Consider the following 45,933-nt stretch of genomic DNA (forward strand, 5'->3'; position numbering starts at 1 on the left):
CTGCGCGCAGGCGAAGTGCTCAGCCGCCGCCGCCGATGCCTCGCGCCACGAGGCAAGCGTCTGCCGGGTAAGGTCCGCCAAGCTCTCGTTGCAGCCGGGCAGGTCGGGCAGGACGCTGGCGACGCCGCGCTCGGCCAGCAGACGCATCAGCTCGACGGTGAAGTGGCGGGTCTTGTTGCTCTCGTCGAACCACGCGGGCAGCACCAGCAGGCGCGGGCCGCTGGCGTGATCGCCGCAACGGATAGCCAGTTCCTCGCTGCCGCCGGGCGCTTGCCAGGTGGTCAGCACGGGGGGTCAGCCCTCGGCGCGCTTGGCGCTGACGTAGGCGAGCAGGGCGCCGTAGGTCTCGAGCATGTCGCCATCGACCTCGTCGTCCTCGATCAGGATGTCGCAGCGATCCTCGACCTCGGTGAGGAGACCCGCCACGGCCATGGAGTCGAACTCGGGCAGGTGGCCGAACAGGCCGGAGTTAGCATCAAGCCCCGCCACGCGTTCGTCGGACAGGCCCAGCACATCGCGCAGGATCGCGCGCAGGATGGCGTCGGTATCGTCGGGTTGCGCCACCGGAGCGGTAAGATCGGTCGTCATGGCAGCGGCACTTAGCGATGCAGGGCCAGCGAAACAAGTTTGCGCACGGCAGCCTTGGCCAGTTCGGGCCAGTTGGCGGGCACTCCGGGCCGCAGGCAGGTGAGGCGGCGGCGTTCGCGCACCTCGTCCATCCAGTCGCGCTTGTAGGGATCGTCGCCGGTGCCGAAGTCCACCAGCGTAACCTTGTCGCCATCGATCACCTGCGCGAACAGCGCCGCCGACAGTGTGGTGCCGGGCGACAGGGGCCTGGCGCTCTCGCGGTGGGCGAGCTTATGGATATAGGCAATGCCGTTCTCGACGGTCCAGAACTGCGCGGCGACCGGATGGCCTTCGGCGCGCGCAAGGCCGAAGCGCATCCTGCCCGCTGCCGCTTCCTCGATCGCGAACCGCCTGAGCAGCGCCGGGTCGCCCTCTTCGGGCTTCCAGCTGTCGGCATAGATGTCTTCGTAGGCGGCCCAATCCTGCTCGTCGAAGGCCTGCGACAGCGTGACCTCGACCTTGCGCCCCTTGCGCTTGAGCGTGGTACGCAGCTGGCCGGGGCGCTCGGCGAGATACCGGGCGTAGCTGCGCCCGTTCACGGCGAGCACATGGTTCACGTCGCAGTGCTCGTCGAGCACGATCCAGCCCGTGCGGCGGAAGGCCTCGGCGAGCCGTTCGGCGCTGCCGTCTTCCACGCTCAGCTTGTCGAGCACCACCCGGCGGGACCGGCGGGCGAGATCGCGGGCAAGCTCGTGCAGAAGGGCCGGATCGGGTGCGGCGCCCGTGAACAGCGGCGACCATGTAAAGGCATACCAGTTGGTGAGCGAGGCAAGGCCCGCGCCCTGTTGCTCCAGCGGCAGGCACACCTGCTTCGCGCCGTCGCTGGCGCAGGCGAGCAGGGGCTGCTTGCCCGCCTCTTCGAGCAGCGCAAACCAGCGCGGGCGGGCAAAAGGGCCTGCCTCGGCCCAGCGCTGGGCTTGCACATCGTTAAGACTGGCGTGATAGCTGATCGCCGTCACAGCGAAGAAGTCCCCATCCTTTGAAGCAGCCTGCTAACCTGTTCGAACCCGATCCCGCGCCGTGGCCGCTCGACCATCTCGCTCTGCGTGGGAGCGACGATAGCGCGGCGCTGATCCTGAAGCACGAAGTCCTTAGCTGGAAGGCCTTAAGAAGCCGTGTCGGAGCGCTGGCGGGATGGCTCAAGGAACGAGTGCCACAGCCGGGTGCGCGGGTCGCAAGCTGGGCGGGCAAGGGCGAGCTGACCTGCCTGATGCCGCTTGCCGCCGCACGGGCGGGGCTGGTGCATGTGCCGGTCAACCCGCTGCTCAAACGCCAGCAGGTCGCGCATATTCTGGCCGACTGCGGCGCGAGCCTGCTGCTCGGCAACAAGGCGCGGCTGTCACTGCTCGAAGCGGGCGACCTGCCCAAGGGCTGCCCGGCGCTGGAGGATCTGGCCGTGCTCGCCGAGGCGCAGGAGGCCGAGGCCCTGCCGCCCAGCACCGCCGATCCCGACGCGCTTGCCGCGATCCTCTACACCTCCGGCTCGACCGGGCGGCCCAAGGGGGTGATGCTCAGCCATACCAACATGTGGCTCGGCGCGGTGAGCGTCGCGCACTATCTCGGCATGGCAGCGGACGACGTGACGCTCGCCGTGTTGCCGCTAAGCTTCGACTATGGCCAGAACCAGCTGCTCTCCACCTGGTATGCCGGTGGCAGCGTGGTCCCGCTCGACTACCTCACCCCGCGCGACGTGGTGAAAGCCTGCGCGCGCCATGGCGTCACCACGCTGGCGGCGGTCCCGCCCTTGTGGGTGCAGCTGATCGAGCAGGACTGGCCCGCCGAATCCGTCGCCCCCATGCGCAGGCTCACAAATTCGGGCGGGGCGCTGACCGAGGACATGGTCCGCACCCTGCGCCGCATGTTCCCGCAGGCGCGGCTGTTCCCGATGTATGGCCTGACCGAGGCCTTCCGCTCGACCTATCTCGACCCGGCGATGGTCGACGACCACCCCACCTCGATGGGCCGCGCCATCCCCTTCGCCGAGATCCTCGTGGTCGACGACAAGGGCGAGGTGGCGAGCGAGGGCGAGCTGGTCCACTGCGGGCCGCTGGTCGCGCAGGGCTACTGGAACGATCCCGAGCGCACTGCCGAACGCTTCAAGCCTGCGCCCAAGGCCTCGCTCTATGGCGGCATGGCGGTGTTCTCGGGCGACACCGTGCGGCGCGACGAGCTGGGCCTGCTCCACTTCGTCGGCCGCACCGACACCATGATCAAGAGCGCGGGCAACCGCATCAGCCCGCAGGAGATCGAGGAGGCCGCCATCGCCACCGGCCTTGTGAGCGAGGCAGTCGCCTTCGGGGTGCCCGACGCGCGGCTCGGACAGGCAATCCATCTGGTGGTGCGCGGCAGCGGCGACGAGGAGGCCTTGCGCGCCGCCCTGCGCGCCGACCTGCCCAATTTCATGCAGCCTGCGGTTGTCCGCTGGGTCGAGGCCATTCCCTTGAATCCCAACGGCAAGATCGACCGCGCTGCGCTTGCGAAGGACCATTCATGAAGCCGCTCGGCCCCATTCCGGCAGACTACACCGCCATCGACGGCGAACTCGCGATTGGCGGGCGCAAGGCGTCGGCGCTGGTGAAGGAGGCGCGGCGCACGCCGCTGTTCGTCTATTCGCGCGACATCATCGCAGCGCGGGCCGAAGCCCTGCGCGCGGCGATGCCGGAGCGGCTCGCCATTCACTATGCGATGAAGGCCAACCCCTATCCGCCGTTGCTCGAACATGTTGCCGATCTGGTCGACGGGCTGGATGTCGCCTCGGGCGGGGAACTGGAGATCGCACGCAAGGCGGGTTACCTCGCGCGCGAGATCAGCTTTGCCGGACCGGGCAAGCGCGACCCCGAACTGAAGGCCGCGATCACCACCGGCGTGACGCTGAACTGCGAAAGCGAGGGCGAAATTTCGCGCGCGCTGGCCATGGGCAAGGCGTTGTCGGTGAAGCCGCGTCTGGCGATCCGGGTCAATCCGGCGTTTGAGATACGCGGTTCGGGCATGAAAATGGGCGGCGGGGCAAAGCCCTTCGGGATCGACGAGGAACAGGTGCCGGCGCTTGCCCGGAGGATCGTCGATGAAGGTGCGGACTGGCGTGGTTTCCACATCTATGCAGGCAGTCAGGCGCTCGACGCTGCCGCCATAATCGAGACGCAGGCCAATGTCATCGCTCTGGCCGCGCGGCTGGGCGAGGAGGCGGGCGTCGCGGTGCCGGACCTCAACATGGGAGGAGGTTTCGGCATCCCCTATTTCGACAAGGACACGCCGCTCGATATTGCCGCCATCGGCTCCGCGCTCGCGGGCCAGTTCGGGAAGCTGCCCGAGCGCCTGCAACAGACGCAGTTCGCGATCGAACTGGGGCGCTATCTGGTCGGCGAGGCGGGCGTCTACCTGACCCGGATCGTCGACCGCAAGGTGAGCCATGGCACTACCTACCTCGTCACTGATGGAGGGCTGCATCACCAGCTCGCCGCCTCGGGCAACTTCGGCGCGGTGGTGCGGCGCAACTACCCGCTTGCCATCGCCAGCAGGTTCGATGCTGCGGCTGAGGAAGAGGCAAGCGTCGTCGGTTGTCTGTGTACCCCGCTCGATCGACTGGCCGACAATGCGCTGCTTCCCCGCGCCGAGGTGGGCGATCTGGTGGCGGTGTTCTGCGCCGGGGCCTACGGTGCCAGCGCCAGTCCGGCGAACTTCCTCGGGCAGGGGCCAGCTGCCGAAATGCTCGTCTGACCGGGGTAAGGCTACCCACCGGCAAGTCGTCCCCTTTTGGGACATGCCCGTTTAAACCCCGCTATTCCGGCGGGTTCCGGCGCAAAACTAACGCAATGTTCACCCTTTCTGACGAGAAGCACAGGTGGATCCACGAGCCTTGCGGCCGCACCGGGTTTGTCCCCCGCTGCGCCACGGGTTCGACCACGTGAAGGACTTTCGATGCGAACGACCCAAATCGCCCGTCTCTCTCTTGCCGGTGCGGCGCTTGCGCTGACGCTGGGAGGCTGCGCCACGAACAGTGCGCCGCAGCTCGAACCGGCTCGGTTCGTTGCCATGCAGGAAGGTCCGGGCGAGGAATATGTCATTGGTCCGCTTGATGAATTGACCATCCACGTGTGGCGCAACGACGAACTCGGTGCCTCGGTGCAGGTGCGGCCCGACGGGCGCATCACCACCCCGCTGGTGGCCGACATGCCTGCCGTTGGCAAGACGCCGACCATGCTCGCCGAAGACATCCGGCTGCAGCTCTCGCAGTATATCGAGGAGCCGCTAGTGACCGTCATCGTCAACAAGTTTGCCGGCACCTTCAGCCAGCAGGTCCGCATCGTCGGCGCGACCGAGCAACCCGCATCGCTGCCCTACCGTGCGAACATGACCCTGCTCGACGCGATGATCGCGGTGGGGGGCCTCAGCGAATTTGCGGCGGGCAACCGCGCCAAGCTGATCCGGTTCGACCGTGAAAGCGGCAAGCAGACCGAATATGCGCTGCGCCTGTCCGACCTGCTGCGCAAGGGCGACAGCGATGCCAACGTCATGCTGATGCCGGGTGATGTTATCATCATCCCGGAAAGCATGTTCTAGGCCGGAGGCGGGGGGCTTGAATCACCTTCTGGAAGAAGTGCGGGCAGCGGTATGGGCGGTGTGGAACCGCCGCTGGCTGGCGCTGGGCATCGCCTGGGGCGTGTGCCTGCTGGGCTGGCTCGCCGTGGCGCTGATCCCCAACTCGTACCAGAGCGAAACGCGCATCTTCATCCAGCTCGACGACGTGCTGGCCGACCAGATCGGCATCGGCTCGGCGAGCCGTGCGCGCGATATCGACCGCATTCGCCAGACGCTGGTCAGCTCGGTCAATCTGGAAAAGGTCGTGCGCGCCACCCGGCTTGGCGATGCCGTCACCACCCCGGCGGAGATGGAAGCGGCGACAGTCAAACTGGCCAAGGAAATCTCGGTCGAGAGCCAGGGGCAGAACATCTTCGAGATCACCGCGACCATCGGTCGCGGCGACTTTTCCGACCGTGAGAACGCCGAACTGGCGCAGACCGTCACCCAGCGCATGATCGACATCTTCCGCGAGGAGAACCTCGGCGGTGCGCGCGGCGAACTCGAGCAGTCGATTACCTTCCTCAACCAGCAGCTCGCCGCGCGCGAGGCTGAACTGGCGCAGGCTGAGCAGCAACGTCTGGCCTTCGAGGCGGCCAACCCCGATCTGGTCGGCGGTTCGGCAGCGATTGCCTCGCAGATGAGCGCCGCCCGCAACGAGTTGCGCAGCGTCGAGGCCGATCTCGCCGCCGCGCAGAGTGCGCTTGCCGCCCTGCGCGGTCAGCTCGCCAGCACTCCGCGCACGATCATCAGTGCCAATTCGGGCGGACCGCAGGCAGCATTGGCGCAGGCCGAGGCGAACCTCGCCGCCTTGCAGGCGCGCGGACTGACCCCCGAACACCCCGACCTCATTGCCGCGCAGCGCACGGTGCAGAACCTGCGTGCGACCGTCCAGCGCGATGGGCCGGGAAGCAGCGGTTCGCTCAATCCGGCCTTTACCTCGCTGCAGTCGATGCTGGTCGAGCGCGAGGCCAATGTGCAGGCGCTGATGTCGCGCGCGGCGGCGCTGCGCGCGGAGATCGCCTCGATCAACAGCAGCCTCGCGCGCGAGCCGGGCGCAACCGCCGAGGCTCAGCGGATCAGCCGCGATTACGACGTGCTGCGCAAGCGCTACGATGACCTGCTCAACGACCGCGAACAGCTGCGCCTGCGCGGCGAGGTCGAAAGCGAAAACAGCGCGATCAAGTTCGAGGTGATCGACCCGCCGAGCACGCCGCGCAAGCCTGCCGCACCCAACCGTCCGCTGCTGCTGGCAGGGGTGCTGATCGTGGGGCTGGGTGCCGGAGCGGCGACCGCCTTTGCGCTGTCCAAGCTCGGCTCGACCTTCGCCACCGCCAGCCAGCTCGAACGCGAAATCGGGCTGCCGGTGATCGGTACGGTGTCGCATGTGTTCACACCTGCGGGGCGCGCATTGCGGGCCAGGCGTCTCAAGTATTTCGCTGCCGGCGTTGGCGGGCTAGGGCTGCTGTTTGTGATCCTGATGGGTCTCGAATTCGTCCAGCGCGGGCTGGTGGCATGAGGATGGTGGCATGACCGACCAGAGCAAGATCACCGGCCCCGGCGCTGGCCATTCATTGTTCGACCGCGACGAGGATGTCTGGGGCGCCGACCATCTGCGTGCGGCACCCGTTCCCGCCGAGCTTGCGCGACCGGTCAACCGTCCGGCCCCGAAACGCCCCGCGCCGCAGGTGGCGTCCCCCGCCGTGCAAGTGTCCCCTCGCGCAGTCGCTGCCGCAGTCGCTGACGTCGTCACGCCCGAAGTAGCAGACCTTACCCCGGTGCATCTGTCCGGCCATATCGAGCCGATCGCGCGCGAACAGTTGCAGCGCGCGGGGCTGATCCAGCCTGAGGGTCAGGTGACGGGACTGCTCGAAGAGTTCCGCATCGTGAAGCGGCAGGTGCTCAATGCCGTGCGCAAGGCGCGTGAGGCGGGCAAGGGAGCGCGGGCGCAGCGGGTGCTGGTCAGTTCGCCGCTGCCTTCGGAAGGCAAAACCTTCTGCGCGGCCAATCTCGCGCTCGCCATGGCGGCGGAGAAAGACAGCGAAGTGCTGCTGGTCGATGCCGACTTCGCCAAGCCCTCGATCCTCTCGACCTTCGGCCTGCCGAGCGGCCCCGGCCTGATGGACGTGCTCGCCAATCCCGATATCCGGCTCGAGGACTGCATCATCGAGACCGACATCCCCGGCTTGCTGGTGCTTCCCGCCGGCAACCAGACCAATTCCGACAGCGAGTTTCTCGCCAGCGCACGCACGGTGCAGGTGCTCGACCGGCTGACGGCGGATGCGCCGAACCGGATCGTAATCTTCGATTCGCCGCCCGCGCTGGCGGCCTCTCCTGCGGCGGAACTGGCGCGGCACGTTGGCCAGGTGATCGTCGTTACCCGTGCCGACCGCACTGGCCAGAGTGCGCTGGAGGATGCGCTGACGCTGCTGTCGGCCTGCCCCGATATCAAGCTGCTGCTCAACGCGGCGCACTTCAGCCCCAGCGGCCGCCGCTTCGGCACCTACTACGGTCAGGAGGACTGACCGCGATGCGCAGATGCCTGTCGTCCGCCGCTCTGGCCTTGGCCCTGACCAGCGCTTTTGCCGCCCCGGTGCTGGCGCGCGATGGCGAAACCGGCGGCGAGCACCGCAGCCGAACCCGGATCACGCCTTACATCCAGGCGTCGCAGGTCGTCACCGCCGAGCTTCAGCCCGGTTCCGACGTGTTCACCTACACCCGCCTCGGCGCGGGGGTCGACGCGGCGATTTCGGGACGCAACTCCACCGCATCGGTCTCACTGCGGTACGAGCGTTCGATCGGGTGGGATGACAATGTCGCCGATGTCGACACGCTGACCGGCATTGCGCGCGGCTCGCTGGCGCTGGTGCCGCGTACGCTCACGCTCGAAGCGGGCGGCATGGCGGCGCGGACCCGGATCGACCGCAATGGCGCGACCTCGATTGGCGGCTATGGCACCAATTCGGATTCAACCACGCAGATATACTCTGTCTACGCCGGGCCGAGCCTGCAAACCAACGTCGGCGATGTCGCCGTCAGCGGGGCCTATCTGATCGGCTACTCGCGGGTCGATTCGCCCGATGTGGTGCCGGTCTCCTCGACCGGCGAACTGGTCGACGTGTTCGACGACAGCATCAGCCAGTCCGCCCGGCTGCACGCAGGAATTGCCCCCAATACGGTTCTTCCTGTCGGGCTGGGTGTGGGGGCGGGCTGGAACCGTCAGGACGTGTCCAATCTCGACCAGCGGGTGGATGACCGTCATGTGCGGGCCGATATCACGGTGCCGGTCACGCGCGAGGTCGCGCTGATCGGGGGCGTGGGCTACGAAGACGTCGAAGTGTCGACCCGCGATGCCTTGCGCGATAGCGAGGGCAGGCCGGTGATCGGCGCCGATGGCCGCTTCGTCACCGACGATACGAAGCCGCGCCAGATTGCCTACGACACCGACGGCCTGATCTGGGACGTGGGCGTGATGTGGCGACCGAGCCGCCGCACCAGCCTCACCGCCTCGGTCGGCCGCCGTTACGATTCGTCGACTTACTACGGCTCGCTGTCCTATGCGCCCAACGCCAATACCTCGCTCAATGTCTCGGTTTTCGACGAGATCACCGGCTTCGGTGGGCAGATGGCCAATTCGCTCAACGGCCTCAGCACCAGCTTCCAGGCGATCCGCAATCCGGTGACCGGCGACCTTGGCGGCTGCGTGGGCAGCCTCGAAGGCGGCAACTGCACGCTGGCGGGGCTCGGCTCACTGCGTTCGGCGATCTATCGCCGCCGCGGTGTCAGCGCCAGCTTCGCGCGCACCATGGGCCGCACCCAGCTCGGGCTCGGGCTCGGCTACGAGCGGCGCAAATATATCGCCGCGCCGGGCACGGTGCTGGCCGCTATCGATGGCCTTACCGACGAGAACTACTGGATCTCGGCCTTTGCCACGCGCCGGCTTGATCGTCGCTCCAGTCTCAACTTCGGCGCTTCGGCCTCATGGTTCGAAACTGGACTCGATAATGCTGGCAGTTCCGTCGGTTACAGCGCAACGCTTTCGTACTATAGAAGCCTGATCGCGGGCCTGAGCGGCACGGCAGCCGTCGGCCTCGATGGAATTTCGCGCGAAAGCCTGCCCGATTACACCTCCGCATCGGCCCTAGTCGGCCTGCGCTATTCCTTCTGACGGACTACGGGAGTTCACAGATGCACGACCAATTCTACGGCTTTACCGCAAGGCCTTTCCAGCTGACCCCCGATCCGGAGTTCTATTTCCGCAGCGCGACGCACCGCAAGGCGCTGTCCTATCTCGGCTATGGCCTCGCGCAGGGGGAGGGCTTCATCGTCATCACCGGCGAGATCGGCGCGGGCAAGTCGACGCTGGCCGCCCACACGATCCGCAGCCTTGACGAGAACCAGGTCACGGTCGCGCAGGTCGTCACCAGCCATCTCGATGGCGAGGAGATCGTCCATGTCGTCGCGCGCGCGTTCGGTCTGCAGGTGGCGGGGCACGACAAGGCCTCGGCGCTGAGCGAGATCGAAGCCTTCCTGCACGAAGAAGCGCGCGCGGGCCGTCGCTGCCTGCTGGTGGTGGACGAGGCGCAGAACCTGTCGGTTTCGGCGCTGGAAGAGCTGCGGATGCTGTCGAACTTCCAGCTTGGCAGCCACCCGCTGTTGCAGGTGCTGCTGCTCGGCCAGCCCGAGTTTCGCAACACCTTGCAGAACGAGCCTGCGCTCGAACAGCTGCGCCAGCGTGTCATCGCTGCCCATCATCTCGAATCGATGCAGGCCGACGAGGTCGAACCCTATGTGATGCACCGGCTCACGACCGCAGGCTGGCAGGGCAACCCGCAGTTTGGCGAGGGTGTGTTCGCGAAGCTGTATGAGGCCAGCGGCGGCATTCCGCGCAAGGTCAACCAGATCGTCAACCGGGTGCTGATGCTCGGCTCGCTTGACCGGATCGCGGTGATCGACGGCGAGCTGCTGGACCATGTGCTGGACGAGATGGCGTCCGAAACGGCCCATCTCGCGCCCGTAAAGACCCTGCGCTCTTTTGCGCGGCCCGAGGCACCGGCTGATGCAGGCGCCGCCGCCGAACAGCCTGCTGTCCCTGCAATCGATCCGCAGCTGATCGACGACCTGCTGGCCGAACGCGACGTGCGCATTGCCGAACTTGGTGAAGCGCTCGACGAACTGGCGGCGAGGGCGGAAAAAGCGCCACCCGCCGATCCCGATCAGGACTCCATGCGCGAGCAGATCGCCGAGCTGCAACATGCGGTGCTCGATCTGTCGGGCCAGGCGGAAGAGAGCGTCAAACGCTTGCTGAAGCCGGAGATCGAAGCCTTGCGGGCGGACATGGCCAAGCTGGAGGCTCGCACCTTCGAGCAGGAACGCACCATCCGCCAGACGCTGTCGATGCTGATCGAGTGGATCGAGGCGGAAATGGAATCGAGCAAGGCCGCCTGAGCGGCGGTCGGGGGGCTGCGCCACATGAACGCGATTACGCCAGATCGCCCTGTGCAGCAGGGCACGGCCACCCACGCGAGGGTGGTCAACGCCCTGTCGGTCGACGTCGAGGACTGGTTTCAGGTCGGCGCGTTCGAGAAGGTGATCGGGCGTGACGCATGGCCCTCGCTGGAGGACCGGGTGGAGCGCAATGTCGAGGCGATCCTCGCCATGTTCGACGCGGCGCAGGTCAAGGCCACGTTCTTCACGCTGGGCTGGGTGGCCGAGCGGCATAAGCGGCTGATCCGCCGGATCGCCGAGGCAGGCCACGAGATCGCCAGCCACGGGTGGGATCATGCGCGCGTATTCACGCTCACCCGCGAGGAGTTCGCCGAAGACATCGCGCGGGCGCGCGGTGTGCTCGAGGATGCGGGCGGAACCGAGGTGAAGGGCTATCGCGCACCGAGCTTTTCGATCGACAAGCGCAACCCCTGGGCCTTCGAAGTGCTGGCCGAGCAGGGCTATACCTATTCGTCGAGCGTGGCCCCGGTGGCGCACGATCACTATGGCTGGCCCGAAGCCCCGCGCTTTGCCTTCCGGCCGCTGGCCGATGCCGAGCTGATCGAGCTGCCGGTTACCACCGCGATGCTCGGCAGCAGGCGTATCGCCGCAGGCGGCGGAGGGTTCTTCCGCGTGCTGCCCTATGGCTTCAGCCGCTGGGCGATCCGGCAGGTGAATGGCCGCGAGGGACGGCCCGCGATCTTCTATTTCCACCCGTGGGAGGTGGACCCGCAGCAGCCGCGCGTGGCCGATGCCCCGCTGCGCTCGCGCTTTCGGCACTACACCAATCTCGACAAGATGGCGGGCAAGCTCGCGCGCGTCGTGAACGAGTTTGCGTGGGACCGGGTCGACACGGTGGTCGCGCGCGAGGCGGCCTTGCTGGACGCCGCGCAATGAACGCGCCCTTCGCCATGACCACCGAAACCGTGCGCCTTGCCGAGCTGTCGCAGCCCGACGAGTGCGCGCGCATCGAGGGGTTCGTGGCGTTGCATGGCGGCAGCGTGTTTCACAGGCCGCAATGGCTCCATGCGGTGGAGCGCGGCACCGGGCAGCGCGCGCTGGGCCTGATCGCAGAGAAGGGCGGGGCGCTCACCGGGTGGATGCCGCTCACCGAACTGCATTCGCCGATCTTCGGGCGCACGCTGGCTTCCTCGGGCTTTGCGGTCAACGGCGGCGCGCTTGCGCTGGATGAGCGCGTGGCAGAGCGGCTGATCGAGGCGGTCGAGGAACTTGCGCAGCGTCTGTCGTGCTCCAGCGTGGAGCTGCGCGGCGGACCGGCTCGCGCCGGGTGGGACATGCTCACCGAGCGTTATTGCGGCTTCGTGATGCCGCTGGCCGAGGATGACGAGGCCCAGCTCGCCGCCATCCCGCGCAAGCAGCGCGCCGAAGTGCGCAAGAGCCTCAGCCCCGAGCTGGAAGTCACCATTGGCCGCGAGGAGGGCGAGCGCGCGGCGCACTATGCCGTCTATGCCGAAAGCGTGCGCAACCTTGGCACGCCGGTGTTTCCGCGCAGCCTGTTCGATGCCGCGCTCGATGCGCTCGATGCCGATATTCTCACCGTGCGCCATCAGGGCGTGCCGGTATCGTCGGTGCTGTCGTTCTATCACGGCGGCGCGGTGATGCCCTACTGGGGCGGCGGCACCTATGCCGCGCGCCGTCTGCGCAGCAACGACCGCATGTATTACGAGCTGATGTGCCATGCCCGCCGCAAGGGTTGCATCGCGTTCGATTTCGGGCGCAGCAAGACGGGCACCGGCCCCTATGCCTACAAGAAGACCTGGGGCTTTGAGCCACAGCCGCTGACCTATGCCGAATGGACCGTGCCCGGATGCGAGGCGCGCGATGCCGATCCGCTCAGCCCGCAGCACCAGTCGCGCATTGCTGCGTGGAAGCGGTTGCCGCTGGCCGTCGCCAACCGGCTCGGCCCGCTGATCGCGCGAGGACTCGGCTGATGGCGGGCGAGATCCTGTTCCTCGCGCACCGGACGCCCTTTCCGCCCGACCGGGGGGACAAGATCCGCTCGCACAATGTGCTGAAGGCGCTGGCGGCGCTGGCTCCCGTGCATGTCGGCTGTCTGGGCGAGACCGATGCCGATATGGCCGAGGAGAAGGCGCTGGCCGCACTGGCGGCGAGTTACTGCATGCCGCGGCGAACGAAGCCGCTGCCCCTTGCCGGGATCGAGGCACTGGCAACGGGCGCTGCGATCAGCATCTCGGCCTTCGAAAACAAGGCGTTGTATCGCTGGGTACGCGACACGCTCACGAACCGCCCCATCGCAGCAATCTACATCTTCTCGGGCCAGATGGGGCAATATGTTCCACACGACTGGTCCGGGCGGCTGGTGGTCGATTTCGTCGATGTCGATTCCGCCAAGTTCGAGGCCTACGCGGCAAAGAGCGGCTTGCCGATGCGCTGGGTCCATGCCCGCGAGGGGCGGCTGCTGCGCCACTACGAAGCGCAGCTTGCCGCCCGTGCCGATTGCTCGCTGCTGGTGAGCGACGAAGAGGCAGCCCTGATGCGCGCGCGTTGCCCCGGCGTGCCGAACATCGGCGCGCTGCGTAACGGCATCGATTGTGCGCTCTACGATCCGGCCAAGGTCCGCCCGCATCGCGATCTGGCAAACGCCGCCGGCCCGCATTTCGTGTTCTCGGGGCAGATGGACTATGCCCCCAACATCGACGCAGTGGAGCGGTTCACCCGCCGGATCATGCCCGCGATCCTCACGCTTCACCCTGCGGCACAGTTCCACATCGTCGGCCGGGTACCCACCCCGGCGGTGCGCAAGCTGGCGAGCGAGCAGGGCGTGACGGTGTGGGGCGAAGTGCCCGACGTGCGACCGTTTCTTGCAGCGGCCAGCATGGTTGTCGCACCGCTAACCATTGCGCGCGGGGTGCAGAACAAGGTGCTGGAGGCCATGGCCATGGCAAAGACCGTGCTCGCCTCGCCCGAAGCGCTGACCGGGATCGACGGCGAGGATGGCGAGCACTTCCTGCGCTGCGACAGCGACGCTGAATTTGTGGCGCAAGCCTGCGCGCTGGCGGATGACAGGTTCCGCGCCGAGAAGGTCGGCAAGGCTGCGCGCCAGCTCGTGCTCGACCGGATGAGCTGGCCCGCCATGATGGCTCCGCTGGCGGACATCGTCGGCCTAACGCCCGGTCCCGAACGAACGGCTCGTCGCAATGCGGCTTGAAGCGATCTCCTCCCCCACGCGCGCTCCGCTGACCGAGAGCATCGCCCCGCAGTGGCGCGCCCCGCTGTTGCACCTCGCGCTCGCATGGGCGGCGCTGCTGGCGCTGTTTGCCGGTGAATGGGTCACTATGGCCGGGCATTGGTGGAGCAATTCGACCTATAACCATATCCTGTTCGTGCCGCCGATCCTTGCCTGGCTCGTGTGGCAGCGTCTGCCCGAACTGGCCCGCCTGACCCCGCGCGCGTGGTGGCCGGGCTTGCTCGCACTTGCCGGGGCCATGCTCGTCTGGTTGCTCGGCAACATTTCGGGGCTGGCCACGGCAAGCCAGCTTGGCGCGGTGGCAATGCTGCCGGCAACTGCCTTGGCGCTGCTCGGCCCACGGGTTGCCTATGCGCTGCTGTTCCCGCTGTTTTACAGCCTGTTCCTCGTACCTTTTGGCGACGAGTTGGTGCCTGTCCTGCAAATGATCACGGCGGACATCACCATTGCGCTTACCCATGCCTCGGGCATTCCGGCCGAGATCGAGGGCGTGTTCATCGACACCCCGGTCGGCTTGTTCGAAGTGGCCGAAGCCTGCTCGGGGGTGAAGTTTCTCGTCGCCATGGTGGCGCTGGGCACGCTGATCGCGAACCAGTGCTATCGCTCGGTCTGGCGGCGGATGGCCTTTCTGGCAGCCTCGGTCATCGTTCCCATTATCGCCAACGGCGTGCGCGCCTGGGGCACGATCTACATTGCGCAGTTTCAGGGCATCGAATTCGCCGCCGGGTTCGACCATATCTTCTACGGCTGGATCTTCTTCGCGGTGGTGATGGCGGTCCTGATCGGCGCAGGCTGGCGCTTCTTCGACCGCAGGGTGGACGAGCCCGCCATCGACCTCGCCGGGATCGAGGGCGCGCGCTGGATCGCGCGGCTCGAACGGTTTGCGGCGCCGGGCTGGGCAGTGCTCGCCGGGGTCTTTGCGCTGGCCCTTGGCGCAACCGCATGGGCAGGCGCGGCACGCGCGGTTGAGGCTCCGCTGCCGCAGGCTATCGTACTGCCGCAAGTCGCAGGCTGGGAGCAGGTGCCGACCGTGCAGGCGTGGAGCTGGCGGCCCGATTCTCCCGGCGCTGACCGCCGCCTGTTCGGCACCTATCGCAGCGCCACCGGCCAGCGGGTCGACGTGTTCCTCGCCTATTATGCGGCGCAGGAAGAAGGCCGCGAGGCCGGGGCCTATGGCGAGGGCGCGCAGCCGCTGGACACCGAATGGCGCTGGCTTGGCGAAGCTCCCGCTATTGACGGCGGCAAGGGTGACCGCCTTCAGGCCGTGGGTCTCCACCCGCGCCTCGCCATGACCTGGTATCGCCATGGCGACTGGACGGGCAGCAGCCGCCTTGAACTCAAGGCCCTGACAATGCGCGACCGTTTGCTGTTCACCGCCCGGCCGACCGCGACGATGATAGTCTCGGCAGAGGGTGGGGGCGAGGAAGCGCAGGCTGCCATTGCCGACTTTCTCGACGCTATCGGCCCGTCCGGCAAATGGATGGACCGCATCGTCGGCTTGGATTAGGCCCAACGCCGATGTGCGGTATCGCTGGCATTTTTCACTGTGGCACGGTCAAGCCGGTCGATCCGGGCCGGGTCGCGCGCATGTGCGACGTGCTTGCCCATCGCGGGCCGGATGGCGCGGGCGTCTGGAGCGCGCCGGGTGTGGCGCTTGGCCATCGTCGCCTGTCGATTATCGACATCGAAGGCTCGCCGCAGCCGATGCTCTCGCCCGACGAGCGCGCGGCCATCGTGTTCAACGGCGAGATTTACAACTACCGCGAGCTGCGCCGTGATCTGGTCGCGCTCGGCGAGCAGTTCCGCACCGATGGCGATACCGAGGTAATCCTTGCGGCCTGGCGGCGCTGGGGCCCGGACTGCGTGCGGCGGCTCGACGGGATGTTCGCCTTCGCGATCTACGATCAGGGCGAGCGTGCGCTGTTCCTCGCCCGCGACCGGTTCGGGGTGAAACCGTTGTTCATGGCGCATCTGGCCGACGGCTCGCTGGCCTTTGCCTCCGAGCTGAAGGGCCTGCTCGCGCATCCGCTGCTGCGCCGCGAGGTCGATCCGCTGGCGATCGAGGATTACATGACCTGGGGCTATGTTCCCGATCATCGCTCGATCCTCAAGGGCGTGGAGAAGCTGCCCGCTGCGCACACGCTGATGCTGCGGCACGACAGCGCAGTGCCGCAGCCGCGCCGCTATTGGGACATCTCCTTTGCCGACCGCCACAAGGGCAGCGAGCGCGATCTGGAGGCGGAGCTGCTGCACAGGCTGAAGCTGGGCGTCTCCTCGCGCATGGTGGCCGACGTGCCGCTCGGGGCCTTCCTCTCGGGCGGGGTCGACAGCTCGACCGTGGTGGCGATGATGGCGGAAGAGGCGCGCGAACCTGTGCGCACTTGCTCGATCGGCTTCGATATCGCCAGCGCCGACGAGACCAGCTACGCCGAGCGCGTGGCCGAACTGTTCGGCACCAACCACGCCGCCCGCACGGTCAGCGCCGACCAATTCGACGCCATCGACGCCATCGCCGGCATGTTCGACGAACCCTTCGCCGATGCCTCCGCGCTGCCGACATGGCGCGTGTGCCAGCTCGCGCGCGAAAGCGTGACTGTGGCGCTCTCGGGTGACGGGGCAGACGAGGCGCTGGCGGGCTATCGCCGGCAGGTGTTCCACGCGCATGAGGAGCGGGTACGGGCGATGATCCCGCAAGCGCTGCGCGAGAAGGCGCTCGCTCCGCTGGGTGCGGCATGGCCCAAGGCCGACTGGCTCCCGCGCCCCTTGCGCTTCAAGTCGACCTTGCAATCGCTCGCGGGGACAGGGCCGCAGGGCTATGCGCGCGGGCTGTCGGTGACGCCGCCGGAAGTAAGGCTCGGTCTCTATTCCGAAGCGCTCTCCCGGCAGATCGGAAACTATCGCGGCGAGGCTTTGCTGATCGAGCGGATGGCAGGAGCACCGGCGCGCTCGGGCCTCGATGCCGCGCAATATGCTGACCTGACGTTCTGGCTGCCGGGTGATATCCTCACCAAGGTCGACCGCACCTCGATGGCGGTCAGCCTCGAAGCGCGCGAGCCGCTGCTCGATCATCATCTGGTGGAGTTCTGCGCGCGTCTGCCTGAGGGGCTGCGGGTGAAGGGCGGGCAGGGCAAGTGGCTGCTCAAGAAGGCGATGGAGCGCTATCTGCCGAAGGACATTCTCTATCGCCCCAAACAAGGGTTCGTGACCCCGATTGCCGAGTGGTTCCGCGGGCCGCTGGCCGACAAGGCGCGCGGGATCGCCGGGCCCTCGGCCTTGGCGCGGACAGGGTGGTTCGACAATGCGCGGCTTGCGGCGGTGGCGGAAGAGCATATCGCGGGGCGGAGCGATCACGGGCGGCTGTTGTGGCAGCTGGTGATGCTGGATCGTTCGCTGGCCCGCCTGGGGATTACGGGTTAAACGGCGTAGGTCTCTTCGGTCCTTCGAGACGGGCGCTCAGCCTTCGGCTTCGTGCCCTCCTCAGGACGAACGGATATGTCACAGCACCCCAACCCCGTTCGTCCTGAGGAGCGAAGACGCAGTCTGAACGTCTCGAAGGACAGCCGCAGGCCAGCGATGCTTGGAGCACAGATGGGGCAGTCAGTCACCCTCACCATGGCCGAGCGCCATATATTCCTGGCTCTGCATCTCGTTGAGGCGGCTCACCGTGCGTTCGAATTCGAAGGCCCCGTCGCCCGCAGGATAGAGGTCATCGGGCGCGCAGGCTGCCGCCGCGAACAGCTTCACCCGGTGTTCGTACAGCGCGTCGATCAGCGTCACAAAGCGGGCGGCCTCGTTGCGCATCTGCGGCCCCATCTGCGGAATGCCGACGAGGATCACCGTGTGATAGGCTCGTGCAATGGCGAGATAGTCAGGCGCACCGCGCGCCTCGCCGCACAGGCGCTTGAAGCTGAACACCGCCACACCCTTGAGGCTCTTGGGCACATGCAGCATTCGCCCACCGCCGACATCGAGTTCGGCGCTGGGCACATTGGCGGCATCCTCGGGCGCAAAGTCGGTCAGGCGGAAGAAGGCTTCGCGCACCCTGGCCGTCGCCTCATCACCCAACGGGCAGTGCCAGGTGTCGAGCCCGCCGATGCGCTGCATCCGGTAGTCGGTCGGCCCGTCGAGCGGAAGCACGTCCAGCTCCTCCTCGATCAGCGCGATGAAGGGCAGGAACAGGTCGCGGTTGATCCCGTCCTTGTAGAGATCGCGCGGAGGGCGGTTGCTGGTGGTGACAACGGCAATCGAATGCTCGCGGATCAGGGCGGTGAACAGCCGGCTCATGATCATCGCATCGGCCGAATTGGTCACCACCATCTCGTCGAAGGCGAGCACGCGCAGACCCTTGGCAATGTCGCGCGCGATCACCGGGATCGGATCGCCGCTCTCGCTCTTGCGGGCATCGCGCAGGCGGGCGTGAACTTCCTGCATGAAGGCATGGAAATGGACCCGTCGCTTTTCGGGAATCGCAAGGTTGTCGTGGAACAGGTCCATCAACATCGACTTGCCGCGTCCGACACCGCCCCACATGTAAACGCCCTGCGGTCGCACCTTCTTGCGACCGAACAGCTGGCCAAGCAGTCCGCCGGTTTCCTCGGCTTCCAGCTCGCGCTGGAGCCGGTCGAGCCTCTCGGCAGCGTGGCGCTGGTCGGGATCGGGGCGGAGCTGGCCGTCGGTGACGAGCCGTTCGTAGCGCGCCAATACGCTCATCGTGACGCCTCTTACCGCGGCGAAATCTTGCGCAGGATCGAGGACCACGAGCCAAGGATCACGCCATCCTGCTCGACCGTGCCACGCACGAACACCATCTTCCCCGTCTCGCGGATGACCTCAACCGTCGCATCCAGCGGCTGATCGGGGTCAGCCGCCCCCACGAAGTGATTGGTCAACTCGATAGTGACCCCGCCGGGAAAGGTGCCGTCAGTCAATTCGGTAGCGCCAGCGAAACCGGCAATGTCGATCAGGCCGAGGATCATGCCGCCGTGGACGACACCGTACTGGTTCTTGTGCCGCTCCTCGGGGATCATCCGCAGGCGCGCCACCTGCGGGCTGTCGCGCCGGATCAGGAGCGTGCCCATCACCGCCCGGTTGTAATGCTCCGGCTCACCGAAGGCGGCATCGATCCAGCCGGGATAGTCAGGATGTTCGCGGCGCTGGGCCGGCTCGTTCGCGTCAGCCAAGGTTTAGATATGCCTTTCGGCCATCATCTTCTTGGTCTCGGCAATCGCCTTGGCCGGTGAGAGGCCCTTCGGGCAGACGTTCGCGCAGTTCATGATCGTGTGGCAGCGATAGAGCCGGAACGGGTCTTCCAGCGCATCGAGGCGCTCACCGGTCATCTCGTCGCGGCTGTCGGCCAGCCAACGATAGGCTTGCAGCAGGATCGCCGGGCCGAGGAACTTGTCGGAATTCCACCAGTAGCTCGGGCACGAGGTCGAGCAGCAGGCGCACAGGATGCACTCATAGAGGCCGTCGAGCTTCTCGCGCTGTTCGGGTGACTGGAGCCGCTCCTTGCCCGAGGGCGTGGTGCTGACCGTCTGCAACCACGGACGGATGCTGGCATACTGGGCGTAGAAGTGGGTAAAATCGGGGACCAGATCCTTGATCACGTCCATGGCGGGCAGCGGCGTGATGCGCACTTCGCCGGACAGATCCTCGATCGCAGTGGTGCAGGCGAGGCCGTTCTTGCCGTTCATGTTCATCGAGCACGACCCGCAGATACCTTCGCGGCACGAGCGGCGGAAGGTCAGCGTGGGGTCGATCTCGTTCTTGATCTTGAACAGCGCATCAAGGACCATCGGGCCGCAATCGTCGAGATCGATCTCGAAGGTGTCGTAGTGCGGGTTCTGGCCGCTGTCAGGATCGTAGCGGTAGATCTTGAAGGACTTCACGCGGGTGGCACCTTCGGCCTTATGGACATTGCCCTTGCCGGAAATCCTGGAGTTCTTGGGGAGGGTGAAGGTCGCCATGAAGATCGGTCCTGTATGAATTTGCCCCCTATCTAACCGCCTGACGCGCCGACGCAAGGTGTGCAGATGCAGCAGAGCGGGGAATTTCGTCCGCAAAAGCGGCAATCGGCAGGAATAAGGACAAAAGCTGACGCTTCGCCAATGACTTGGAGCCAATGCGGCGAAGTGGTAGACTACCCGTCTGGCGGCGCGAAGGAGCGGCGATGGGAGTACAGTCCTGGTACGACGCGCATGTGCTTCCGCGCGTTATCGCAATGGGGTGCGGCAGCGACGAGGTGGCGCAACTGCGCCGCCAGGTGGTTCCGCTGGCGCGCGGTGCGGTATTTGAACTGGGCTGTGGCGGCGGCTTCAACCAGCAACTTTACGATCCTTCGCAAATCACCAGCTTTGCCGGGGTCGATCCCAATGCCGGTCTGCTCGATGCGGCGCGGGCGAGGGCACAGGCAAGCGGACTGCCCGCCGATCTGCGCGCGGGTGTCGGCGAAAACCTTCCCTTTGCCGATGGCGCTTTCGATGCCGTGGTCTGCACTTACACGCTGTGCTCGGTAAGCGATCAGGCGCGGGTGCTGGCGGAACTGCGCCGGGTGTTGAAACCAGGCGGACGGCTGCTTTATCTCGAACATGGCCGTGCGCCCGACAAGGGTGTCGCGCGCTGGCAGCGCCGGATCGAGCCCCTATGGAAGCGGCTTGCGGGCAATTGCCATCTCACCCGCGAGATCGGGGCGGCGATCCGGGCCGCCGGGTTCGAAGTCGAACCGCTGGGGCAGGAATACTTCGCCAAGGCCCCGCGCTGGGCGGGCTGGATGGAGTGGGGCATGGCGCGCCGCGCGGGAGCCTGACAGCCGTTCTCCAATGCGAAACGGGCCGCCTGTCCTGAGACAAGCGGCCCGCTCAATCAGCTATGCTGCGGCGATCAGGCGCCGAAGGTGCGCTGCCACCACCCGCCGCGACGGGGCTGCTCTTCGGTCGTCTCGTCGCTCGCTTCGCCCTCTGCGGTGGCCGCGGGTGCATCTGCGGCAGGCTCTTCAGCTGCCGCGGGTGCGGGCGCCGGTTCGGCCGGGGCGGGAGCTGCCTCTGCCTCGGGCTTGGCCTCGCTGGCCTCTTCCGCAGCAGGCGCGGCCTCTTCGGGTGCCGGTTCGACAACCTTCTTGGCCCGTGAGCGACGCTTGGGCTTCGGAGCCTCTTCAGCCTCGGCTTCCGGCGCTACTTCAGCCTCGACCTTCTTGGCCCGCGAGCGACGCTTGGGCTTCGGCGCCTCCTCGGCAGGAGCCTCAGCTTCTGCTTCGGCTTCGACTTCGGGCTTGGGCTCGGCCTTCTTGGCACGCGAACGGCGCTTGGGCTTGGGGGCTTCTTCCTCTGCCGGGGCAACCGGTTCGGCTGCTTCGGCGGCGGGCTCCGCTGCTTCGGCTACCTCGGGTGCGGGTGCCTCCTCGGCAGGTGCGTCAGCTTCCACGGTTTCGGGCTGGGCATCCTCAGAGGACGTTTCGCCGCCCTCGGAGTCAGCTTCGTCCTCACCCTCGGCGCGATCCTCATCACGGCGACGGTTGCGGCCACGACCACCCCGGCGACGGCGGCGGCGCGGCTTTTCTTCACCGTCGTTTTCACCGTCGCTTTCACCTTCGCCAGCTTCAGCGGCATCCTCGTCAGAGCCTGCTTCGCCGTCGCTGTCAGACACTTCTCCTTCACCGTCCTCGGCGCGGCCCTTGTTGCGACCACGGCCACCCCGGCGGCGACGGCGACGCTTCGAACGGCGCTGATCGTCATCATCGTTGTCGTCGTTGTCGGCACGATCTTCGGCGTCGTCCTCGTTGCCGTCGTCTTCGTCCTCAAGGAGGTCGTCATCCTCGTCGACGATCTGTTCGAACCTGGGCGTTTCGGTGGGACGCGGGCCGGACGAGGTGACGCGCATCTTCGCGCCTTCGTCCTCGCCCTCGGGCTGGACCTCCACAGTCACACCATAGAGTTGCTCGATCTCGGCGAGATCGGCGCGCTTGGCGTTGAGCAGGTAGATCGAGGCCTCGGTCGAGGCATAGAGCGTGATCAGCGTGCCCTTGCCCTTGGCCGCCTCGTCCTCGATCAGACGCAGCGCCGACAGGCCCGCCGAGCTGGCGGTGCGGACAAGGCCGGTGCCGTCGCAGTGCGGGCACTGGCGCGTGGTCGCCTCAAGCACGCCGGTGCGCAGGCGCTGGCGGCTCATCTCCATCAGGCCGAAGCCCGAAATACGGCCGACCTGAATGCGCGCCCGGTCGTTCTTGAGCGCGTCCTTCATCGCCTTCTCGACCTTGCGCACGTTCGAGCCGTGTTCCATGTCGATGAAGTCGATCACCACCAGGCCCGCCATGTCGCGCAGGCGCAGCTGGCGCGCGATCTCGCGCGCGGCTTCGAGGTTGGTGTGGAGCGCTGTCTGCTCGATGCCGTGCTCCTTGGTGGAGCGGCCCGAGTTGATGTCGATCGAGACCAGCGCCTCGGTCGGGTTGATGATCAGATAGCCGCCCGACTTGAGCTGCACCATCGGATCGTACATCGCCGAAAGCTGGTCTTCCGCGCCATAGCGCTGGAACAGCGGCACCGGATCGGAATAGTGCTTCACCCGCCGCGCATGGCTCGGCATCAGCAGCTTCATGAAGGCGCGCGCGGCCTTGTAGCCTGCCTCGCCCTCGACCACGACCTCTTCGATCTCGCGGTTGTAGATGTCGCGGATGGCGCGCTTGATCAGGTCGCTGTCGGAATGGATCATCGACGGCGCGGACGACTTCAGCGTGTTCTCGCGGATCTCGTCCCACAGACGGGCGAGGTAGTCGAAGTCGCGCTTGATCTCGGTCTTGGTGCGCGACAGCCCGGCGGTCCGCACGATCAGGCCCATAGAACGCGGCAGCGACAGGTCGCTGACGATGCTCTTCAGGCGCTTGCGGTCCGAGCCTGAGGAAATCTTGCGGCTGATCCCGCCGCCATGGCTCGAGTTCGGCATCAGCACGCAGTAGCGGCCCGCCAGCGAGAGATAGGTGGTGAGCGCCGCACCCTTGTTGCCGCGCTCTTCCTTGACGACCTGCACCAGCAGCACCTGGCGGCGCTGGATGACGTCCTGGATCTTGTAGCGGCGACGCAGCGCCTGACGCTTGGCGCGGGCTTCGTCGATTTCCTTCGCCCGACTGCCACCGCCGCCACCGCGACGGCCATTGCCCTGACGGCGCGCACGGCCACGGCCGCGGCCACGACGCGAGCGCTGCTCGCCGTTGTCGTCCTCGCTGGTATCGTCGCCTTCTTCGTCACCGTCGGCGCCTTCGCCATCGGTTTCGCTGTCGTCGTCCTCGCCGTTTTCGACGTGGCCGTCCTCGATCGTCGCGACGTCGTCCTTCTCCGAGGTGTCGATCTCTTCGACGCCGGCCTCGCCATCGTCGTCGCCATCATCATCACCGTCGAGGTCACCGTCTTCGCCGTCTTCCTCGTCGCGCAGGGCAGCTTCTTCCTCGGCGGCGGCCTGTTCTTCGGCCAGCAGCGCGTCACGATCGGCCTGCGGGATCTGGTAATAGTCGGGATGGATTTCGCTGAAGGCGAGGAACCCGTGCCGGTTGCCGCCGAAATCGACGAACGCCGCCTGAAGACTGGGTTCTACCCGTGTGACCTTGGCGAGATAGATGTTGCCCTTGATCTGCTTGTGTTCGGCAGATTCAAAGTCGAATTCCTCAATCCGGTTTCCCTGGAGCACCGCCACCCGTGTTTCTTCCGGGTGGCGCGCATCGATAAGCATGCGCGTAGCCATTGATAAGTCTCCGGACAGCGGGGCGCGAGGAGGCTGTGCCTGCCCGGCTGCGCTGTCCCAATGTGTGAATCCCCGCCGTCAAGAGCGTATTTCCAGTGACCTGCGGGGAGGAAGGACAGATTCCACGAGCATTGCGCCCGAAAGAACCGTGATTCGTGTCTGCAGCAATGCCGAGGCGCAGCTTCGTGTTCTGCGCAAAGCCCGGTTCGCCTGCGCGGCAGCGCGGAGGCTGCGGCTTGGCGAGAGGGCTTTTGCTTGGCATTACGACATCAACCTGTAACTGCGGCGGAAAGGAGGGGGAGCCCTAGCTTTCCAGACCTTTGCCGACCAATTTGGCCGGATTGCATTTCGCTAGCATCCGGGGAAAGGCTCGGCAACCATGTTGCGCATTCTGGTCAATTTCTCTTTGCATCACGCTAGGTAAATGCTCGAATGAACAGCAACGCCGGGGGAATATTGCAGTACGGTGCCTGATCGCTTCAAGATAATGCTGATCTTCTGCGCGCCGGTTGTGGTGCTGGGCCTGATCTATCTGCTGGGAGCCAGCATCCCGGTGCCCGTGCTTGGGCGCAGCTATGTGGTGCGGATCGATCTGCCCGAAGCCGGTCAGCAGCTCGATCTGCCCGAGGTGCAGGGACCGCAGGACAAGACCCGGCCGCTGGTCGTGATCGACGCCGGACACGGCGGAGCGGACCCCGGTGCGGTGGGGCCGGGATATCAGGAAAAGCGGATCGTACTCGGCCTTGCCAAGGCGCTGCGCGACCGGCTGCTGGAGGAGGGCGGGGTGCGGGTCGCCATGACGCGCGACGACGACAGCTTCGTGGTGCTGGCAGAGCGGGTGGCCATCGCGCGCGAGCTGGGGGCGGATCTGTTTGTCTCGATCCACGCCGATAGCGCGGGCGAACAGGCCGACGTGCGCGGCGCCAGCATTTACACCCTCAGCGAAGAAGCCAATTCACAGGCCGCCGCCCGCTTCGCCCAGCGCGAGAACGGCGCCGACATCATCAACGGCCTCGACCTTTCCGGACAGGATGAGGCGGTGGAGGCAATTCTTGTCGAGCTGTCGCAGCGCCAGACCGCCAACCAGTCCGACAGCTTCGCCTCGTTGATCGTGCGCGAGGGGCAGGGGCGGCTGACCTTCCACCCGCAGCCTCGCAGAAAAGCCTCGCTGGCGGTGCTGCGCGCGCCTGACGTTCCCGCGATCCTCTATGAGGCAGGCTTTATCAGTAACCCCGAGGAAGCGCAGCGCCTGGCCTCGGCCGAAGGGCGCGAGAACTTCGCTGCTACCATGGCCAGCGCAATCCGCATTTTCCTTGCCCGCAACGCGGCGAGGCCATGAGCCTTCGCTTTCAAGCTATCGCATCCATCTGGCGCAGCACGGCAAGGCCATGCTAGAGGGCGCCGCAAATGAGTGACGAGCATACCATGGACGAGGGTTCCACCAGCTATCGCATCCGCCGCAACGCCGGGGCTGCCTTCGGACGGCTTGGCGAAGTGTGGCGCGACAACCGGCTCGTGCGGCTGGCGGGCTATGCGCTGCTGCTGGCCGTTGTGCTGGCCGCCGCCTTGTGGGCGGTGTTGGTGCGCGATCTGCCCGATGCGGAAAGCCTGCTCGACTATCGCCCGAATCTGCCCACCGTTGTGCGCGGGATGGATGGCGAGATCGTCAGCCGCTACGAGCGCGAGCGGCGCGTGGAACTGCAATACAAGGATCTGCCGCCGCAGCTCGTCAACGCCTACACTTCCGCCGAGGACAAGACATTCTGGAGCCACGGCGGCATCGACGCCGGTGGCTTCTTCAATGCTGTCATCGACTATGTCTCGAAGCTCGGCTCGGGCCAGCGCGCGGTTGGCGGCTCGACCATTACCCAGCAGGTTGCCAAGAACATCCTCGTCGGCAACGAATACTCCGTCACTCGCAAGCTGAAGGAAATGATCCTCGCCACGCGCGTGGAAAGCGTGCTGTCCAAGCGCGAGATCATTACCCTCTATCTCAATGAAATTCCGCTCGGGCGGCGCTCGTTCGGGGTGCAGGCCGCCGCGCGCGCCTATTTCAACAAGGACGTCGACGATCTCGAACTGCACGAGATGGCCTATCTCGCGATTCTGCCGCGCGCGCCGGAAGTCTATAGCCGGGCAAAGAACTTTGAGACGGCACTGGGGCGGCGCAACTGGGTGCTCCAGCAAATGCAGAAGAACGGCCACATCAGCGTGGCCGAGATGGAGGCCGCGCAGGCCAAGCCGCTCGGGATCGTCAGGAACGCAGCCAGCACCGAGACCGCCGATGCCGGCTATTTCCTCGAAGAAGTCCGCCGCGAACTGATCGAACGCTATGGCGAAGAGGCCGAAGATGGCCCCAACAGCGTCTATGGCGGCGGACTGTGGGTGCGCACCTCGCTCGACACCGAGATGCAGGACGCGGCGCGCGATGCGCTGCGCAATGCCATCCTGCGCTATGATAACAATCGCCCCTGGAAGAAGCCGATCGCCACGGTCGATCCGGGCGACGGCGACATGAAACGCCAGCTCGCCAGCTCCTACATCGGCATCAACTATCGTGATTGGCGTATTGCCGTGGTGCTGAACCGTTCCGGCGGCTCGGGCACGGTCGGCTTTGCCAATGGCGACGAAGGGCCGCTGGCGGGCGCGCTGCCCGATGCCCTGAAGGCGGGCGATATCATCGCCGTTTCGCCCGAGGGCAATGGCTGGCGCCTGCGTGCAATTCCCGAGGTTTCGGGCGGTTTCGTGGCCATGAGCCCGACCACCGGCCGGGTGATGGCAATGCAGGGCGGGTTCGATTCGCGGCTCGGCGCATTCAACCGCGCGACGCAGGCGCTGCGTCAGCCCGGCTCGACCATCAAGCCGTTCGTCTACGCCACCGGGCTCGATAACGGGATGACGCCAGCCACGCTCGTTCCCGACCGGCAGTATTGCTACTATCAGGGCGCGAACCTTGGCGAAAAATGCTTCACCAACTTTGGCGGCTCGCGCGGCGGCGGGGAATACCCGATGCGCTACGGGCTGGAGCAGTCGAAGAACCTGATGACCGTCCACATCGCAATGGATTCGGGGATGGAAAACGTCATCAAGACGTTCGAGAACGCTGGCATCGCCGACAAGGGCCAGTACGATCCCTATCCGGCCTTCGCGCTGGGCGCGGGCGACACCACCGTGCTGAAGATGGTCGCCGCCTATTCGATGATGGTGAACCACGGCAAGCTGATCCAGCCATCGCTGATCGACTATGTGCAGGATCGCAATGGCAAGGTGATCTGGCGCTCCGACGAGCGCGCCTGCAACGGTTGCAATATGGACGAGTGGGACGGCAAGCCGATGCCCCGGTTCGAGCGCATGGGCGCACAACGGATGGACCCGCGCACCGCGTTCCAGATCGTGCACATGCTCGAAGGCGTGGTCCAGCGCGGCACGGCGACCCGATTGAAGGTGCTCGACATGCCGCTGTTCGGCAAGACCGGCACCAGCTCCGGCCCGACCAATGCCTGGTTCGTCGGCGGCTCGCCTGACATTGTGGCGGGCACCTATCTCGGGTTCGACCAGCAGTCGCGCAAGCTGGGCGGCTATGTTCAGGGTGGTAACACGGCTGCGCCGATCTTCCTCGACTTCGTGAAGGCCACGCGCGACTGCTGGTCGGAACGGCCGTTCATCGCGCCCGAAGGGGTGCGGATGGTGCGGATCGACCGCCGCAGCGGGCGCAGGGTGCTCGATGGCTGGCCCGCGCAAGGCGCCGATGCGGTGATCTGGGAAGCCTTCAAGCCTGATACCGAACCACGGCGCACCGGGCGCGACGGCGATACCATTGCCGCGATGCGCGACCTGATCCTGACCCAGTTGCGCAGGCGCGAGCAGGGCATCAGTGCCAATCAGGGCCGAGCATCCCAGGATGCGCCAGGCAACTTTGCCGAGGATCAGGGCGGCATCTACTAAGACGCCGTCCGCATCCCCATATTCTTGCACCCCTTTCCTCGGGCGCGCGGCTGCGCTAGTCGCCGCGCTTCATTTTAGCGGAGACCAATGCCATGCGTGCCGAAGGGCAGGCCCATATCGACCGGATCGAAGCCGCACTGGCGCTGGTCAAGAAGTCGCTCGACTGGGACGCGGCGCTGCGTCGGCTCGACGAGCTGGAAGCGCGCGTGCAGGACCCGAACCTGTGGAACGATCCCAAGCTCGCGCAGGCTGTCAGCCGCGAGCACAAGAACCTCAAGGACGCGGTCGAGACCGTGAACGAGATCGCGGGCGAGATGTCCGACGCGGTCGAGTTCATCGAGATGGGCGAGGCCGAGGGCGACGACGAGGTGGTGGCCGACGGCATGGCCACGCTCGCCTCGCTGGCCGAGCGGGCCGACCGCGACAAGGTCAAGGCGCTGCTCTCGGGCGAGGCCGACGGCAACGATACCTATATCGAAATCCACTCGGGCGCGGGCGGGACCGAAAGCTGCGACTGGGCCGAGATGCTGTTCCGCATGTATTATCGCTGGGCCGAGAAGCGCGGCTTCAAGGTCGAGGTGGTGGAATATCAGGCGGGCGATCAGGCGGGCATCAAGTCGGCCACGCTGCTGATCAAGGGCGAGAACGCCTATGGCTATGCCAAGACCGAAAGCGGCGTGCACCGGCTCGTCCGCATCAGCCCCTACGACAGTTCGGCGCGCCGCCACACCAGCTTTTCCAGCGCCTGGGTCTATCCGGTGATCGACGACAATATCGAGATTACCGTCAACGATTCCGACCTCAAGGTCGACACCTACCGCGCCTCGGGCTCGGGCGGCCAGCACGTCAACACGACCGACTCTGCGGTCCGTATCACGCATATTCCGTCCGGCATTGTGGTCGCCTGTCAGGCAGACCGTAATCAGCTCAAGAACCGTGTCACCGCGATGAACATGCTGAAGGCTCGGCTCTATGAGCGCGAGATGGCTGAACGCGAAGCCGCCGCCGCCAGCGAGTACGAGGAAAAGACCGAGATCGGCTGGGGCCGCCAGATCCGCTCCTATGTCCTCCAGCCATACCAGATGGTGAAGGACCTGCGCACCGGCGTCACCAGCCCCACGCCTGACGATGTGCTCGACGGCGACATCGACGATTTCATCGCCGCTGCCCTCGCGCTCAAAGTGACGGGCGAGGCGGTCGAAGTGGATGACGTCGACTAGGTTCGCGCGCGATGGTGGCTCCTCCGGCTTGCGGCCTTTGCGTTCCGCGCTCACGCGGGGTAGAGGCGCGTGCCATGTCGGCGCTGCGTTCCATGCTTGCTTTTGCCGTTTTTGCGCTGCTCGCGGCGTGCCAGCAGCCGCAAGAGGATGAAGCGCGCGGAGCGCAGGCTTTCCCCAAGGCTGACCGGCCCGTTTCCGGCGGCGGGGCCACCTCGTTTTCGAACGAAGAGGCACGCGACCGACGCCAGGAAGCCGATACGGTGATGGACCTTGCGGGAATCGAACCGGGCATGACCGTGGCCGATGTCGGCGCGGGCGAGGGCTATTACACCGTGCGCCTTGCTGCCCGCGTCGGCGAGAATGGGCGCGTCCTTGCCAGCGACATCAACGAGGATGCGCTGCGCCGCCTCGGCAGCCGGGTCGAACGCGACCGGCTAGACAATGTTTCGATCAAGCCCGGCTTGCCCGACGATCCACGTCTGCCGGTCAACAGCTTCGACCGGATCCTGCTCGTACACATGTATCACGAGGTGGAGGAGCCTTATGCCTTTCTCTGGCATCTGCGCCCGGCGCTGCGTGAGAATGGACATGTCGTGGTGGTCGATGTCGACCGCCCCGCCGACGAGCACGGGATAAGTCCGCAATTGCTGTTTTGCGAATTTGCCCGCGTGGGCTATCGGCTGACCGAATTTGTCCGCAAGCCGGAAATCGCCGGCTATTACGCAGAGTTCGAAGCGGCAGGCGAGCGGCCCGAGCCGGGTGAGATCAAGCCTTGTGTTCAGGCAGATGAGAAAGATGGTTCCATCGCCAACTGATCGGCGGTGGTAGGGGAAGTAAATGACGTTCAAGGGTTTGAAGCCGATTATCTATGGTGGCCGCGAGGTGTGGCCGCTGGTGGAAGGTGGCAAGGGCGTTTCCGCCACCAACCACGCCAGCTCCGGTGCATGGGCCGCCGCGGGCGGTATCGGCACGGTCAGTGCAGTTAATGCCGACAGCTACGATGCCGAGGGCAAGATCGTGCCCCAGGTTTACGAGCAGCTCACCCGCAAGGAGCGGCACGAGCAGCTGATCCGCTACGCCATCGACGGCGCGGTGGAGCAGGTGAAGCGCGCCCACGATATTGCCGGCGGCAAAGGTGCGATCAACATCAACGTGCTGTGGGAAATGGGCGGGGCGCAGCCCGTGCTCGAAGGCGTGCTCGAACGCACCAAGGGCCTCGTCACCGGCGTGACCTGCGGCGCGGGCATGCCCTATCGCCTGTCCGAGATCGCACAGCGTTATAACGTCCACTATCTGCCCATCGTCAGCTCGGGCCGGGCGTTCCGGGCGCTGTGGAAGCGTGCCTATCACAAGGTTTCGCACCTCTTGGCTGCGGTGGTCTATGAAGATCCGTGGCTGGCGGGCGGTCACAACGGCCTCTCCAACGCCGAGGACCCGAAGAAGCCGCAAGATCCCTATCCGCGCGTGGCCGAGCTGCGGGCGATGATGCGCAAGGAAGGCGTGCCCGAAAGCGTGCCGATCGTGATGGCCGGCGGCGTCTGGTATCTGCGCGAGTGGAACGACTGGATCGACAACGACGAGCTGGGCCCGATCGCGTTCCAGTTCGGCACCCGCCCGCTGCTGACCGAGGAAAGCCCGATCCCGCAGGGTTGGAAAGACGCTTTGCGCACGATCCAGCCCGGCGATGTGGAGTTGCACCGCTTCAGCCCCACCGGCTTCTATTCGAGCGCGGTGCGCAATCCGTTCCTGCTTGACCTGATGGCCCGGTCGGAGCGGCAGATTCCCTACAGCCGTGTTTCGGCGGGCGAACACACCGTCCAGCTCGATGTTGGCGTGAAGGGCAAGAACTTCTGGGTCACCCCCAAGGATCTGGAGCGCGCACGCGGCTGGGCCGCCGCCGGTTACACCACCGCACTGAAGACGCCCGACGACACCGTCGTCTTCGTCACCCCGGAAAGCCGCGAGACGATCCGCAAGGACCAGGCCGACTGCATGGGCTGCCTGTCGCATTGCGGGTTCTCGAGCTGGAAGGACCACGACGACTACACCACCGGTCGCCTTGCCGATCCGCGCAGCTTCTGCATCCAGAAGACCTTGCAGGAAATCGCCCACGGTGCTCCGGTTGAGGAGAACCTGATGTTCGCCGGCCACGCGGCCTACCGCTTTGCGCAAGACCCGTTCTATTCGAACAACTTCACCCCCACGGTGAAGCAGCTGGTCGACCGCATCCTGACCGGGGACTGATCTGGGCGAGAAGGCCCACCCGCCACCCTTGCGCAATACGTTGCGCGAGGGTCTCGCAGTGCCGGCTTTGCTCGCCAACCCGTTTCGACCGCCGCGCAAGGGCAAGCGGATCGGGGAGGGGCGGGCGGTGCTGGTCATTCCTGGCCTTGCCACGGGCGACATCTCCACGCTGCTGATGCGCCGCACCCTGCGCGCCCGCGGCTTCTCGCCGAGCGGATGGCGGCTCGGGATCAACCACGGCGCTGATCTCGCCAAGCTCGCCCGGCTCGAAGCGCGCATTGCCGCACTGCACAGCCAGACGCGCCGCAAGGTGGTGGTGATCGGGTGGAGCCTTGGCGGGCTCTATGCCCGCATTCTCGGCCAGCGAGTGCCCGAGCATATCGCCTCGGTCATCACGGTGGGCAGCCCGTTTTCGGGTGGAAGGCGCGACAATGCCGGGTGGCGTTATTACGAACTGATCAACGATCACAAGGTCGACAACCCGCCGTTCGCCGAGGATTTCAGCCGGAAGCCCCCGGTGCCGACCGTGGCCATATGGTCCGCCATCGACGGGATCGTCGCCGCACATTCGGCATGCGGGCGCGACGACGAGAGCGATCTGCGCCTTGAGGTCAAGGCCCAGCATTTCGCGCTCGGCACCTCGCGGCGGGCAATCGAACAGGTCATTGATGCGATTGCCATGGCCGACACGCTCGGCTGAGCTTGCCGCTCGGCGCTGTTGCGGCTAGGGCGCGTGCCAATCTCTTTGAAATCGGAAGCAGACCCATGAAGATCAGCGGCGTGGACATCCGTCCCGGCAACATCATCGAATACGAAAAGGGCATCTGGAAGGTCGCCAAGATCCAGCATACCCAGCCCGGCAAGGGCGGTGCCTATATGCAGGTCGAGATGAAGAACCTCATCGATGGCCGCAAGACCAACGTCCGCTTCCGCAGCGCCGACACGGTCGAAAAGGTGCGTCTCGACACCAAGGACTACCAGTTCCTCTACGAAGACGGCGACATGCTGGTGTTCATGGACACCGACACCTTCGAGCAGATCAACCTGCCTTCGGACCTGCTGGGCGATGCCCGCCCGTTCCTTCAGGACGGCATGCAGGTTTCGCTCGAACTGTGGGAAGAGCGCCCGATCTCGGTCGAACTTCCGAGCCAGATCGAAGCCACCATCGTCGAGGCCGACGCCGTGGTGAAGGGCCAGACCGCTTCGTCGAGCTACAAGCCCGCCGTGCTCGACAACGGCGTGCGCATCCTCGTGCCGCCGCACATCGAAAGCGGCACCCGGATTGTGGTTGATGTTTACGAACAGAGCTACGTCGGCAAGGCTGGCTGACCCTTCGAGACGCTCAGACTGCGTCTTCGCTCCTCAGGACGAACGGGGGTGGAGACGAAACGTTTTCTCCGTTCGTCCTGAGGAGGGTGAAGCCGCAGGCAGAACCCGTCTCGAAGGACAGGCACACCAGGTAACATGGCAGCAATTTCAGGCCTCATACGCGTGATGGAGAAGGCCGCCCGCAAGGCGGGTGCCCGTCTGCGTCGCGACTTTGGCGAAATCGAGAACCTGCAGGTCAGCCGCAAGGGCCCGGCCGACTTCGTTTCCAAGGCAGACGAAGCCTCCGAGCGCATCCTGTGGGACGAGCTGAAGGCCGCGCGCCCCGGTTGGGGCTTCCTGCTCGAAGAGGGCGGCGAGATCGAGGCGGAGCCGGGCCAACCGCGCTTCATCATCGACCCGCTCGACGGCACCAGCAACTTCCTCCACGGCCTGCCGCATTTCGCGATCTCGATCGCGGTGCAGGAGCGTAAGCTCGGCTCGGACGAGTGGGGCGAGGTAACCGCCGGTGTCATCTATCAGCCGATCACCGACGAGACCTTCTGGGCCGAGAAGACGCGCGGTGCCTGGCTGCACGATGCGCGGCTGCGCGTCTCGGGACGCAGACACCTCAGCGAGGCGCTGATCGCCACCGGCACGCCTTATCAGGGCCATGGCAACTTCTCGGAATGGACGCGCATCTTCGGCCATGTCGGCCCGAATGTGGCGGGCATCCGTCGCTATGGCGCGGCTTCGCTCGATCTCGCATGGGTGGCAGCGGGCCGGTTCGACGGGTTCTGGGAAAGCGACCTTTCGGCATGGGATACCGCCGCAGGCTGTCTGCTGATCCGCGAAGCGGGCGGTTTCGTCTCCGATTATCGCGGCCGCAGCCTCACCATATGCGACAAGCAGGTGATCGCCGGCAACGACCAGATGCACTCGCGTCTCCACAAGCTGGTGACCGAAGCGCTCAAGGCATAGCTTGTCAGTTCGCGCAGCGGGCTGTATCGGCCCTTGCGCTGGCGATGCCTCCGTGGCGGAATTGGTAGACGCGCTCGACTCAAAATCGAGTTTCTTCGGAAGTGCCGGTTCGAGTCCGGCCGGAGGTACCAGGCATCAGAAGGGGCGCTTACGGCGCCCCTTTTTCTTTGTCTGCGCATAAACCGTTATGCGGTGTTTTGCTTCACCTGCCAGCAAGGCTGCGATAGAGGCAGGCAATGCTTGAAATGCCATCCTACCATGCGCTCGCGGCCATGGTGCTGACCGTCGTCGTGTTCTACCTGTTCGCGCGGGGGAAGATGTCGACCGAGATCGTCTCGCTCGGCACCATCGCGGTGATTGCGGTCGGGCTCTATTTCTATCCCTTGCCCAACGCTCAGCCCACCGACGGGCTGGCGCTCGCCTTCGCGGGGTTCGGGCACTATGCCCTGATAACGATCTGCGCGCTGATGATCCTGGGACGGGGGCTGGTGGTGACCGGCGCGCTCGATCCGGTATCACGCGTGCTGGAGAGGGTGTGGAAGGTCAACACCCAGCTCGGTCTGTTCGTGTCGCTGGCGATCGCCGCCGGGCTTTCCATGATTATCAACGATACCCCGGTGGTGGTGCTGTTGCTGCCGATCTTTGTCGCGCTTGCCCAGCGCGGGGCAATGCCTGCTTCCAAGACGCTGATCCCGATCAACGCGGCCGTGCTGATCGGCGGCATGGCAACCACCATCGGCACCTCGACCAACCTGCTGGTGGTCAGCATCGCGGTCGATCTCGGCATGCCGCAGATGAGCGTGTTCCATTACACCCCCATCGTGCTGGCGGCGGCGCTCGTCGCGTTTCCCTATCTGTGGCTGGTGATGCCGCGCCTGCTGCCCGACAACTCGCCCGACAAGAACCATAACGAGCGCCGCTTCTTCGCCAAGCTGCGCGTGACCGAACTGAGCGGACTGGTGGGCAAGCACTTCGACGAGATCGTCGATACGCTGCCCGAAGATTTTCGCTTTGAAGAGCGGCCCACTGGCCCCTTTCAGGCCGGGCAGCGGATGACGATCTCCGGCACGCACTCGGGGCTGGAACATGCGATGCGGCTGCTGCGCGGTCCGGTCGCCCCGGCCTGGGTGGTCGACCGCATCCGTAGCGAAGGAAAGGCGCGCGACGAGGATATCGAAGTCGTCGAGATGATCGTCACCGGCGATAGCCGACTGGTCGGCCGCACGCTGGCGAGCAGCAATATCGCCGATCATTATGGCGTCGCTGTGCTCGGCATTCACCGTCCGGCCAGACCGCTGGCTGAGGAACCAAGCCCCGTCGATGCCGACCTGCGTCTGGCCGAAGGCGACGTGCTGCTGGTGATGGGCCTTGGCGACGGACTGGAAGCCTTCACCGTTGGCGACGGGCTGCTGCGCCTTGAAGGCGCGCGGGAAATGCCGCGTCGGTCGAAAGCCGTGATTGCGGGCGTGATCATGTTCGGCTCGGTGGTCTTTGCTTCGGTGGGGCTGGTGCCGATTGCCATTTCGGCGCTGGCCGGGGCGATCCTGATGTTCGTGACCGGATGCGTGAAATTCGATCGCGTGGGCCGGGCGCTCTCGGGCAAGGTGATCGTGCTGGTCGCCGCCAGCATCGCCATCGGGCGCATCGTGCTCGATAGCGGCGCGGCGATGTGGCTGGGCGAGGCGCTTGCACTCGGCCTGCAACACCTGCCACCGGCAGGCGTGGTCGCAGCCATCATGCTGTTCGTGACCGTGCTCACCAACTTCGCCTCGAACGCCACGGCGGCCACCGTGGGCACGCCGATTGCGTTCAATCTGGCGACCCAGCTCGGCATGCCGCAGGAGCCGCTGGTGCTGGCCGTGCTGTTCGGCTGCAACCTGTGTTATGCCACCCCCATCGCCTATCAGACCAACATGCTGATCATGGCTGAGGGCCGCTATTCCTTCGCCGACTATCTGCGCACGGGTGTGCCGCTGGTGCTGATCATGGTGACCACACTGAGCATTCTGCTGGCGATAACCTACGGGATGTAAGTCTGCCCGCACTCAAGCGCGGACCAGCCTTGGCACTGTGCGACCTGCATGCTTCGCGGCGTTGGTTCGCGTCCGTCACCGTGGCGAAATGTCTGGGTGCTTTTTGCTGGAGCAGGCAGCCTGCTGGCCTTTGCCGCCGCAGATGCATCCTGCGGACGGCTCCTGAATTACTATACGCTGTCTATAGAGGCACATACCTAAGACATATGTTGGTCGGAAGGCTTGCGGACCGGTAGGTGTAAAGTTTACCGACAATTTATCCTTCCCGGCTAACGCCCGACGACCGGGCGCAATTCCGGCAGCAAGCGGCAGGAACCATGATCCGACTCTTCAAACACTACATTCCGCATGCTGTGTTGCTGCTGGGTCTGCTTGACTTTGTGTTGCTGTTGCTGGCCGCCAATTTCGCCTGGACCTTCCGTGCTACGCAGATCGCCATCGAACCCGGCCCCCTTGGCGAACGCATCCTTCCGCTGACCGCCTTCGCGCTGACCACGCTCGCCGCGATGATCGCGGTGGGGGTCTATGGCGCAGATGCGCTGCGCTCGATGCGGTTCGCCTGCGCGCGGCTGCTGGTTGCGGTGAGCCTCGCCATTCTGGCGCTGGCGCTGATCGACTTCGTGCTGCCGGGGCACACCTTCTGGCGCTCGACGCTGCTCTATTCGATGGGCATTTCCATCGCCCTGCTGGTGATCAACCGTCTTCTGGTGGGCGGGTTGCTGGGCACGGCGGCCTTCCGGCGGCGGGTGCTGGTGCTTGGCGCAGGCCCGCGCGCGCAGCGGCTGCTTCAACTCAGCGAGCGGCCCGGCAGCGGGTTCGCCATTGTCGGCTATATCGCCATGAGTGAGCAGCAAACCATTCAGATCCCCGAGGCCATCGCCCGCTCGGCCATTCACGATCTGGCCAAGTTCGTCAGCAATCTGGGCGTCACCGAAGTGGTGCTTGCGCTGGAAGAGCGGCGCAATGCCCTGCCGCTGAAGGATCTGCTGCGGATCAAGACCGCGGGTGTCCACGTCAACGACTTCTCCAGCTTTCTCGAACGCGAGACGGGGCGGGTCGATCTCGATACGCTCAACCCGAGCTGGCTGATCTTCTCCGACGGCTTTTCCTCGAGCCGCATGTTCTCCAGCATCGCCAAGCGTGCGTTCGACATTGTCGCCAGCCTCCTGCTGCTGGTGCTGGCGCTGCCGCTGATCCTGTTTTTCGCGCTGCTGGTGAAGCTCGATTCGAAAGGTCCGGCCTTCTTCCGGCAGGAACGGGTGGGGCTTTACGGCCAGAAGTTCGTGCTGGTGAAGCTGCGCTCGATGCGCACCGATGCCGAGAAGGACGGCGCCAAGTGGGCCGACAAGGACGATCCGCGCATCACCCGCGTCGGCAATCTGATCCGCAAGATCCGGGTCGATGAACTGCCGCAGGTGTGGACAGTCCTCAAAGGAGAGATGAGCTTCGTCGGCCCGCGCCCCGAGGTGCCCAAGTTCGTCGAGGAACTGGACGCGGCTCTCCCCTATTATGCCGAGCGGCACATGGTGAAGCCGGGCATCACGGGCTGGGCGCAGATCAACTATCCCTATGGCGCATCGGTCGAGGATGCACGCGCCAAGCTCGAATACGACCTCTATTATGCGAAGAACTACACGCCCTTCCTCGACCTGCTGATCCTGTTGCAGACGCTGCGGGTGGTGCTCTGGCATGAGGGCGCGCGTTGATGGGGCCGGTGTGGTTCCTGTTTGTCTACTTTGTGTTCGTGGCCGCCGCCTCGAGCGCGGCAGTCCTGGCCTTGTGGCTGATCTCCAGCGAGCGCGCGAAGAGCCCGGCCAGGACGGCCACCGCAGCAGCGCTCGGCGTTTCGAGCGCCTGGGGCTTTTGCGCGATCGGCTTCGGCTATCTCGCCACGCCGACGGTCTTTCTCCTCTCGGCCACCTATTTTGCCTGGCTCTGGCTGCTCTACCGGCTGTTCGGCCACGATGAGCGCGACAAGAGCCTTGCCCCGATCCGGCCCGTCGTGGCCGCGCTGGCGCTGGTGGAACTGCTGCATCTGTCGACGCTGCTGGCGCTGTCCAATCACATGGGCGATTCTGCGCCCGCTCAGTTGATCGCGCACTTTGCCGTCATCTTCCGCCTGCTGTTTTGTGTGGGTGCCCTGGTGCTGGTGCACAACCTCTATGCCGGGGCCGAGCAACTGTCGCGCCAGTCGCTGCGCTGGCCCGCTGCCGCGATGGGCGCGATCTGGCTTTACGATCTCAACTTCTACACCATCGCCTATCTGCTGAACGGGCTGCCCGAGATGCTCGCCCAATTGCGCGGTGCGGCGCTGCTGGTGGCGGTGATCGTTCTTGCGGTCGGCTCGTTCCGCAGCGAGTCGGAGCTGAAATTCCGCCCTTCGCGCAGCTTTGCCTTCCAGTCGTTCTCACTGCTGGTGATCGGCACCTATCTGGTGGTGATGGTGGTGGTGGCCCAGGCCATTTCCTATGCGGGGAACGCCTATGCGCCGGCGATGCAGGCCGGCTTCATGCTGGCCGCCAGTGCCGTGGCGCTGGCGGTGCTGCCGTCGCCCAAGCTGCGCCGCTGGCTGAGGGTGATGATCTCCAAGCATCTGTTCCAGCACCGCTACGACTATCGCACCGAATGGCTGCGCTTTACCGATACCATCGGCCGCGCCGGACCGCAGGCACCCCCGCTGCCGCAGCGCATCGTGCAGGCCGTGGCCGACGTGACCGACAGCCCCGCAGGGCTTCTGCTGACCCCGCTCGATGAGGGCGGGCTGGCGCTGGCGGCGCGCTGGCAATGGAGCGCTATCGAGGTGCCGGGCGTGGCCGTTTGCTGCGAGGGCGCGCGCTTCTTCGAGGAAAGCCAGTTCATCCTCGACCTTGACGACCTGCGTGCCGGGCGCGAACAGGAAATCCCGCCTGCCGCCTATCCCGCATGGTTGCTGGAAGACGAACGCGCCTGGGCGGTGGTCCCGCTGGTCCATTACGAGCGGCTTGTCGGGCTTGTCGTGCTGGCCCGCCCGCCGCTGGCGCGTCAGCTTGACTGGGAGGACTTCGATCTGCTGCGCGTGGTGGGCCGCCAGCTCGCCAGCTACCTTGCCGAACATGCCACGCAGGATGCGCTGGGCGAGGCGCAGCGGTTCGACGAGTTCAACCGCCGGATCGCCTTCGTGATGCACGACATCAAGAACCTCGCCAGCCAACTTTCGCTGCTGGCGCGCAATGCCGAACTGCACGCCGACAAGCCCGCCTTTCGCGCGGACATGCTGCTGACGCTGCGAAACTCGACCGACAAGTTGCAAGGGCTGCTTGACCGCCTTGGCCGCTATGGCTCCCATTCCGGCAACGCTCGCGAGCAGGTCGATCTGGCCGCGATGGTCCGCTCGGTCGCCGCGCAATACAGCACCAGGCACGAGGTGCGCGCGAAGGAACATGCCGCCTGCTATGTCGCGGCCAATGCCGAAGCGCTCGAACAGGCGCTGGTCCATCTGGTGCAGAACGCGATCGAGGCAAGCGCGCCGACATCGCCGGTATTGCTCGATCTGCGCATCGAGGGTGACACCGCGATCATGGAAGTTGCTGATACGGGTGTTGGCATGAGTGCCGAATTTATCCGCACGCATCTGTTCAAGCCGTTCCATTCCTCCAAGCCCGGCGGGTTCGGGATCGGTGCCTTCGAGGCGCGCGAGATGATCCGCGCCATGGGCGGACGGCTCGATGTCGAATCGCGTGAGGGGCAGGGGACACGGTTTCTGGTGCGCCTGCCGAACAGTGGAAGTGCCGCCGTGCGGCGCGATATCAACGATCAAAACGCCGAGGTGGCATAATGAGTGATCCGAAACCGACCCTGCTGATCGTCGAGGATGACGAGGGGCTGCAGGCGCAGCTCAAGTGGTCGTATGACGATTTCGAGGTGGTGATCGCGGGCGACCGTGAAAGCGCGCTGACTGCATTGCGTTCCTATGCGCCGCCGGTGGTCACGCTCGACCTAGGCCTGCCGCCCGATCCCGATGGCACCAGCGAGGGTTTTGCCGTGCTCGATGCGATCATGGCGCTGAAGCCCGATACCAAGGTGATCGTCGCCTCGGGCCACGGCGCGCGCGAGAGCGCCTTGCAGGCCATCGACCGCGGGGCTTACGATTTCTACCAGAAACCGGTCGATATCGACCAACTCGGCCTGATCGTGCGCCGCGCGCTGAACCTGCACCGGATCGAGCGCGAGAACCGCGCGCTGGCCGAAAAGGTCGGCGAGGAAAAGACCGTGCTGGGCCGCATGATCACCGCCGCGCCCGAGATGGTGAAGGTCGCGCGCACCATCGAGCGGGTGGCGAACACCAATGTCTCGGTGATGCTGCTGGGAGCGAGCGGGACGGGCAAGGAGCTGCTCGCCAAGGGCCTGCACGATGCCAGCAACCGCCGCGAGGGGGCGTTTATCGCCATCAACTGCGCGGCGATCCCGGAAAACCTGCTGGAAAGCGAACTGTTCGGCCACGAAAAGGGCGCCTTTACCGGCGCGGTGAAAACCACCGAGGGCAAGATCGAACTCGCCGATGGCGGCACGCTGTTCCTCGACGAAGTGGGCGACATTCCGCTGCCGTTGCAGGTCAAGCTGCTGCGCTTCCTGCAAGAACGCACCATCGAGCGTATCGGCGGTCGCAAGGCGATCAGTGTCGACACCCGGATCGTCTGCGCGACCCATCAAAACCTCGACAGCATGATCGCTGCGGGCTCGTTTCGCGAGGATCTGTTCTATCGCCTCGCCGAGGTGGTCATCAAAATCCCCAGCCTCGCCGAACGGCCTGGCGATGCGGTGTTATTGGCCAAGGCTTTCCTCAAGCGGTTCGCGAAGGAAATGAACCCCGCCGTCACCGGCTTTTCCGCCGATGCGTTGGCCGCCATCGACAGCTGGGGCTGGCCGGGCAACGTGCGCGAGCTGGAGAACCGGGTGAAACGCGCGGTCATCATGGCTGACGGCAAGCTGGTCGGGGCCGAGGATCTCGATCTCACTGCGGGCGAGGAAGAGGCGGGCGAGATGCTCAACCTCAAGTGCGCGCGCGAACAGTCGGACCGCAAGATGATTCGCCATGCGCTGGCGCGCAGCGAAGGTAATATCTCGAACACCGCCAAGCTGCTGGGGATCAGCCGTCCGACGCTTTACGACTTGCTCAAGCAGTACGACCTGCAGGGGTGACGCAGGGCTAGGCGGCCTCCGTTACGCCCCGCTTCTTCTGCCGGATCGACCACCACAGCGAGAGCCCGATCAGCGTCGCACCGATCAGGCCGGTGATCGTCTCGGGGATATGAAACCGGGCCGAGGCGAGCATGATTCCGCCCAACGCGATAATCGCCCAGAAGGCCCCGTGTTCGAGGAACTCATACTCGGCCAGCGTGCCCTTCTTCACGAGGTGGATCGTCATTGCACGCACGAAGAATGCACCAATCGACAGGCCAAGCGCGATGATCACCATGTTGTTCGACAGCGCGAAGGCCCCGATCACCCCGTCGAAGCTGAAGCTGGCGTCAAGAATGTTCAGATAGATGAACCCGCCGAGGCCAGAGCGCACCATGGCCCCCGCCGCGCGGCGCAGTTCGTCCTTGTATTCGAGCCACTTCGAAATGCCCTCAACGGCAATGAAGGTGACGATCCCGAGCATCCCGGCCACCAGGAAACTCAGCGCATCGGCGTCATTCAGCAGCAGCGAGATGAAGAACATCGTCAGCAGCAGCAGGCCGACCTCGATGGCAGGCACCCGCGCAAAGCTCGACAGCCAGCGCTCCAGCGTGCGGATCCAGTGGACCTCCTTCTCGGCATCGAAAAAGAACTTCGAGCCAACCAGCGCGAGGAACGCTCCGCCAAATCCGGCAATGGCGACATGGGCGGAACTGACGATCCGCTCATATTCCTGCGGGTTGCTCAGCGACAGGTTAAGCGCCTGCACCGGCCCGATCCCCGCCGCGATGGCGACGATCGCGAGCGGAAACACCATGCGCATTCCGAACACGGCAAAGGCGATACCCCAGGTGAGGAACCGCCGCTGCCAGACGTCGTCCATCTCCTTCAGCACCGAGGCGTTGACCACCGCGTTATCGAAGCTGAGCGAAATCTCCAGCACCGACAGCACCACGATGATCCACAGCACACCGGCGACACCGGCGATGGTGCCCGTGCTGTCCCAGCCATACCATGCCCCCAGCACGAGGCAGATGATGGCGAAGATCAGCGATCCGCGATAAAACTGGAACAAGCTGGGGGCCTTTATTTGGGCTGGTAGGTTTGTTCGGGGCCGGGGAAGCTGCGCTCGCGCACTTCGGCGGCGTAGGTCTCGGCGGTGCGGCTGATCAGGCCGGCCATGTCTTCATAGCGTTTCACAAAGCGGGGCACGCGCTCGAACATGCCGAGCATGTCTTCCGTGACCAGCACCTGCCCGTCGCACCTGGCAGAGGCGCCGATGCCGATGGTGATGCAGCTCACCGCCTCGGTCACGGCAATGGCAATCGGCTCGACCACGCCTTCGACCACGATGGCAAAGGCCCCCGCATCGCACAGAGCCTTGGCATCGCTGACAATCTTGTCAGCTTCGGCGTCCGAGCGCCCGCGCGCGCCATAGCCGCCGAGCACGTTCACCGCCTGCGGGGTGAGCCCGACGTGGCCCACCACCGGAATGCCGCGCTTGACGAGGAAGGCCACGGTCTCGGCCATGGCCTCCCCGCCTTCGAGCTTCACGGCAGCGGCGTTGCTCGCCTTGAGCAGCATGGCGGCGGCATCGAATGCCGCTTCTGGCGAGGCTTCATAGGAGCCGAAAGGCATATCGACCACCACCACCGAATGGTACGATCCGCGCACGACAGCGGCGGCATGGTTGGCCATCATGTCAAGCGTGACGGGGATGGTGGAAGGCAAGCCGTAGATCACCTGCCCCAGCGAGTCCCCCACCAGCAGCATATCGCAATGCGGATCGAGCAGCTGCGCCTGTCGCGCGGTGTAGGCGGTGAGCATGACGACGGGTTCGGCAGTGACACCATCGACCTTGCGCGCGCGGATCGCAGGTACCGTCAGCCGTTTCATCGGCGCGGGCGTGGGATTGGCACGGCTGGTGGAGGTGTCGAGCGTGAAGCTGGTAGACATGGTGTGCTTCTAGCCTTGAGATTCCGTCACAACAAGTCGTCCGCGCCTCCGATTTTGCCGGATTGTGGGGAACTGCGGCAAATCCCGAATTCCGGCTTGCCATGGGCGAGACTTATATTAGCTTCAAATGCTTACAAAGGCCCGGACGGGGCGGGCCTCCTAATTCGGGATAGCGTCTGCCATGCTTCTGGATCGCATCAAGCCTCTCGACGCAATCCTGGCGACAGCCAACAAGAAATCACTGAATCGCACACTTGGCGCCTTCCAGCTGACCTTGTTCGGGATCGGTGCGGTAATCGGCACCGGTATCTTCGTGCTAACTTCGGCGGGCGCGCAGAAGGCTGGGCCCGGCCTGATGCTGGCCTTCGCCATCGCCGGGGCGGTCTGTATCGTGGCCGCGCTCTGCTATGCCGAAATTGCCGCGATGATCCCGGTCGCGGGAAGCGCCTATACCTATTCCTACGCGTCGATGGGTGAGTTTCTGGCCTGGACGGTGGGCTGGGCGCTGATCATGGAATATGCCATCGCCGCCTCGGCGGTGTCGGTGGGCTGGTCAGGGTATTTTTCCGGCACCTTCCTCAATGAGATTCTCGGAGTCAGCCTGCCACCGGCGCTATCCGCCGGGCCGCTGGCGCTGGGCGGCGCGCCGGGCGGGGTGATCAACCTGCCTGCCCTTATCATCGCCCTGCTGATTACCGGCCTGCTCGTGATCGGCACCAGTGAGAGCGCCAAGCTCAATGCCATTCTGGTTTCCATCAAGGTGATCGCGCTGACTGCTTTCGTGGCGCTCACATTCACCAGCCCCGAGTTCTCGACCGATAAGTTCAACCCCTTCCTGCCCGCGGGCATCTTCGGGGGCTGGGGCACGGGTGTCGGTGCAGTGGGGGCGGCTGCCACGATCTTCTTTGCCTATGTCGGCTTCGATGCCGTCTCCACCGCTGCCGAGGAAACCAAGAACCCGCAGCGGAACGTGCCGATCGGCCTCGTTGGCTCGCTGTTGTTCTGTACCGTGTTCTATATCGTGGTGGCTGCGGGTGCGGTCGGCACGATTGGCGGGCAACCGATCATGGGGCCGGGCGGTGTGCCGTTCCCGGCCGGTTCCGAAGAGCTGGCGCGCCAGTGCGCGATGCCCGAACATGCCGGTGCGCTGGTCTGCTCGAACGAGGCGCTGGCGCATGTGCTGCGCGAAATCGGCTTTTCCGGCATCGGCAATACGCTGGGTATTGCAGCCTTCCTCGCCTTGCCGTCGGTGATCCTGGTGCTGATCTTCGGTCAGACCCGCATTTTCTTCGTGATGGCCCGCGATGGCCTGCTGCCCGAGAAGCTGAGTTCAGTCCATCCCAAGTACAAGACCCCGCACGTGGTGACTTTGCTCACCGGCGGCGTGGTCGCGATTGCGGCAGCTTTCTTTCCGGTCGGCAAGCTGGCCGACATTTCCAATGCCGGCACGCTCTATGCGTTCATGATGGTCGCGATTGCGGTGATGGTGCTGCGCAGACGCGATCCGCAGCGGCAGCGTTCGTTCAGGGTGCCAGCGGTTTGGATCATCGCTCCGCTAACCGTACTGGGCACTATATTCCTGTTTCTCAATCTGCCGACCGAGGCGATGCTGTTCCTGCCCGGATGGGGCTTTCTCGGCATCGTGATTTATCTGAGCTATGGCCGTCGCCACAGCCATCTCGGTCGCGGAGTGGTGGAAGTGGTCGACGATATTGGCGGCCTGGAGCATGATTTCCCGATCGATACCCCGGCAAGCAAGCCAGATCGCTGAACAAGGTACGGGCCGCCGCAAGAGGGGCAAGGGCGGCCCGGCCCAACGCGATTACAACATGGTTTCGGTGTGTTCCTGCTTCGCTTCGTCGAGCATGTCGAAGCCGAACAACATGCGCGCCGTGTCGAGGAAGCCGAGGTCGGAATTCCAGATTTCGGCCTGGCCCAGATCCATCCGCAGCAGGATCAGCTCGGGATCCTGCTTGCCCTGCGGATACCAGGCTTCGACCGGCTTGCCCCAGAACTGATCTAGCCGTTCGCGGCTAGGCTCTTCGCTGAGAACGCCGCTGAAACGGGCGAACATCTCATGTCCCTTGCCCGCGAAAGTCGCGGTAACAGCACCGCCCCTGGCAAGGGCAGACGACCGGCGACCGAAGAACCAGATCGCGTGGTTGGCGTCCTTATCGAGCTGCGCGGTCATAGGCACGGCGGTGCCGGGTTCGCTATCCTGCTGGAGGAAAACGAAGGGGCTGTCATCGAGGGCCTTCCAGAACTTGTGCTTGAGCGCTTCGGTGTCGGTCATGAACATTCTCCTTTGTTTACCAACGGCGTGTCGGCCTTGCGGTTCCGCTCTTGTCATGGACTGGCGATGAGAACATAATAAGAACAAAGGAGTCGAATCATGGAGCTGGCCTCGCTGCCACGGGCGATGGAACTGGTGCATGCGGGCGCGCGCAACCCGCGCTGGCATCCCGGTGCCGCCCCGGCGCTGCATAGCGAAATCTTTGTCGCGTCGAGCGATGGTGGCGGTATGGGCGCGCTGCTGGCGCTGACAGGCGCGGCCCTGCGTCAGCGCGAGCGGAGCCGGGTGGAGCAGCGCCCGCTGCTGTGGGTGCAGGACAAGGCGGCGATCCGGCTGAGCGGGCGGCCCTATCCTCCCGGCCTGCCGCAAGGCTTGCGCCACCGGGTGATCCACGTTGCGGCAGAGAGTGCCAAAGATGCGCTGTTCGCCCTGGAGGAAGGTGTGCGCTGCCGCGATCTGGCCTGCGTAATCGGCGAGATCACGGGCAACCCCAAAGAGATGGACTTCACCGCCTCGCGCCGACTGACCCTGGCGGCGGAGCGGCATGGCGTGCCGCTGTTCGTGCTCCGGCATGATGCGCGGCCCGATCTTGGGTCGGCGCGGATGCGCTGGCGGGTGCGCTCGGCTCCGTCGATGCCGCCACTGTGGGATCGCGGCGCCCCCGGCCATCCGAGCTGGCATGCCGAACTGTTCCGTGCCCGCGGGCACGCTCCGGGAGAATGGACCTTGCGCGATGATGGACACGCCCTTGGCGCCGAAGGCGTCTCCACGCCGGATCATGGCGATCTGGTGCCCGACGCTGGCGCTCGATCGCTGGCGACAGGCTGAACACTGCTCTCCCGGAGAAGGGGCCGACGCCGCGCCCCTGGTGCTGACCGCGGATACAGCCCATGGCCCTCGTATCACGGCGGCGAACGCAGCGGCGCTGGCCGAGGGCGCCGCACCGGGCATGATGCTGGCCGATGCGCGCACCCTGTGCCCGAGGCTCGCCCTGCGTGCGGCCGACCCGGCTGGCGATCTCGCCTTTCTCGAACGCTTCGCCTTGTGGGCGCAGCGCTGGGGACCGTGGAGCGCACTCGATGCGCCCGATGGCGTGCTGGTCGATGTGTCGGCGGTGGCGCACCTGTTCGGCGGCGAGGGGGCCTTGCTGGC

At 65.5% G+C, this 45,933-nt stretch carries 37 protein-coding genes, 1 tRNA gene and 1 pseudogene; 29 read left to right on the plus strand and 10 right to left on the minus strand.

The window, feature by feature from the left end:
- The 3 genes and pseudogenes from D2V17_RS03690 to D2V17_RS03700 all read right to left on the minus strand — a co-directional run.
- Positions 1–288 (minus strand): annotated as a pseudogene (locus D2V17_RS03690) (hypothetical protein); the annotation flags it as partial.
- 6 nt (positions 289–294) lie between these two features.
- Positions 295–588 (minus strand): acyl carrier protein, encoded by a 294-nt coding sequence (locus tag D2V17_RS03695; RefSeq protein ID WP_119591787.1) that lies wholly within the window; start codon positions 586–588, stop codon positions 295–297.
- An 11-nt stretch (positions 589–599) separates the two neighbouring features.
- The gene (locus D2V17_RS03700) at positions 600–1,586 is read right to left on the minus strand and encodes a GNAT family N-acetyltransferase (protein ID WP_245978504.1); all 987 of its coding nucleotides are present in this window, start codon (positions 1,584–1,586) and stop codon (positions 600–602) included.
- A 20-nt stretch (positions 1,587–1,606) separates the two neighbouring features.
- On the opposite strand from D2V17_RS03700, the gene D2V17_RS03705 reads away from it, so the two are divergent.
- From D2V17_RS03705 to D2V17_RS03760, 12 genes are all read left to right on the plus strand, one after another.
- Positions 1,607–3,121 (plus strand): acyl-CoA ligase (AMP-forming), exosortase A system-associated, encoded by a 1,515-nt coding sequence (locus D2V17_RS03705; protein WP_245978505.1) that lies wholly within the window; start codon positions 1,607–1,609, stop codon positions 3,119–3,121.
- Positions 3,118–4,344: a pyridoxal-dependent decarboxylase, exosortase A system-associated gene (locus D2V17_RS03710; RefSeq protein WP_119591788.1), complete on the plus strand. Its 1,227-nt coding sequence runs from the start codon at positions 3,118–3,120 to the stop codon at positions 4,342–4,344. Before D2V17_RS03705 ends, D2V17_RS03710 begins: the two co-directional genes overlap by 4 nt.
- A gap of 201 nt (positions 4,345–4,545) precedes the next feature.
- A complete protein-coding gene (locus D2V17_RS03715) occupies positions 4,546–5,187 on the plus strand; it encodes an XrtA/PEP-CTERM system exopolysaccharide export protein (protein WP_119591789.1) in 642 nt (213 codons plus the stop codon).
- A gap of 16 nt (positions 5,188–5,203) precedes the next feature.
- Positions 5,204–6,724 (plus strand): XrtA system polysaccharide chain length determinant, encoded by a 1,521-nt coding sequence (locus D2V17_RS03720; protein ID WP_119591790.1) that lies wholly within the window; start codon positions 5,204–5,206, stop codon positions 6,722–6,724.
- A gap of 10 nt (positions 6,725–6,734) precedes the next feature.
- A complete protein-coding gene (locus tag D2V17_RS03725) occupies positions 6,735–7,730 on the plus strand; it encodes an AAA family ATPase (RefSeq protein ID WP_119591791.1) in 996 nt (331 codons plus the stop codon).
- A gap of 5 nt (positions 7,731–7,735) precedes the next feature.
- Positions 7,736–9,373 (plus strand): porin family protein, encoded by a 1,638-nt coding sequence (locus D2V17_RS03730; protein ID WP_119591792.1) that lies wholly within the window; start codon positions 7,736–7,738, stop codon positions 9,371–9,373.
- Between the two features lie 20 nt (positions 9,374–9,393).
- Positions 9,394–10,653: an XrtA/PEP-CTERM system-associated ATPase gene (locus D2V17_RS03735; protein WP_119591793.1), complete on the plus strand. Its 1,260-nt coding sequence runs from the start codon at positions 9,394–9,396 to the stop codon at positions 10,651–10,653.
- Positions 10,654–10,677: 24 nt separating this feature from the next.
- The gene (locus tag D2V17_RS03740) at positions 10,678–11,589 is read left to right on the plus strand and encodes an XrtA system polysaccharide deacetylase (RefSeq protein ID WP_119591794.1); all 912 of its coding nucleotides are present in this window, start codon (positions 10,678–10,680) and stop codon (positions 11,587–11,589) included.
- On the plus strand, positions 11,586–12,644 hold the full coding sequence (locus tag D2V17_RS03745; protein ID WP_119591795.1) for a FemAB family XrtA/PEP-CTERM system-associated protein: 1,059 nt from the start codon (positions 11,586–11,588) through the stop codon (positions 12,642–12,644). The genes D2V17_RS03740 and D2V17_RS03745 overlap by 4 nt, the downstream gene beginning before the upstream one ends.
- On the plus strand, positions 12,644–13,882 hold the full coding sequence (locus D2V17_RS03750) for a TIGR03087 family PEP-CTERM/XrtA system glycosyltransferase (protein WP_119591796.1): 1,239 nt from the start codon (positions 12,644–12,646) through the stop codon (positions 13,880–13,882). Before D2V17_RS03745 ends, D2V17_RS03750 begins: the two co-directional genes overlap by 1 nt.
- Positions 13,872–15,428 (plus strand): exosortase A, encoded by a 1,557-nt coding sequence (xrtA, locus tag D2V17_RS03755; RefSeq protein WP_119591797.1) that lies wholly within the window; start codon positions 13,872–13,874, stop codon positions 15,426–15,428. Before D2V17_RS03750 ends, xrtA begins: the two co-directional genes overlap by 11 nt.
- A gap of 11 nt (positions 15,429–15,439) precedes the next feature.
- Positions 15,440–17,338 carry an XrtA/PEP-CTERM system amidotransferase gene (locus D2V17_RS03760; protein WP_119591798.1) on the plus strand — a complete coding sequence of 633 codons (1,899 nt, stop codon included), beginning with the start codon at positions 15,440–15,442 and terminating at the stop codon, positions 17,336–17,338.
- Between the two features lie 180 nt (positions 17,339–17,518).
- Here D2V17_RS03760 and zapE read toward each other — a convergent pair whose 3' ends face one another.
- From zapE to D2V17_RS03775, 3 genes are read right to left on the minus strand one after another with little or no spacing between them, the layout of a single operon-like run.
- Positions 17,519–18,631 (minus strand): cell division protein ZapE, encoded by a 1,113-nt coding sequence (gene zapE, locus D2V17_RS03765; RefSeq protein ID WP_119591799.1) that lies wholly within the window; start codon positions 18,629–18,631, stop codon positions 17,519–17,521.
- Between the two features lie 11 nt (positions 18,632–18,642).
- Positions 18,643–19,101, minus strand: a complete 459-nt coding sequence (locus tag D2V17_RS03770; protein ID WP_119591800.1) for a PaaI family thioesterase — start codon at positions 19,099–19,101, stop codon at positions 18,643–18,645.
- Between the two features lie 3 nt (positions 19,102–19,104).
- Positions 19,105–19,887: a succinate dehydrogenase iron-sulfur subunit gene (locus D2V17_RS03775; protein WP_119591801.1), complete on the minus strand. Its 783-nt coding sequence runs from the start codon at positions 19,885–19,887 to the stop codon at positions 19,105–19,107.
- Between the two features lie 203 nt (positions 19,888–20,090).
- Between D2V17_RS03775 and D2V17_RS03780 the strand changes: the two genes are divergently transcribed.
- A complete protein-coding gene (locus tag D2V17_RS03780) occupies positions 20,091–20,726 on the plus strand; it encodes a class I SAM-dependent methyltransferase (RefSeq protein ID WP_119591802.1) in 636 nt (211 codons plus the stop codon).
- A gap of 74 nt (positions 20,727–20,800) precedes the next feature.
- Here D2V17_RS03780 and D2V17_RS03785 read toward each other — a convergent pair whose 3' ends face one another.
- On the minus strand, positions 20,801–23,647 hold the full coding sequence (locus tag D2V17_RS03785; RefSeq protein WP_119591803.1) for an Rne/Rng family ribonuclease: 2,847 nt from the start codon (positions 23,645–23,647) through the stop codon (positions 20,801–20,803).
- 487 nt (positions 23,648–24,134) lie between these two features.
- Here D2V17_RS03785 and D2V17_RS03790 point away from each other — a divergent pair, with 487 nt between their 5' ends.
- From D2V17_RS03790 to prsR, 13 genes are all read left to right on the plus strand, one after another.
- Positions 24,135–24,986, plus strand: coding sequence for an N-acetylmuramoyl-L-alanine amidase family protein (locus D2V17_RS03790; protein ID WP_191229068.1), 852 nt, complete (start codon positions 24,135–24,137; stop codon positions 24,984–24,986).
- Positions 24,987–25,054: 68 nt separating this feature from the next.
- Positions 25,055–27,592 (plus strand): penicillin-binding protein 1A, encoded by a 2,538-nt coding sequence (locus D2V17_RS03795; RefSeq protein ID WP_119591805.1) that lies wholly within the window; start codon positions 25,055–25,057, stop codon positions 27,590–27,592.
- Between the two features lie 92 nt (positions 27,593–27,684).
- Complete coding sequence (prfB, locus tag D2V17_RS03800) at positions 27,685–28,812, plus strand: peptide chain release factor 2 (protein WP_119591806.1); 1,128 nt, start codon at positions 27,685–27,687, stop codon at positions 28,810–28,812.
- Positions 28,813–28,886: 74 nt separating this feature from the next.
- Positions 28,887–29,627: a class I SAM-dependent methyltransferase gene (locus D2V17_RS03805; RefSeq protein WP_119591807.1), complete on the plus strand. Its 741-nt coding sequence runs from the start codon at positions 28,887–28,889 to the stop codon at positions 29,625–29,627.
- A gap of 22 nt (positions 29,628–29,649) precedes the next feature.
- Positions 29,650–31,056: an NAD(P)H-dependent flavin oxidoreductase gene (locus D2V17_RS03810; protein WP_119591808.1), complete on the plus strand. Its 1,407-nt coding sequence runs from the start codon at positions 29,650–29,652 to the stop codon at positions 31,054–31,056.
- Positions 31,057–31,114: 58 nt separating this feature from the next.
- Positions 31,115–31,756 carry an esterase/lipase family protein gene (locus D2V17_RS03815; RefSeq protein ID WP_191229066.1) on the plus strand — a complete coding sequence of 214 codons (642 nt, stop codon included), beginning with the start codon at positions 31,115–31,117 and terminating at the stop codon, positions 31,754–31,756.
- Between the two features lie 65 nt (positions 31,757–31,821).
- Positions 31,822–32,385: an elongation factor P gene (efp, locus tag D2V17_RS03820; protein ID WP_119591810.1), complete on the plus strand. Its 564-nt coding sequence runs from the start codon at positions 31,822–31,824 to the stop codon at positions 32,383–32,385.
- A 135-nt stretch (positions 32,386–32,520) separates the two neighbouring features.
- Positions 32,521–33,342 carry an inositol monophosphatase family protein gene (locus D2V17_RS03825; protein ID WP_119591811.1) on the plus strand — a complete coding sequence of 274 codons (822 nt, stop codon included), beginning with the start codon at positions 32,521–32,523 and terminating at the stop codon, positions 33,340–33,342.
- 46 nt (positions 33,343–33,388) lie between these two features.
- Positions 33,389–33,473: transfer RNA gene (locus D2V17_RS03830), tRNA-Leu, on the plus strand.
- A gap of 114 nt (positions 33,474–33,587) precedes the next feature.
- On the plus strand, positions 33,588–35,375 hold the full coding sequence (locus tag D2V17_RS03835; protein WP_342767829.1) for an SLC13 family permease: 1,788 nt from the start codon (positions 33,588–33,590) through the stop codon (positions 35,373–35,375).
- Between the two features lie 317 nt (positions 35,376–35,692).
- Positions 35,693–37,081: a TIGR03013 family XrtA/PEP-CTERM system glycosyltransferase gene (locus tag D2V17_RS03840; protein ID WP_119591813.1), complete on the plus strand. Its 1,389-nt coding sequence runs from the start codon at positions 35,693–35,695 to the stop codon at positions 37,079–37,081.
- Positions 37,081–39,189, plus strand: a complete 2,109-nt coding sequence (gene prsK, locus D2V17_RS03845) for an XrtA/PEP-CTERM system histidine kinase PrsK (protein ID WP_119591814.1) — start codon at positions 37,081–37,083, stop codon at positions 39,187–39,189. Before D2V17_RS03840 ends, prsK begins: the two co-directional genes overlap by 1 nt.
- Positions 39,189–40,553, plus strand: coding sequence for a PEP-CTERM-box response regulator transcription factor (prsR, locus tag D2V17_RS03850; RefSeq protein WP_119591815.1), 1,365 nt, complete (start codon positions 39,189–39,191; stop codon positions 40,551–40,553). The genes prsK and prsR overlap by 1 nt, the downstream gene beginning before the upstream one ends.
- 7 nt (positions 40,554–40,560) lie before the next feature.
- Here the strand turns inward: prsR and D2V17_RS03855 are convergent, their stop codons facing one another.
- Positions 40,561–41,607, minus strand: coding sequence for a DUF475 domain-containing protein (locus D2V17_RS03855; protein WP_119591816.1), 1,047 nt, complete (start codon positions 41,605–41,607; stop codon positions 40,561–40,563).
- 11 nt (positions 41,608–41,618) lie between these two features.
- Positions 41,619–42,488 (minus strand): 3-methyl-2-oxobutanoate hydroxymethyltransferase, encoded by an 870-nt coding sequence (panB, locus tag D2V17_RS03860; protein ID WP_119591817.1) that lies wholly within the window; start codon positions 42,486–42,488, stop codon positions 41,619–41,621.
- Between the two features lie 181 nt (positions 42,489–42,669).
- Here panB and D2V17_RS03865 point away from each other — a divergent pair, with 181 nt between their 5' ends.
- Positions 42,670–44,259 (plus strand): amino acid permease, encoded by a 1,590-nt coding sequence (locus tag D2V17_RS03865; RefSeq protein ID WP_119591818.1) that lies wholly within the window; start codon positions 42,670–42,672, stop codon positions 44,257–44,259.
- 51 nt (positions 44,260–44,310) lie between these two features.
- Here D2V17_RS03865 and D2V17_RS03870 read toward each other — a convergent pair whose 3' ends face one another.
- Entirely contained in the window at positions 44,311–44,781 is a 471-nt protein-coding gene (locus D2V17_RS03870; RefSeq protein WP_245978506.1) for a pyridoxamine 5'-phosphate oxidase family protein, read from the minus strand.
- A gap of 99 nt (positions 44,782–44,880) precedes the next feature.
- On the opposite strand from D2V17_RS03870, the gene D2V17_RS21195 reads away from it, so the two are divergent.
- Both D2V17_RS21195 and D2V17_RS03880 read left to right on the plus strand, forming a co-directional pair.
- Complete coding sequence (locus D2V17_RS21195) at positions 44,881–45,609, plus strand: ImuA family protein (RefSeq protein WP_191229067.1); 729 nt, start codon at positions 44,881–44,883, stop codon at positions 45,607–45,609.
- Positions 45,560–45,933 (plus strand): DNA polymerase Y subunit UmuC family protein (locus D2V17_RS03880; RefSeq protein ID WP_483949903.1); only part of this gene is annotated, 374 nt, incomplete at its 3' end. The genes D2V17_RS21195 and D2V17_RS03880, both read left to right, overlap by 50 nt.

It is taken from the genome of Aurantiacibacter xanthus (assembly GCF_003584015.1).
Taxonomy (GTDB): Bacteria; Pseudomonadota; Alphaproteobacteria; order Sphingomonadales; family Sphingomonadaceae; genus Alteraurantiacibacter; species Alteraurantiacibacter xanthus.

Bases quoted from the DNA above. Each gene is read 5' to 3' on its own strand.
- D2V17_RS03775 (WP_119591801.1), bottom strand. From the start codon at position 19,887: ATGGCGACCTTCACCCTCCCCAAGAACTCCAGGATTTCCGGCAAGGGC.
- D2V17_RS03745 (WP_119591795.1), top strand. From the start codon at position 11,586: ATGAACGCGCCCTTCGCCATGACCACCGAAACCGTGCGCCTTGCCGAG.
- D2V17_RS03750 (WP_119591796.1), top strand. From the start codon at position 12,644: ATGGCGGGCGAGATCCTGTTCCTCGCGCACCGGACGCCCTTTCCGCCC.
- D2V17_RS03835 (WP_342767829.1), top strand. From the start codon at position 33,588: ATGCCATCCTACCATGCGCTCGCGGCCATGGTGCTGACCGTCGTCGTG.
- D2V17_RS03840 (WP_119591813.1), top strand. From the start codon at position 35,693: ATGATCCGACTCTTCAAACACTACATTCCGCATGCTGTGTTGCTGCTG.
- D2V17_RS03870 (WP_245978506.1), bottom strand. From the start codon at position 44,781: ATGACCGACACCGAAGCGCTCAAGCACAAGTTCTGGAAGGCCCTCGAT.
- D2V17_RS03725 (WP_119591791.1), top strand. From the start codon at position 6,735: ATGACCGACCAGAGCAAGATCACCGGCCCCGGCGCTGGCCATTCATTG.
- D2V17_RS03785 (WP_119591803.1), bottom strand. From the start codon at position 23,647: ATGGCTACGCGCATGCTTATCGATGCGCGCCACCCGGAAGAAACACGG.
- xrtA (WP_119591797.1), top strand. From the start codon at position 13,872: ATGCGGCTTGAAGCGATCTCCTCCCCCACGCGCGCTCCGCTGACCGAG.
- D2V17_RS03795 (WP_119591805.1), top strand. From the start codon at position 25,055: ATGAGTGACGAGCATACCATGGACGAGGGTTCCACCAGCTATCGCATC.
- D2V17_RS03810 (WP_119591808.1), top strand. From the start codon at position 29,650: ATGACGTTCAAGGGTTTGAAGCCGATTATCTATGGTGGCCGCGAGGTG.
- D2V17_RS21195 (WP_191229067.1), top strand. From the start codon at position 44,881: ATGGAGCTGGCCTCGCTGCCACGGGCGATGGAACTGGTGCATGCGGGC.
- D2V17_RS03790 (WP_191229068.1), top strand. From the start codon at position 24,135: ATGCTGATCTTCTGCGCGCCGGTTGTGGTGCTGGGCCTGATCTATCTG.
- D2V17_RS03735 (WP_119591793.1), top strand. From the start codon at position 9,394: ATGCACGACCAATTCTACGGCTTTACCGCAAGGCCTTTCCAGCTGACC.
- efp (WP_119591810.1), top strand. From the start codon at position 31,822: ATGAAGATCAGCGGCGTGGACATCCGTCCCGGCAACATCATCGAATAC.
- D2V17_RS03780 (WP_119591802.1), top strand. From the start codon at position 20,091: ATGGGAGTACAGTCCTGGTACGACGCGCATGTGCTTCCGCGCGTTATC.
- D2V17_RS03805 (WP_119591807.1), top strand. From the start codon at position 28,887: ATGTCGGCGCTGCGTTCCATGCTTGCTTTTGCCGTTTTTGCGCTGCTC.
- D2V17_RS03710 (WP_119591788.1), top strand. From the start codon at position 3,118: ATGAAGCCGCTCGGCCCCATTCCGGCAGACTACACCGCCATCGACGGC.
- D2V17_RS03695 (WP_119591787.1), bottom strand. From the start codon at position 588: ATGACGACCGATCTTACCGCTCCGGTGGCGCAACCCGACGATACCGAC.
- D2V17_RS03715 (WP_119591789.1), top strand. From the start codon at position 4,546: ATGCGAACGACCCAAATCGCCCGTCTCTCTCTTGCCGGTGCGGCGCTT.
- D2V17_RS03730 (WP_119591792.1), top strand. From the start codon at position 7,736: ATGCGCAGATGCCTGTCGTCCGCCGCTCTGGCCTTGGCCCTGACCAGC.
- zapE (WP_119591799.1), bottom strand. From the start codon at position 18,631: ATGAGCGTATTGGCGCGCTACGAACGGCTCGTCACCGACGGCCAGCTC.
- prsR (WP_119591815.1), top strand. From the start codon at position 39,189: ATGAGTGATCCGAAACCGACCCTGCTGATCGTCGAGGATGACGAGGGG.
- D2V17_RS03760 (WP_119591798.1), top strand. From the start codon at position 15,440: ATGTGCGGTATCGCTGGCATTTTTCACTGTGGCACGGTCAAGCCGGTC.
- prsK (WP_119591814.1), top strand. From the start codon at position 37,081: ATGGGGCCGGTGTGGTTCCTGTTTGTCTACTTTGTGTTCGTGGCCGCC.
- panB (WP_119591817.1), bottom strand. From the start codon at position 42,488: ATGTCTACCAGCTTCACGCTCGACACCTCCACCAGCCGTGCCAATCCC.
- prfB (WP_119591806.1), top strand. From the start codon at position 27,685: ATGCGTGCCGAAGGGCAGGCCCATATCGACCGGATCGAAGCCGCACTG.
- D2V17_RS03825 (WP_119591811.1), top strand. From the start codon at position 32,521: ATGGCAGCAATTTCAGGCCTCATACGCGTGATGGAGAAGGCCGCCCGC.
- D2V17_RS03740 (WP_119591794.1), top strand. From the start codon at position 10,678: ATGAACGCGATTACGCCAGATCGCCCTGTGCAGCAGGGCACGGCCACC.
- D2V17_RS03865 (WP_119591818.1), top strand. From the start codon at position 42,670: ATGCTTCTGGATCGCATCAAGCCTCTCGACGCAATCCTGGCGACAGCC.